Genomic DNA, 54,882 nt, shown 5'->3' on the forward strand with positions numbered 1-54,882 from the left:
TGCCGGCCGACTGGGAGGTCCAGTCGCCCGGCCTGAGCATCGGCTTCGAGGACGACAAGTCGGACGACGCCAAGCCGCTGATCATCATGTCGGCCCCGGCGTACTACAAGTCCAAGTGGTGCACGACCGACTCCAACAAGGACGGCCGCACCGAGGACACCGCGCTGGCCGCCGTGGGCACCAAGGGCGCTGACGGCGCCAAGGACACCGACGAGGTCGCCGTGAACACGGTCCCGTGGTGGGTGTACGGCGGGTACACGCAGCCCGACAAGAAGAGCCTGACCTTCGACAAGGAGGCCAAGGAGTACACGACCGCCTCGGGCATCAAGGGCAGCATCGCCTGGGCCCAGTCGGAGAACACTCCGCAGAAGGGCAAGTGCGCGAGCGACGGCAAGGCCCTGACGTTCGGCTTCAAGAACTCCAAGGGCGACTTCGTGTCGTGGAACTTCTACGGCGCCAAGGGCGTGACCGGCGAGGTGCCCAAGGAGACCGTCATGAAGATCCTCAGCACCGTCCGGCTGCACGGCGAACCCACCGAGTGACGGGAACAAACGGTTTGGCAAGTCGGGGGTAGGGCGGGGATAGTCGGCCGGTGAACACCGCCGACCGCCCCCGACGCCTTCCGCACCGCCCCGGCTGGGCGGGCCGCAACTACAGCCTGCTGACCGCCGCCGCCGTGGTCACCCACCTCGGGAGCCACGGCGCGCTCATCGCCGCCGCGTTCGCGGTGCTGGAGGCCGGCGGCGACGGCGGCGACGTGGGCCTGGTGGCCGCCGCGCGGACGGTGCCGCTGGTGCTGTTCCTGCTGATCGGCGGGGCGGTCGCGGACCGGCTGCCGCGGCACCGGGTGATGGTCGCGGCCAACGCCCTCAACTGCGTCTCCCAGGGCCTGTTCGCGCTGCTCGTGCTGACCGGCGAACCCCTGCTGTGGCAGATGATGCTGCTGTCCGCGCTGGGCGGCACCGGGCAGGCGTTCTTCAGCCCGGCCGCCGAGGGCATGCTGATGTCCTCCGTGCAGGGCGAGCAGGCGAGCCGGGCGTTCGCCGTGTTCCGGATGGCGATGCAGGGGGCGGGCCTGGGCGGTGCGGCCCTCGGCGGCGTCATGGTCGCGGCGATCGGGCCGGGCTGGGTGCTCGCCGCGGACGCCGCCGCCTTCGCCGTCGCCGGGGCGATGCGCGCCTTCCTCGACGTGAGCCACATCCCGCCGCGCGAACCGGGCGGAGGGCTGCTCGCGGATCTGCGGGAGGGCTGGCGGGAGTTCGCGGGCCGGCCCTGGCTGTGGGGCATCGTCGTGCAGTTCTCCCTCGCCAACGCGGTCGTCGCCGCGGCCGACGCGGTCTACGGCCCCCTGGTCGCCCGGGACCATCTGGGCGGGGCGGCGCCCTGGGGGCTGGCGCTGGGCTTCTTCGGGGCGGGCACCGTCGTGGGGGCGCTGCTGATGACGCGCTGGAAGCCGCGCCGGCTGCTGCTGGCGGGCACCCTGTGCGTCTTCCCCCTGGCCCTCCCCTCCGCCGCGCTCGCCGTGCCGACGTCGGCCGGAGTCCTGTGCGCGGCGATGTTCCTGACCGGCGTCACGCTGGAGATCTTCGGCGTCTCCTGGATGACCGCCCTGCACCAGGAGATACCCGAGGACAAGCTCTCCCGGGTCTCGGCCTACGACTGGTTCGGCTCGGTCGCCCTCGTCCCGCTGGCGACGGCGCTGGCCGGCCCCGCGGAGACGGCGGTCGGCCGCTCGACGGCGCTGTGGGGCTGCGCGGCGCTGGTCGTCGTGGTGACGGCGGCGGTCCTGTGCGTCCCCGACGTGCGCAACCTTCGCCGCCGCACCAAGGAGGTGACGGGCGGTGCGGGCCCGGACCGGCACGCCGGATCACCCGATGCCGAACGCCCCGTCGGGGGGCTCGGGTGAGGGCACCGCGTCCGCGTCCCGCACCGGACGCGCGTCGCCGATGAACCGGCGCAGCCCCTCGCCGTGCTCCACCCGTGCCGGGAAGGCGTCGGCGGCGGTGCGGCGGGCCAGGGCGGGCGTGTCGACCGGCCGCTGGGCGGCGACCAGCACGGCGTTGCCGAACCGCCGCCCGCGCAGCACGGCCGGCTCGGCGATCAGCACCAGCTCGCGGAACACCTCTGCGTGGGTGGCCAGTTGGGAGCGGAGGAAGCCGAAGGGCGCGGCGTCGGCCAGGTTGGCCAGATAGACGCCGCCGGGCCGCAGCACGCGCGCGGCCTCACGGGCGTAGTCGAGGGACGTCAGATGGGCCGGCACCCGGGAGCCGCCGAACACGTCGGCGACCAGCACGTCGGCGCAGCCGTCCGGCGCCTTCGCCAGCCAGTCGCGGGCGTCCGCCGCGTGCAGCACGATGCCGGAGTCCTCGGGCAAAGGCAGCTGTTCCACCACCAGTTCGAGCAGCGCCCGGTCCGCGTCGACCACGTCCTGCCGGGAGCCGGGCCGGGTCGCCGCCACGTACCGGGGCAGGGTGAGCGCCCCGCCGCCGAGGTGGAGCACGTCCAGCGGACGCCCCTCCTCGGCGACGGAGTCCAGGACGTGCCCCAGCCGCCGCGCGTACTCGAACTCCAGGTGCGCGGGGTCGTCCAGGTCGACGTACGACTGCGGAGCGCCGTCCACCGTCAGCAGCCAGGCCCGCTCCCGGTCGACGTCGGGCATGAGCTTGGCGAACCCGTGGTCGACGGGCCTGCTGACGGGGACGGATTCGGTCACCGCTCCATTGTGCCCGGCGCTCGGGCCCCGTCGACGGCCGTCACCGTCCCGGCGCCGACGGTCCGCCCGCCCTCGCGGATCGCGAAGCCGAGCCCCGGCTCCAGGGGCACCTCGCGACCCAGCTCCACGGTCATGTCGACCGTCTGCCCGGGCCGCGCGACCGCCGCCTCCCCGAGGTCCACGGCCCCGACCACGTCCGCGGTGCGGATGTAGAACTGCGGCCGGTACCCGCTCGTCACGGGTGTCGTACGGCCGCCCTCGCGCGCCGACAGCACGTACACCCGTGCCGTGAACCGCCGCCGGGGCGTCACGCTGCCCGGCGCCGCGACGACATGGCCGCGCCGCACCGCGCCGCGGGACACGCCCCGCAGGAGCAGCGCCACGCTGTCCCCGGCCTGCGCCTCCTGCATCGGCTTGCCGAAGGTCTCCACCCCGGTGACGACGCTCTCCAGGCCCGCGCCCGGCACCTCGACCCGGTCGCCGACCCGGACGGCGCCCCGCTCGACGGCGCCGGTGACGACGGTGCCCCGGCCGGTGATGGTCAGCACGTTCTCCACCGGCAGCAGGAACGGCGCGTCCAGATACCGCTCCGGAACCGGCACATAGGTGTCCACCGCGTCCAACAACGCCTCCACGGACGCCGTCCAACGCGGGTCCCCCGCCAGCGCCCGCAGGCCGGAGACCCGTACGACGGGCGCCGCGTCGCCGCCGTAGCCGTGCCGGGTGAGCAGGTCGCGCACCTCCAGCTCGACCAGGTCGGTCAGCATCGCGTCCTCGCCGTCACCGACGGCGTCGGCCTTGTTGAGGGCGACGACGATGTGGTCGACGCCCACCTGGCGGGCGAGCAGGACGTGCTCGGCGGTCTGCGGCATGATCCCGTCGAGCGCGGAGACGACGAGGATCGCCCCGTCGAGCTGCGCGGCGCCGGTGACCATGTTCTTGACGTAGTCGGCATGGCCGGGCATGTCGACGTGGGCGTAGTGCCGGGTGTCGGTCTCGTACTCGACGTGCGCGATGTTGATGGTGATGCCGCGCGCGGCCTCCTCGGGGGCGCGGTCGATGCGGTCGAACGGCACGAAGGCGCCGGCGCCGCGGTCGGCGAGGACCTTGGTGATGGCGGCGGTCAGGGTGGTCTTGCCGTGGTCGACGTGGCCCATGGTGCCGATGTTGAGGTGCGGTTTCGTGCGGACGTATGCCGTCTTGGGCATGGCGGTACCTCGAAGTCCGTTGTGCTGCCCGGGTGATGGCCCCGGCGCGCTCGGCCGGGACGGGGACCCCGTGGATCCGGCCGACCCTCCCCCTGCGGGGTCCGCCGGTCGATCCGGGGAGGGTCAGCTTCGGGCGCCGTCGACAGCGGCCACGAGGAGCGGGACGGCAGCCTTCGGGGCATCCGCTGCGGCGGATGCGGCGAGGACGAAGGCGTACCGGAACATGACGCCGATCATTCCCGAGGGCCGGTCGCGCGTCGAATGGTTTTCGCGCGGGCGCAGCGACGCCACAGGCCGTTCGTTTCCCCGCCCGTGACCGTCGTGAGACGGACCATACGGCGATCACACATGTTCGTCGGTTAGTGTCACCGGATGCTCGATGCCACCACCCGCTCTGGGGGCACCGCCGCGGTCTCTCCCCGGACCGCCGCCGCACTGGACCCGCCCGTCACCGCGGGCCGGCTCGCGCGCTGCGTGGGCGTGCTGCTGTCGCCCTGGTCCCGTTTCTCCCTGCTCGTCGCGCTGCTCGCCGGCGCCGCGACGACGGTCCTGCTGGTCGAGCCGCAGCGGCTGCTGTCGGAAGGGCTGCCGCCGCACCTGAGCGGGGCCGCCGCCGCGCTGGTCTTCGCGGTGGCCTACGGCGTGTGCACGGTGGCGTTCGTGCCGAGACCGCTGCTGAACGTCGGGGCGGGGGCGCTGTTCGGCTCGCAGCTGGGCATCGGCGCCGCGGTCGCCGGGACGGTGCTGGGCGCGGCGCTCGCCTTCGGTCTGGGCCGGGTGCTGGGGCAGGACGCGCTGCGCCCGCTGCTGCGGGGGCGGGTACTGACGGCCGTCGACGGGCAGCTCAGCCGGCACGGCTTCCGCTCGATGCTGGCGGTGCGGCTGTTCCCGGGGGTGCCGTTCTCCGCGGCGAACTACTGCGCCGCCGTCTCCCGGATGGGGTGGCTGCCGTTCCTGCTCGCGACCGCGCTCGGGGCGGTCCCGAACACGGCGGCGTATGTGGTGGCCGGGGCACGCGCCTCGACGCCGACGTCCCCGGCCTTCCTGATCGCGATGGCGTGCATCGCCGTGCCGGGCGCGGCGGCCGCGGTGGTGGCCTGGCGCAAGCGCCACCACCTGCGGGGCCGCCGAGGGCCGTCACCGGCGCAAGCGCCACCACCTGCGGGGGACTGACGGGCGGTCACGCGGCTGCGGAGGGTCAGAAGTCCGCGCGGTACACGTCCAGCCGCCCGCACATGCCGAACCTGCCTTCTTCGACCGGCTGTTCGGCCCGTACGACGGCCTCGGCGAGGTGGGACACGTCGCCGCGCTCCAGCCGGTCGAGCTGCTCCCGGGTGGCCTCGGCGGCGGCCTGCGCGCCCCTGCGCAGCCGTTCCCGCCACTCGGCGAGCCGGGGCCGCACCAGGGCGCCCGCGGCCCGGTGGAAGGCGGCCAGGGCCTGCGGACCGCCCTCGCGCAGCGCGCGGTAGCCCTCCATCGCCAGGTCCCGCCGGGCCCGGGCGGCGCGTTCGCGCTCCGCCCGCGGCGCCCCGGCCGGGATCCCGGTCGCGGCGGCGTACGTCTCCGGGTCGGCGAGGTACTCCGGCGGCAGCGTCAGCACCGCGTCCCCCGCCTCCGGCAGGCCGCTGTTCTGCATCAGGACGGTGATCCGCAACTCGTCCTCGTTCACCAGCCGGTGGATCGTGCCCGGCGTGAACCAGGCGACCGTGCCGGGCGTGAGCGGCGTGACGCGGAACCCGGAGGCCGTCAGCGTCTGCACCGCTCCCCGCCCGCCGGTGACGACGTACGCCTCCGAACAGGTCAGGTGCAGGTGCGGAGTGCCGCCGCGCACGCCGTCGGCGGCCGGCCAGTCGTAGACGCACAGCCGGGAGACGGCGACGCCGCCCGGCAGCCCGTCGAACCGGCCGGCCGGCGCCCCGTCCGTCACCACGGGAGCGCCTCCAGGCGGCCGGTGATCCGCTCCCGCTCCCAGGCGCCGTCGGCGACCACGATGCGGTAGCGGCGGCGCAGGGTGTCGCCGGGAGCGAGTTCCAGCTCGTCGAAGAACGCCCAGGAGGGGGCGACGGCGGCGAACGGCTCGTTGCGCACGAACCAGTGGGCCGGGTGCTCGCCCCGCTCGCCGAGGTGGTCGTTCTCCGGGGCGTGCGCGAAGACGAGGGTGGCGTGCCCGTCGACGCCGTCGTGCTCGGCGCAGTACGCGAGCCACGGCGACTGCGTCGCCATCAGGTGCGGCCCCTCGCCGTCCGGGCCGATGATCCGTCCCTCCCGCCAGCCGCGCGGGCCGCGCCAGAACAGGCCGGTGTAGCCCGCCATCGCGCGCCCCGCGGTGGTGGGGCTGCCGAACAGCAGCGGCTCGTCGCGGCGGTTGGTGACGGCGGTGGTCCACGTCAGCGCCCAGGAACCGGAGCCGGCGTCGATGCCGTGCACCTCGATGCGGCGCTCCTCCTCGGCCCACAGCTCGCCGGAGTGCGGGTGCCAGGTCAGCCGCTCGGCGATGACGGCCCGGTCGCCGTCCGCCGTGACCTCGTCGAAGCCGGCGTGCGCCATGGAGCCGACCCGGTCGGGCAGGGGAAGGTAACCCTCGCCGTGCACATAGCTGTTGCCGCCCCACAGGTTCTGCCCGGACAGGTGCGAGGCGGTCAGCTGGAGGCCCTTGTGCCAGCGGTGGTCGTTCGGGCGGTAGTCGGTGACGACCGCGCCCGAGAGGGTCCGCAGGGGGTGCACGTACGGCTTGGGCGCCTCCCACGCAGCCTCCGGGCGGTAGACGTACGTCAGCAGTTCGACGCCGCTGTCCGGGGCGGTGACGGTGACGCGGTCGCCGTGGACGTGGACGATGCCGGGGCCGCTCACGCCGGCGCCTCCGCGCTCGCGCCCGCCGCGGAGGGGGCGGGGGCCCAGCCGGCGGCGCCGCCGTGCAGGTGCGTGTAGTACGGGTCGCCGGGGCCGATGTCACCGCGCCGCACCGTGGTGTCCGTGAACGCCGACTTGTAGAGCGCGGTGACCAGCTCCAGGCTCTTGCGGCCGTCCTCCCCGCTGCTGCGGGGCCGCTCGCCGGCGCGCATGCTCGCCACCAGCTCGCGCAGCTGGGCGATGTGGGAGCTGGGCACGTCCGTCCCGAACTCGCGCCAGGCGGCGGCCTCTTCCACCGGTACGTCCGGCGCGGGGGTGATGCGCCAGTCGGTGTTGGCGTAACCGTACAGGTGGCTCAGCTCGATCGTGGCGCGCTCGCAGTCCAGCCGGATGCGGCTCGCCTCGTCGGGGCTGAGCACGCTGTTCACGACGGTCGCCATGGCGCCGCTCTCGAAGCGGAGCAGCGCCGTGGAGACGTCCTCGGTCTCCACGTCGTGGACCAGCCGGCCGGCCATCGCCCGGACCTCGCTCCACGGCCCGAGCAGATCGAGCAGCAGGTCCATCTGGTGGATGCCGTGGCCCATCGCCGGGCCGCCGCCCTCCGTCTGCCAGCGGCCACGCCACGGCACGGCGTAGTAGGCGGCGTCGCGGTACCAGGTGGTCTGGCAGTGCGCGACCAGGGGCCGCCCCAGGGCGCCCGCGTCCAGCAGCCGGCGCACATGGGCGGCGCCGGAGCCGAAGCGGTGCTGGAAGACGATCGCGGCGTACGGCCCGCCGTCCGCGCCCTCCGCCGCCTCCACGGCGTCGAAGTCGGCGAGCGAGGGCACCGGCGGCTTCTCGCACCACACCCATGCGCCGGCGTTCAGCGCGGCGATGGTCTGCTCCCGGTGCAGCGTGGGCGGGGTGCAGATGGTGACCAGGTCGGGGCGCTGCTCCTCCAGCATCCGCGCCAGATCGGTGTAGGCGTGCGGGACGCCGCCCGTCGCGCAGAACTCCCGGACCGCGGCGGCGTCGATGTCGACGGCCGCGACGACCTCCGTCTCGCCCTCCTCGGCGAGCTGGTGCAGGGCGGGCAGATGACAGCCTCGGGCGATGGCCCCCGTACCGATCACGGCGGCGCGGAGCGGGCGGCCGGCGAACGGCGCGGAAGGCGGGGTCGGGGGCATCGGCATGGACCTGATCAGCACTCCTCCGAAGACGGATACAAAGCTCAGAGGGCCAGCAAGCGCTTTCCCTCCAGGCAACGTAGGCCCGGCCCGCCGACGGGGTCAACACCTCGCACCGATCACCGGCGGCCCTCCGGGCGACCGATCACTTCGCACGACCGAGCGAGCCCCGGGGTCGGGCGCCCTGTCAGGGGGCGCTACGCTGCCCCACAACACACCAGATCACCGCGCGCGGGGGCTCGGTGTGTCCGTCGTCCGTTCCTCGATCGGCACTTGGACTCCGTAACTTCATGTCTTGGTTCGAATCACTCATCCTCGGACTCGTCCAGGGGCTGACCGAGTTCCTCCCCGTGTCCTCCAGTGCGCACCTGCGTCTGACCGCCGCGTTCTCCGGCTGGGAAGACCCGGGCGCCGCGTTCACGGCGATCACCCAGATCGGCACGGAGGCCGCCGTGCTGATCTACTTCCGCGAGGACATCGGGCGGATCCTCGCGGCCTGGTTCCGCTCGCTCCACGACAAGAAGTGGCGCAAGGACCAGGACGCCCGGATGGGCTGGCTGGTGATCGTCGGCTCGATCCCGATCGGCGTGCTGGGCGTGACGTTCAAGGACCAGATCGTCGGCCCGTTCCGTGATCTGCGGATCACCGCGACCATGCTGATCGTCATCGGCATCGTCATCGGCGTCGCCGACCGGCTGGCGGCCCGCGACGAGTCGGGCGGCCGGCACCGGGCGGCCAAGCAGCGCAAGACGCTTCAGGAGCTGGGCGTCAAGGACGGCCTGATCTTCGGCCTCTGCCAGGCCGCGGCCCTGGTCCCGGGCGTGTCCCGCTCCGGCGCGACCATCAGCGGCGGTCTCTTCATGGGCTACACCCGCGAGGCCGCGGCCCGCTACTCCTTCCTGCTCGCGATCCCGGCGGTGCTCGCCTCGGGCCTGTTCGAGCTGAAGGACGCGATGGAGAACGACCATGTGACGTGGGGTCCCACGATCTTCGCGACGGTGATCGCCTTCGTGTCGGGCTACGCGGTGATCGCCTGGTTCATGAAGTTCATCTCGACCAAGAGCTTCATGCCGTTCGTGTGGTACCGCATCGCCCTGGGGATCGTCATCATCGCCCTGGTCAGCGTGGGTGCACTGAGTCCGGACGCGGGCGAGCCGGCGCACTGAGCGGGGGTGGCGGTCGCAGGCTGCCCGCCAACGGCGACCCTGCGACCGCTCCGGGAAGGTGCAGTCATTCCGGACCCGGAACTTCCGGCCGTCTCCCACTCGTCTCCCACTCCCGCCGGGGGCGACGACCCCTGTAGGCGTCCGCCCACCAGTGAGGGCAGGGACGGCATCCCCGGCCGGTCGTCCGGACCGGGCCGGCCGGCATGGATCACCGCCCTCGCGACGACGGGCGCACCGAGCCCGGACGCGGGGCGAGCCGGCGTGCCGAGCCTCGCCGGGCGCCGTCAGGCCGCCTCGATGACGTCACCGCGCACGGCGGCGGCCCACTCGACGACCAGCAGCTCGTACTCCGCCCGCTCCTGCGGCGACAACGACCCGCCCGCACGCAGCCACAGCGCGCGGATCAGTTCATTCACCTCGGCAGCAGACCGCACGGAACCACGGACCAAGGAATCAGGGAACATGCGGGCAAGCCTAGGGGCAAGCACTGACACTGCGCTACCGAGTGGCTACAAAATGCAGCATCTGTTCGCTCCCCCGCCGGACTCACCCCCACGGCGTTCCGACGCCTGTGCGCCCCGCCCGCACGCCCCCTTGGCGCAGCCCTCTCCATGGTCAAGACTGTGGCGATGACGCAGCGTGTGGAGCTCGCGACCGTGATGGACCGGCTGGCCGTGGACGCACTGATCACCGAGTACGCGGTGACGGTCGACGACGGCGACTGGGCGGCGTACCGGCGGCTGTTCACGCCGGAGGGGCGGGCGGACCACCGTTCGGCCGGGGGGATCGAGGGGGACGCCGGGGACGTGGCCGAGTGGCTGGCCGGGGCCCTGGGGCCGTACGGCGCGCGGCAGCATCTGGTCGTGAACCGGCGGGTGGTGTTCGACACCCTGGACGGGGACGCCGGGAACACCGCGCGGGCGCAGGCCGACTACGTCAGTGTCCTGCGGGCTGCGGGCGGCGAGGAGGGGCCGGGGGCGCCCGATCTGGTGTGCGGCGGGCGGATCGCGTTCGGGCTGCTGCGGACGGACGACGGCTGGCGGCTGCGCGAGGTGAGCGTGCGGGAGAAGTGGCGGCGTGCGGGCGGGGCTCCCGGGGTACCTGTGAACGGCTGAGCCGACGCCCTCTGTACCGGGACCTCGGCGGCGCGCACACTGGGGGCAACGGTACGGAGGCGCCGTATGAAGACGTCGGGCGAGTGGCTCGTCTCCCCGTGGCGGCGGTCCGCGGTGGCCGTCACGGCGGGCGCGCTGCCGATGCTCGCCTTCCCGGCGCCGGCCCTGTGGTGGTTCGGCTGGGTCGCGCTGGTCCCGTGGATCCTCCTGACGCGCTCCGCGCCGACGGGCCGGCGGGCGGCCTACGACGGCTGGTGCGGAGGGCTCGGGTTCATGCTCGCCGTGCACCACTGGCTGCTGCCGAACCTGCACGTCTTCACGTTCGTGCTGGCCGCGCTGCTGGGCGCGTTGTGGGCGCCGTGGGGCTGGCTGGTGCGCCGTTTCCTGGGCGGTGCTCCCCCGGTCCGCCGGATCGCGGCCGGCCTGCTGGTGCTGCCGTCGGGCTGGCTGGCGGTGGAGCTGGTCCGCTCCTGGCAGGGGCTGGGCGGCCCTTGGGGGATGCTGGGCGCCACTCAGTGGCAGGTGGAGCCGGCGCTGCGGCTGGCGTCGCTGGGCGGCGTCTGGCTGATCGGCTTCCTGCTGGTGGCCGTCAACGTCGCCGTCGTCGTGCTGGTCGCGGTACCGGCCTCGCGCACTCCGGCGCTGGCCGGGCTGCTCGCCGCGGCGGCGGCGGGTTCGGCGGCGTGGGCCTGGGCGCCGCGACCCGCGGTCGACGGCGAAGCCCGGGTGGCCGTCGTGCAGCCCGGCGTCGTGGACGGCCCCGACCGCCGCTTCGCCGTCGGGGAACGGCTGACCCGCGAGCTGGCCGGGCAGGACGTCGACCTGGTCGTCTGGGGCGAGAGCAGCGTCGGCTTCGACCTCGCCGACCGCCCCGATCTGGCCCGCCGTATCGCCGCGCTGGCCCGCACCCTGGAGGCCCCGGTCCTGGTCAACGTCGACGCGCGCCGCTCGGACCGGCCCGGCATCTACAAGAGCTCGATCCTCGTCGGCCCCGACGGCCCGACCGGCGCGCGGTACGACAAGATGCGGCTGGTGCCCTTCGGCGAGTACGTCCCCGCCCGCTCCCTGCTCGGCTGGGCCACCTCGGTCGGCGAGGCGGCGGCCGAGGACCGCCGGCAGGGCACGGGCCAGGTCGTGATGGACACCGGCGGCACACTGCGCGTCGGCCCGATGGTCTGCTTCGAGTCGGCGTTTCCCGACATGAGCCGCAATCTCGCCGGGCGGGGCGCCGACCTGCTCGTCGCCCAGTCGTCGACCTCCACCTTCCAGCGCAGCTGGGCGCCCGCGCAGCACGCCTCGCTGGCCGCGCTGCGCGCCGCGGAGACCGGTCGCACGATGGTGCACGCCACCCTGACCGGCGTCTCCGCGGTGCACGACCCGCAGGGCCGGCGCGTCGGGGCGTGGCTCGGCACCGACACGAGCGCCGCCGAGGTGTACGAGGTCCCGGTGGCAAGCGGCGCCACCCCGTACGCGCGGTACGGCGACTGGCCGGTGTACGCGGCGCTGCTGACGCTGGCGGCGTTCGGCGCGGCGCAGGGCGCGCGGGCGGTCAGTCGCTCGCGCGGGAGCGCTCCTGGACCGCGAGTACCACCTGCTCGCACAGGGCGTGCGTCGCCAGCGCGTCCCGGGCGCTGACCACCCGGCCCGCGCGGACGGCGTCGAGGAAGGACAGCACCGCCTGCTCGATGCCGCGCTGCCGCGCCACCGGCACCCAGTCGCCGCGCCGCCGCACGGTCGGCTGGCCCTTGTGGTCGATCACCTCGGCGAGGTTGAGCACCTGCCGCTTGGTGTCCTGCCCGGAGACCTCCAGGATCTCCTCGGCCGATCCGCTGAGCCGGTTCATCACGCCGAGCGCGGTGAACCCGTCCCCGGACAGCTGCAGCACGACATGGTGCAGCAGCCCCGCCTCCGCCCGCGCCCGCACGGTCACGTCGTCGATCTCGCCGGGCACCAGGAAGCGCAGGGTGTCGACGACGTGGATGAAGTCGTCGAGGATCATCGTGCGCGGCTCTTCGGGCAGACCGACGCGGTTCTTCTGCATGACGATCAGCTCGCGCGGATGCTCCGCGCACTGCGCGTAGCCCGGCGCGTGCCGCCGGTTGAAGCCGACGGCGAGGCCGACGCCCTGGCGCTCGGCGAGTTCCACCAGCCGCTCGGAGTCGGCGAGTTCGTACGCGAGCGGCTTGTCGACGTACGTGGGCACACCGGCCCGCAGCAGCCGCTCGACGATCTCCGGGTGCGCCTCGGTCGGCGCGTGCACGAAGGCCGCGTCGAGGTCCTGGGCGAGCAGGGAGTCCAGGGTCCGGTGGCGCCGCTCCGACGGCAGGTGGAGGCTGTCGGCGACGCGGTCGAGCGTGGCGGGCGTGCGGGTCTGCAGATGCAGCTCGACGCCGGGCTGCGTCCCGAGGACCGGCAGATAGGCCTTCTGCGCGATGTCGCCGAGTCCGATGCAGCCGATCTTCACGGGGGCTCCTCTACCGCTGGTCCGCGCCTGCCTGGAGCGAAGCATACGGCGGCGGCGGAGGCCGCCAGTCGGCGATCCCGTCGAAGCCCCGCAGGAACAGCGCGGGCCCGGCCTGGGACAGCACGGTGAGCAGGGTGTCGCGTGCGGCGACGGCTGCGCGGCTGCCGGCCATGTTCACGCGGGCGATCCGCACGGCCTTGCGGGCGATGCCCGTCGTGCGGGGCAGCCTAGCGGCGGTGTAGCCGGCGAGGTCGTCGGCCACGCTCGCCCCGCCGGTGCGCAGGGCCAGCACGACGGCGTCCTCGACGGCCTGGTTGCCGCCCTGCCCGAGGGTCGGCGGCATGGCGTGCGCGGCGTCGCCGAGCAGGGCGACCCGGCCGCGGTGGAAGGCGGGCAGCGGAGTGGCGATGTGATGCACGTCGTGGCGGAGCACGTCCCCGGGCCGGGCGGCGGCGAGCACGGCCGGGACGGGCTCGTGCCAGTCGCCGAAGCGGCGCAGCAGTTCGGCCCTCTCGTCGTCGGGGGCGCGCTGTCCGGCCGGTGTCATGGCGGCGGCGTAGGCGTAGACGCGGCCGTCCTTGAGCGGGTGGGTGCCCCAGATGCGGCCCCTGCCCCAGGTCTCGTGCGAGGAGAACCGCAGGCCGGGCAGCGGCAGCAGCAGACGCCAGGTGGTGAAGCCGGCGTACACGGGGCCGGGGTGGTCGGGGAAGAGGCGTCCTCGCACGGCGGAGCGGATGCCGTCGGCGCCGACCACCAGGTCGGCCTCCAGTTCGCCGTCGGGCGTGCTCACGCGCGCCGGCCGGCGCGCGTCCCCGGGGTCGGCGAGGCGGGCCTCGACGGCCGTGCGGACGGCGTCGGCGGGGAGGCGGGCGGCGAGCAGATCGACGAGCGTGGCGCGGTGCAGCAGCACCAGGGGGCCGCCGAACCGCTCGGCGGCGGCCCGGGTGTCGGCGCGGGAGAGCCAGCGGCCGTCGGGGGCGCGCAGTCCGCCGTCGCCCTGCGCCGCGGCGAGGTCGCGGATCTCGTCGCCGGCGCCGATGACGTCCAGGGCGCGAAGGGAGTTCGGGGCGAGGGAGATGGCGGAGCCGACGGGTTCGAGGGACGGGGCCCGTTCGAGGACGGTGACCCGCCAGCCGCGCCGGTGCAGGGCCGCCGCCGCGGTCAGGCCGCCGATTCCGGCGCCGATCACTACGGCTCTCGGCGTGTGTGCCATGACTCCTCCTCGGGGTGCACGGGGTGTCCCCATCGGCGCTCACTACAGATGTAGTGCGACCCTCGCCGCCGACTGTACTACAGGCGTAGTCGGGCGGGGTAGGTTGGACGCCATGCCCGAGCCCGCGCACGACGCCTCCCGCCCCGCGGGACCCCTTGGCACGCCGAGCACCACCGCCGTCCCAGCCGCCTCCCGCGCCGACCTGGTCGCCGACGCCGCCCTCGCCCTGCTCGCCGAGCGCGGGATGCGCGGGCTGACCCACCGGGCGGTCGACGAGGCGGCCGGGCTGCCCCAGGGATCCACTTCGAACGTGGCCCGCACCCGCCGGGCGCTGCTGGAACTGGCGGTGCGCCGGCACGCCGACCGGGAGGCGCGGGTGCTCGGCATGGACGAGCTGCCGGACCCGGGAGACGGCCTGGACGCCCTGCTCGACGCCGTGGCACTGGCGCTGCACCGGACCCTGACCGACCACCGCGACCTGCTGGTCGCCCGCTACGAGCTCGCCCTGGAGGCGACCCGCCGCCCCGAGCTGCGCGCCGCCTACGACGCGGCGGGCGCCCGCTTCCGCGACCGGCTGCACGCCCTGGTCACCGCCCTCGGCTCGACCGCTGCAGACCGGCACGTCCTCTCGCTGGTCGCCTGGGCGGACGGGCTGATGTTCTCCTGCGCGGCCGGCTCCTTCAGCGCCGACGTGCCGAGCCGGGAGGAAGTGCGGGCGGGACTGAGGGAACTGCTGGACGGCATGCTGGGCAACTGATCTCCGGCCGCCCGCCCGGTGAACTCCTGGCCGCGCGGACCGGGTCCGGGAAGGATGGCCGCATGACGACCGAACGCCGTGAACCCGCCCGCAACGCCGACGAGCGCACGATGCTGGAGGGCTGGCTCGACTACCACCGACGGACCCTGGCGTGGAAGTGCGAGGGACTGACGGACGCTCAGCTCAGGACCGCGTCGGTGCCGCCGTCGGAACTGTCCCTGATGGGGCTGGTACGGCACATGGCCGAGGTGGAGCGGATCTGGTACCGCAAGGTGCTGGTGGGCGACGATCCCGGGCCGATCCACTTCTCCGAGCAGGACCCCGACGGCGAGTTCCACCTCACGGAGGCGGACACCTGGGCGGACGCACACGCCACCTGGCAGGCCGAGATCGAGGCCGCCCGGCTGAACGCCGCCGCCTTCGGCCTGGACGACCTCTCCCGGGGCCGCAGCCGCACCGGGGAGCCGTACAGCCTGCGCTGGATCCACACCCACATGATCGAGGAGTACGCGCGGCACAACGGTCACGCCGACCTCATCCGCGAGCGCCTCGACGGCGTCACCGGCGACTGACGTCATCCCCGGCACGCGGATCACCCGTACGAGGCAACCTGGGCCGGTGCTCCGTGCCCGGCGCGGGCCGAGGCAGCAGAGTTACGCGGGTGCACCGTACGACGACCACCGCAGCGCTTCTGGTCACCGTCGCCGCGTCCGCCCTCTCCGGCTGTGTGACGGTCCAACGCCCGCCCACGCCCGCCCGCACCCTGGCGCCGGGGCCGGACGAGCGGGTGAAGCCGCAGATCGTGCAGGCCCCGGCCCGGGAGGCCCTGGAACTGATCGGCCCCTCCGGGCCGCCCGGCCGGGCCGCGCCAGGGGCGGACCGGCCGGCCCCGGCGGCGCGGCCCTCGGCGGACGGAAAACCGCCCGCCGACCGGGAGCCGTCTCCGGCCCGGTCGCCGCGCACCGAATCGCGCCCGGACGACCGGCCGGCCCACCCGGAGCCGCAGCGCCCGCGGCGGCCGTCCGGCACCCGGGCCCCGGCCGCCTCCCAGCAGCCCCGCGAGGGCTCCGGCATCTGCGGTCTCGGCCGTACCTACGGCGGCTGGCACCCGGACAGCCCCCAGTCGACCATCTGCGACGGCGCCTACGGCCGTTGAGCCGGACGCCGGACCGCGCCCCGTCCGCCTCCGCCTGTTAGCGTCGTCGTCGGGACGTGCGGCAGCGGGCGGAGGCGGAGGACGCGGTGGCGGAGCAACAGGAGCAGGCGTCCGCGGACGCCGTGATGAGCCGGATCGGGCAGGTCGTCATGTTGCAGCACGCGGGCGACCGCGAGGAGGCCCGGCACCGCTACCTGCGACTGTGGGCGGAGATCGGCGAGGACGGCGACCCGCTGCACCGGTGCACCCTCGCGCACTACATGGCCGACGCCCAGGACGACCCGGCCGACGAACTGGCCTGGGACCTGCGGGCGCTGGCCGCGGCCGAGGAACTCACCGACGAACGCCTCGCCGAGCACGAGGGCGCGCTCGCGGTGCGCGCCCTGTACCCCTCCCTGCATCTCAACCTCGCCGCCGACTACGTCAAGCTGGGGCGCCGGGAGGCCGGCCGCGCCCATCTGCGCCGCGCCCGGGGCGCCGCCGACGCGCTCGGCGACGACGGCTACGGCAACGGCGTGCGGGCCGCCATCGAGCGGCTGGAGCTGCGGCTGGCGGACGGGGAGCCGGGGGAGGTCGGCCCCTGGGGCCCGCCGCGGCAGCGCCCCTGAGCCGGCCCGGGGGGCGCCTCAGCCCAGGTTGGGGATGCGCCAGTCCACCGGCTCGTGGCCCTGCCGCGCGATGGCCTCGTTCATCTGCGTGAACGGGCGGGAGCCGAAGAACTTCTTCGCGGACAGCGGCGAGGGGTGCGCACCCTTGACCACCGCGTGCCGGCTCTCGTCGATCAGCGGGAGCTTCTTCTGCGCGTAGTTGCCCCACAGCACGAACACCGCCGGGTCGGGCCGCTCGGCGACCGCGCGGATCACCGCGTCGGTGAACTTCTCCCAGCCCTTGCCCTTGTGCGAGTTGGCCTCGCCGGCCCGGACCGTCAGCACCGCGTTGAGCAGCAGCACGCCCTGCCGGGCCCACGGCATCAGATAGCCGTTGTCCGGGATCGGCAGCCCCAGCTCCTCCTGCATCTCCTTGTAGATGTTGCGCAGCGAGGGCGGCGTCCTCACGCCGGGCCGCACCGAGAAGCACAGCCCGTGCCCCTGGCCCTCGCCGTGGTACGGGTCCTGGCCGAGGACGAGCACCTTCACCCGGTCGTACGGCGTGGCCTCCAGCGCGGCGAAGACCTCCTCGCGCGGCGGGTAGACGGGACCTCGCGCCCGCTCCTCCTCGACGAACTCCATCAGCTCCTTGAAGTAGGGCTTGTGCAGTTCGTCGCCCAGGACCCCGCGCCAGGACTCGGGCAGCACGGCGATGTCGGTCACGTCAACTTCCTTACGGTGTGCGGTCGCTTCCAGTCCCAGAACCTACCGGCGACCACTGACAATCACCGCCGCGCGCCCCTACCAGCTGGTCTTGCGGGACAGTTCCCACACCATCATGATCGTCGACGGGTCGAGCGAGCGTTCGCCGCCGGCGATGTCCACGTTGGCGGCGATGTACTGCTTGCCCTGCCACAGCGGCAGCAGCCGGGCGTCGTCGACGAGGATCTGCTGGGCCTCCTCGAAGTCCTCCTCCACCTGGCCGCGGTCGCTCTCCCGGCGGGACCGGGGCAGCAGCACGTCGGTGATCTGCTCGGCGGGGTACGGCGTGCCGAGCGCGTTCTTCTCGCCGACGAACGGCGCGATGTAGTTGTCGGCGTCCGGGAAGTCGGGGAACCAGCCGCGCCCGAACACCGGGTACTCGCCCTTCTGGTAGCCCTCGACGTACGTCTTCCAGGGGCGGCTCTTGAGCGTGATCTCGAACAGGCCGGAGGCCTCGAGCTGGCGCTTGAGCTCCTTGAACAGGACGGCCGTCTCGGAGCCGTAGCGGTCCGTGGTGTACCAGAGGGTGAGCGGGACGGGCTCGGTGATGCCGGCGTCGGTGAGGATCTCGCGGGCCTTGTCGGCGTTCGGGTCGCCGTAGGTGTCGAAGAAGCCCGTGGTGTGGCCGGTGAGGCCCTTGGGGACCATGGAGTACAGCGGGTCGACGGTGTTCTTGTAGATGTTGTGGGCGATCGTCGGGCGGTCGACGATCTGGGCGACGGCCTTGCGCACCGCCTCCTTGCCGGCCCACTCGTCCTTCGGGTTGAACACCAGGTAGCTGATGTCGGCGCCGGAGCCCTCGACCAGCTGCAGCGTGTCGTCGTCCTTGCGCTGCAGGGCGACGATGTCGTCGGCCGCGAGGCCTCGGTAGGTGACGTCGATCTCCTTGGCCCGCAGCGCCTTGACCATGGCGGCGGAGTCCTGGAAGTAGCGGATCGTCACCGCGTCGTTCTGGCGCTCGGCAGCGCCCTTGTAGTTGTCGTTGCGGGTGAGTTCGGCTTCCTTGCCCTCGTCGTACCCGGCGAGCGAGTAAGGGCCGGAGCCGGTCACCCCGCCGTCCTCGCGCAGCTTGTCGGCGGGGTAGTCGTCCGGGTCGACGATGGACATCGCCGGCGTGGCGAGCACGAGCGGGAAGGTCGCGTCGGGGTTCTTGAGGTGGAAGACCACCTCGCGGTCGCCGAGCGCCTGCACCCGGTCCAGGCTGCCCAGCAGGGCCGCGGGGCCGCTGTCGGCGTTGATGGCGAGGATCCGGTCGATCGAGTGCTTGACGGCCTTCGCGTCGAGCGTGCCGCCGTCGGAGAACTTCAGACCCTCGCGCAGCTCGCAGCGGTACGCGGTGTTGGCGCTGTTGGTGAACTCGCAGGTCTCCGCGGCGTCCGGCTGGGGCGTCGTCGAGCCCGTCGGGTAGCTCAGCAGCGTCTGGTAGATGTTGCGGAACAGCTCCCAGGAGCCGTCCCAGGAAGCCGCCGGATCCAGCGTGCTCGGGGCGCTCGTCGTCCCCACGACGATCGGGCCCCCCTCGGCCGAGTCACCGTCCGAAAACAGGCTGCAACCGGCCAGCAAGGATATGGAAGCGATCGCGGCCACTTGCCGCAGGCCTCGATTCCGGTTGAACACGCGCACGCTCCTCGATCTGCCATACCAAGGGTCGGCAGACACTATCGCAGCGCTCAGGCGGCGTGGACCGCCCGTGCACGACGTTCTTGATCACTTCGGCGATGACTACGTTGTCAGACCCCACTGAGCGGCACTTTTCCGGACAGGGGCGCCTGTTCCGTCAACAAAATCGCGTCACGACTTGTCGACATCGAGCCAGGCGCCCCCCTTGTCCGTGCCCGGGCATGCGCCCGTGCGTGCGGCCGTACCCGTGGTCCGTCAGGCGACGCCGGCGTTCAGGAAGATGCCGCCGTCCACGACGAGGGTCTGGCCGGTGATCCAGTCGGCCTGCTCCGAGGTGAGGAACGCGGCGGCGCCGCCGATGTCGGAGGGCACTCCCAGCCGGGCCAGCGGGTAGGCCGCGGCGGCCTCCGCCTCGCGGCCCTCGTACAGGGCCTCGGCGAACCTGGTCTTGACCACGGCCGGTGCGATCGCGTTGACCCGCACCCGCGGCGCGAACTCGTGCGCCAGCTGGACGGTCAGGTTGATCATCGCGGCCTTGCTGACGCCGTACGCGCCGATGAAGGGCGAGGGCGCGAGGCCCGCGACGGAGGCGATGTTGACGATCGCGCCGCCGTTGTCCTTCTGCCAGGCGTGCCAGGTCTTCTGGGCGAAGCCCAGCGCCGAGATCACGTTGGTCTCGAACACCTTGCGCGCGACGTCGAGGTCGAGGTCGGCGATGGGCCCGAACACCGGGTTGGTGCCGGCGTTGTTGACCAGGTAGTCGACCCGGCCGAAGGCCTCCATGGTGCGCTCGACGGCGACGGCCTGGTGGTCCAGGTCGTGCGCCTTGCCGGCCACGCCGATGGCCCGGTCGGCGCCGAGCCGCTCGACGGCCTCCTTGAGGGCGTCCTCGTTGCGGCCGGTGATGCAGACGCGGTCACCGCGCGCGATCAGCGCTTCGGCGACGCCGTAACCGATGCCGCGGCTGCCGCCGGTGACGAGCGCGGCCTTGCCGGAAAGTTCAGTCATGTCCCTGTTCCTCGGGGTTGCCTGGCTCGAACTAGTCGAGCGGTCCGCCGGCCACGTACAGCACCTGGCCGGAGACGAAGCCGGCCGCCTCGCCGGTGAAGAAGGCGATGGCGTTGGCGATGTCCTCGGGCTCGCCGACGCGCTGGACCGGAATCTGGGTGGCCGCGGCGGCCTTGAACTCCTCGAAGCCCATGCCGACCCGCTGGGCGGTCGCCGCCGTCATGTCGGTGGCGATGAAGCCCGGGGCGACGGCGTTGGCGGTGATGCCGAACTTGCCGAGCTCCTTGGCGAGGGTCTTGGTGAAGCCCTGCAGACCGGCCTTGGCGGCGGAGTAGTTGGCCTGGCCGCGGTTGCCGAGGGCGGAGGACGAGGAGAGGTTGACGATGCGACCGAAGCCGGCGTCCACCATGTGCTTCTGACAGGCCTTCGACATCAGGAAGCTGCCGCGCAGGTGCACGTTCATGACGGTGTCCCAGTCGGAGACGCTCATCTTGAACAGCAGGTTGTCGCGGAGGACGCCCGCGTTGTTGACGAGGATCGTCGGCGCGCCGAGTTCCTCCACGACACGGGCGACGGCCGCCTCGACCTGCGCCTCGTCGGAGACGTCGCAGCCGACGGCGACGGCCCTGCCGCCGGCCGCGGTGATCTTCTCGACGGTGTCCTTGCAGGCGGCCTCGTCGAGGTCGATCACGGCGACCGCGCGGCCCTCGGCCGCCAGGCGTACGGCCGTGGCGGCGCCGATGCCCCGCGCGGCGCCCGTCACGACTGCGACCCGCTGCTCAGTGGTGGACATTGCTGCTTCTCCTCGCCCTTGGGATGCGGCTTCAAAACGGCCGCCCATCGGTGAGCGACCGCTTAGTACCTTCAGCAGACGTGACGCTAGAAGCACTGGCACCCGGTGTCAACGGCACGCCCGGAGCGTGTGATCCATCACCCGTCCGGCGCATCGCGCGAGGACCCGTCCCGGGCACCCGATCGGCCTACGGCGGCGCGCGGCGTACGCCGGTCGGCCCATAGCGTCGAGGCGCGAGCCATCCGTGGCCGGAAAGGAGGCGCCCCATGCGCCGTCATACCGGTGCCCTCGGCACGCTGATCGCGATCGCCGCGATGCTGCCGTCGGCCGCCACAGCTCACGCCCAGGATCTGGACTGCGCCGACTTCACCTACCGGGAGGAGGCGCAGGCCGTGCTCGACAGCGACCCGTCCGATCCCAACCGCCTGGACGAGGACGACGGCCCGGACGACGGCGTCGCCTGCGAACTCCTGCCCCGCCGCGGCGGCCCGGTCATCTCGTCGACCATGCGCCCGGCTCCCGCGGCCCCGACGCCGGCCGTCCCCAGCCCGCCCGCCACCGTGTCCCCGAGCCTCGGCGTGGAAGGCGGCCTCGGTACGACGTCGTCCTCCGGCCCGACGGCCTGGGAAACGGCGATGGGCGTCACCTTCGCCACCACCGCCGCGCTGACGGCCGGCTACCTCATCAGGCGACGGCGCACCTGACGCGGCGCGCCGCGCCTCCCGGTGTCCCGCCGGAGGAACGCGGCCCGGACCGGCCGCCCCGGGCGCGGGGGAACTGCGCCACCGGTCCGCCTCCCGGCACCCGCACGACGATCAGCCTCTGCCGACACCCGGCCTCACCGCACCAGCAGCCCCAGCAGCCGTTCCACTTCACCCTCCGGATCGGCGGTGAGCCCCGTGTGCACCGGCCCCGGCTGGACCACCGTCGAGCGGGGCGCGATCAGCCAGCGGAAGCGGCGGCCCGCGTCGTCGCCCGCCGCCTGGCCCGCGCCGGCGCCCCCGCCGCACACGCCCTCGACGGCGCGCAGCGCGGCGCGCACGCCGGCCACGTCGGCGGCGGGGTCGAGGGCGAGCAGCCGCGCCTCGTCGAGGTGCGTGCGGGCGCCGACGTACGCCTTGGCACGGCAGTACACGAGCACCCCCGCGTTGATGCACTCGCCGCGCTCGACGCGGGGCACGACCCGCAGCAGCGCGTACTCGAAGACGTGCCGGTCGGTCACTTGTCCCCCCGGATGCGCTCGTGGACGACGGCCGCCCGGGCCAGCAGGGGCCGGGCGTAGGCCCGCCGCAGTTCGTCGGGCGTGCCGAACCCCGGCTCGTCGGTGAGCCAGACGTCGGGGATCTCGGCGGTGACCTCGGCGAGCAGGTCCTCGGTGACGAGCGGGGCGAGGTCGGCGGCTGCCGTGGCGACGTCCGGCGAGAACGGTCGCAGCGCGTGGTCGGAGGCGTCGTAGGGCCGGGCGGCCGAGGTCTCGGCGGAGGGCCAGTTGTGGTGCCAGATCATGGTGGCGCCGTGGTCGATCAGCCAGAGTTCGCCGTGCCACATCAGCAGGTTGGGGTTGCGCCAGGACCGGTCGACGTTGTTCACCAGCGCGTCGAACCAGACGATCCGCCCGGCCTCCTCGGGGCTCACCTCGAAGGCGAGCGGGTCGAAGCCGAGCGCGCCGGACAGGAAGTCCATGCCGAGGTTGGCGCCGCCGCTGGACTTCAGCAGTTCCTGCACCTCCGGGTCGGGTTCGCCGAGGCCCAGCACGGGGTCCAGCCGGACGGCCGCGAGCCCGGGGGCCCTGAAGCCCAGCCTCCGGGCGAGTTCGCCGCAGACGACTTCGGCGACGAGGGTCTTGCGGCCCTGGCCCGCTCCGGTGAACTTGGTGACGTACGTCCCGAAGTCGTCGGCCTCGACGAGTCCCGGCAGCGAGCCTCCCTCACGCAGGGGCGTGATGTAGCGGGTCGCGATGACTTCCTTGAGCATCGCCCCAGGTTACTGGGGCGCGAACGGGTGAAGTTCCGCGCGGGCCCTGAACCGGTTCCGCGTCCGGGACGTACTGCTGAACGGATAGGACCGCCTCTCGAAGGGTAGGACCCCGCATGTCCAGCGAAATGTCCGGCGACGTGTCCGCCGAGAAGTCCGGTGAGATGTCCGGTGGCCGGTCCGGTGCGTCCGGCACGCACCCCGGTTCGGGCCCGGCCCGCCGCACCGTCCTCGCGGCGGCCGGCGCCGCGGGGCTGGCCGCCGCGCTCACCGCCTGCGGGTCGGACGGCGACTCGTCCGCCCCGGGCGGCGACTCGTCCGCCCCGGGCGGCGACTCGTCCGGCCCGGGCGGCGCCGTGCTCGGTTCGACGTCGGAGGTGCCCGAGGGCGGCGGCAAGGTGTTCGGGGACGTGGTGGTCACCCAGCCGACGGCCGGGGAGTTCAAGGCGTTCTCCTCGAAGTGCACCCATCAGGGCTGCGCGGTGCGGGACGTCAAGGACGGGGTGATCATCTGCCCGTGCCACGACAGCCGGTTCTCCGCGACGGACGGCAGCGTCCAGAAGGGCCCGGCGACCGAGCCGCTGGCCGCCGCCGGGATCACCGTGGACGGGGACCGGATCAAGCGGGCGTGAACCGGCTCCGGGGGGAAGGGCTTGCCGTGGCGGCCCGGGCGGGCGAGATTGGCCACCGTCGCGCGCCCGGGGAGGCGACCGCCTCCAAGGTGCGGACGCCGGGGGACGACACCGCCGTCGCGCGCCCGGGCGCACGCCCGCGACCTGCACTGCCGACACTCCCGAGAGGAATCGCATGACCGTCACTCAGCGCCGGGGCCGCAAGATCATGATGACGCCCGGTGAGCTGGACGAGTTCCTCACGACCCAGCGCACCTGCCGGGTCGCCACGGTGTCGGCCGACGGCTACCCGCACGTCAGCACGCTCTGGTTCGCCTGGGACGGCACGTCCCTGTGGCTGTACTCGGTCGTGCGCAGCAGGCGCTGGGCCGATCTGCGCCGCGATCCGCGGGTGGCCGTCGTGGTGGACACGGGCGAGGAGTACGGCGAGCTGCGCGGCGCGGAGCTGTCCGGGACCGTCGAGTTCGTGGGCGAGATTCCCCGCACCGGGGAGCCGTACGCCGAACTCGACGCGCCGGAGACGCTGTTCGCCCGCAAGAACTTCGGCCTGGAGGAGATGCCCCACGACGGGCGGCACGCCTGGCTGCGGCTGACGCCCACGAAGACGGTCTCCTGGGACTTCCGCAAGCTGGCGTCCCTGTAGCGCCGGTCCCTCGCCACAGCAGACCTAGGCTAGGCCGCGGCAGCCGCCCCCGCCCGCTCCCCCGCGACCCGCTCCCCCGCCGCCCGCAGGGCCCGCACCGCGGCCCGGATCGACGGACGGCGGTCCGCGTCGGCGCGCCAGACGACGTAGACGTGGCGGCGCACCCGCTGCCTGAGCGGCGCGGTGACGACCCCGGCGGGCACCGGCAGCCGGCCCAGCAGCGGGGCGATGCACACGCCGAGTCCGGCGGCGACCAGGCCGAGCTGGGTGTGGGTCTCGGCGGCGCGGTGGCCGACGATCGGCTCGATGCCCCGCGAGCGCAGCGTGAACATCAGCCACTCGTGGCAGAACTCGCCCTCGCCCCAAGTGATCCACTCGTCCTGCGCGAACTCCCCGAGGTCGACCTCCTCGCGCCCGGCGAGCCGGTGCCCGGCCGGCATGGCGACGTCGGCGGGGTCGTCCAGGAGCGGCGCCTTGACCAGACCGTCGGGCAGCGGCATCGGCTTGTTGTACCAGTCGAGGACGACGGCGAGGTCGAGGTCGCCGCGCACGACGCCCCGGATGCCGTTCTCCGGCTCCAGTTCGCAGGAGCGCAGGCGCAGCGCGGGATGCTCGGCGCGCAGTGCGGCCAGCGCCGTCGGGAACAGGCCGCGCGCGGCGGTCGGGAACGCCGACAGGCGCAGCTCCCCGGCGACCTGCCCGCGCTGTGCCTCCAGGTCGACCTGGGCCAGCTCCACCTGCGACAGGATGCGCGCGGCGTGCTCGGCGAGCAGCCGGCCCGCGTCGGTGAGCCGCACGCCCCGCCCGTGCTTGGCGAGCAGCTGCTGGCCGACCTCCCGCTCCAGCTTGGCCAGTTGCTGCGAGACCGCCGAGGTCGTGACGTGCAGTCCCTCGGCCGCGCCGCTCACCGATCCGTGCCGGGCGAGGGCGTCCAGGGTGCGCAGCCGCTCCAGGTTCAACATGTAAGTGATGCTACGAGATATGCGGCGCGAATTCTCGATTGTGCTACGAGATGCGGGCGTCGCATGGTGGTGCCCATGACCACCGTCACCGCCTCCGGAACCCGCCCCGACCGGCACCCCGTCCGGCGTCCCGGACGCCGCCTCCGCCGGTCCGCCGCCCGGCCCCGCCGGACCGTCGACTGGCGTCTGCGCTTCGCCGCCCTGTCGTTGATCTGGGGCTTCAGCTTCCTGCTCATCAAGGTCGGCACGGAGGGGTACGCCCCCTTCCAGGTGACCCTCGGGCGGCTGGTGTTCGGTACGGCGGTGCTCGCGGCGGCGATGGCGGTCAAGCGCGAGCGTCTCCCGCGCGGGGCGCGGAACTGGGCGCACCTGACGGTCGCGGCGTTCCTCCTCAACGCCCTGCCGTTCTCGCTGTTCGCCTACGCCGAGCTGACGATCCCGTCGACGCTGGCCGGCATCTGCAACGCGACCTCGCCGCTGTGGGGCATGGCCCTGTCGCTGGTCGCCCTCTCCGAGGACCGTCCGACCCGGGTCCGGGTGGCCGGTCTGGGGCTGGGCTTCCTCGGGGTGCTGACGGTGCTCGGAGCCTGGCAGGGCTTCACCGGCGTCGACCCGACGGGCACCGGGCTCGCGCTGCTGGCCTCGCTGAGCTACCCGGTCGGCTGGATCTACGTCCGCCGCACGCTGGCGGGCACGGGCGCGTCGAACCTGTCCCTGACGGGGACGCAGCTGCTGCTCGCCACCGTCCAGCTCGCGGTCGTCACGCCGCTGTTCACCAGCGCGCCGGCCCGTCCGGCGGTCGTTCCGCTGCTGGCGATCGCCGCTCTGGGCGCCCTGGGCACGGGACTGGCGGTGCTGCTGCAGTACGGCCTGGTGGCCGAGGTCGGGCCGACGACGGCGCAGATGGTCACCTACTTCATCCCCGTGATCGCCACCGCGGCGGGCGTCGCGGTCCTCGGGGAGTCCCTGACGTGGTCGACGCCGGTGGGCGCGGCGATCGTCCTGGCGGGCGCGGCGCTGACGCAGGTGCGGCCGAGGAGGGCCGGGGCGAGCTGACGCGGGGGCTGTGGACGGCCTGGGTGAGCCGACGGGGCGGTGGGGGCGGCGGCCGGGGAGCAGGCGGGAGGGTTGGGCGGGGCGCTGCGGGCGGCCGGGGAGCCGGCGCGGGCGGTCGCCGGCGGCCGGAGTGAGCTGACGCCGGGTCCGCGGACGGCCGGGGAGCCGGCGCGGGGCGCCGCCCCCGGCCCAGGCACCGCCCGCAGCGCCGAGCGGCGCCTCGCCCGACCCCGCGTCGAAACGCCCCACCGCGCCGACGTGGGCCGCCTGCGGTCGGCCGGGCGCGGACGGTCGGCCCGCAGCGAACCCCCGGTCCACGGACGGCGGCGCCCGGCCGGCCCCGGTCCCGCCCGGGCGCCGGGGCGGCAGCGTGCGGCGACCCCGTCACCGCGCCGGATCGGCCCCTCCCGTCAGACCCACCTCCGCCCCGGCGCTGGCCCCACCGCCGCGGCGATCGCGTCCGCCAGCGCCGCCGCCTCCGACTCGGCCAGCGTCGAGACGGTGACCCGGATGCCCGGCGGGGCGCTCATCCGGAAGCGGGCGCCGGGGGCGACCGCCCAGCCCGCGTGCAGGAGGCGGGCGACGGCCCCGGTCTCGTCCGGGACCGGCATCCAGACGTTGAGGCCGCTGCGCCCGCGGGCGGCGATGCCGTGCCGGGCGAGCGCGCCGATCAGCGCGTCCCGTCGCCGCCCGTACGCCGCCGCCACCGCGGAGGGGTCCACCGCGCCGCCGGTCCACAGCCGCAGCACGGCCCGCTGGGTGAGGAGGCTGACCCAGCCGGGGCCCAGCCGCTGACGTCCGCGGACCCGGTCCAGGGTGACGTCGTCCCCGGTGAGCACCGCGAGCCGCAGGTCGGGGCCGTATGCCTTGGCCACCGAGCGGACGAAGGCCCAGTGGCGGGCGACACCGGCCAGCGGGTGCAGGGGCAGGTCGACGATCCCGTGCCCGTGGTCGTCCTCGATCACCAGGGTCGCCGGGTGCCGGCGCAGCACGGAGCGCAGGGCACGCGCGCGGGGGGCGCTGACGGCGGCGCCGGTGGGGTTCTGGGCCCGGTCGGTGACGATGAGGGCGCGCGCTCCCGCCGTGAGGGCGCGCTCGACGTCGGCCGGGAGCGGTCCCTCGTCGTCGACGGCGACCGGGACGGTCCGCAGCCCCAGCGCGGGCACCAGGTCGAGCAGGCTGCCCCACCCCGGGTCCTCGACGGCGACGGCGTCCCCCGGCTTGAGGTGCGCGGCGAGGACGCGCTCGACGGCGTCCAGCGAGCCCGAGGTGACGGCGACCGGCCCGGGCGGCACTCCCCCGGCGTCGAGGTCGTCCCGCGCGGCACGGACCAGGCCGGGTTCGAGGGGATCGTCGCCGTAGAGCACGGGCGTCCGGTCGCCCTGCTCGGCCGCCGCCGCGAACGCCTCCCTCAGCGACGGCAGCAGCGCCGGGTCGGGGTTGCCGGCGGCCAGGTCGCGCACGCCCTCCGGCACCTCCACCCGGATCTGCTCGCGCCCGGTCGTGGCCGGCTTGGGCCGCACCCTGCTGCCCCGTCGGCCGTCCGTCTCGATGACCCCGCGCTCGCGCAGGACTCGATAGGCGGCGGCGACGGTGTTGGGATTCACGCCCAGCTGCGCCGCCAACTCCCTCATGGGCGGCAGCAATTGGCCCGGTCGCAGCGCCCCGGACCCCACCCCGCGCTCCACGCTCGCGGAAATCTCCGCGGCGCCCCGGCCCTCGATCCGATAATCTCCTAGCACAAACACAAGTATGCACTAGTGCAATGGAGAGTGCCATGCAGGGGTCCGAGCAGACGCCGTCGCAGTCCACCGCCTACACGCCGACCGAGCGCACGGTCCCCACCCGCTCCCCCGGCCGAGCCGCGTACGACAGGGAACTGGTGCACGCGATACTCGACGAGGGCTGCGTCTGCCACCTCGGCTTCGTCCGGGACGGCGCCCCCGTCGTCCTGCCGACGCTGTACGGCCGGATCGGCGAGCGGCTCTATGTGCACGGATCGACGGGCTCGCGCCCGCTGCGCATGGCGGGGCAGGCCGCCGGTCCGGGGCTGCCGGTGTGCCTGACGGTCACCCATGTCGACGCGCTGATCCTGGCCCGCTCGGCGTTCCACCACTCCATGAACTACCGCTCGGTGGTGGTGCACGGCGTCGCCCACGACGTCACGGACCCCGAGGAGAAGCGCGAGGCCCTGGACGCGCTGGTCGAGCAGGTGGTCCCGGGCCGGTCGAAGGACTCCCGGCCCGGGAACAGGAAGGAACTGGCCGCCACGGCGGTGATCCGGCTGGACCTCGACCAGGTCTCCGCGAAGCTCCGCACCGGCGGCGTCAACGACGAGCCCGAGGACCTGGCCCTGCCCCACTGGGCCGGCGTGGTCCCCCTCCGCAAGGGCTACGGAACCCCGCTCCCGGACCCGGAGCTGGCCGCCGGGACCGGGCTCCCCGGCTACCTCGCGGACCTCACCTCGGCGTGACCCGCCGGCCCGGTCACCTCGCGGACCTCACCTCCGTGCGACCCGCTCACGCAGCCGGCTCACGGCCCGCGTGCGTCCCCTCCGCCCGGAGGACGATCCCCTCGCCTCGGCCGTCGCCGGCCCGGTGACCGAGGCGAGCAGGAGCAGCGTGCCGGCCAGCGTGGCCGCGTCGAGCCGTTCACCGAGCAGGGCGACGGCGAGGACGGCCGCGCTGACCGGTTCCAACAGCATGATCAGCGACACGGTGGCGGACCGTACGACGGCCGCGCCCGCGAAGTAGAGGGCGTACGCGAGCGCCGTCGGCACGGCCGCGATGTACGCCAGGAGCCACAGCAGCCGCAGCGGCTCGGCGGTGTGCGGGACCAGGCCCTCGGCCAGCGCGAACGGCAGCAGGCACAGGCTCGTCACCGCGAACGCCCACACGGTCGTCGCGGAGGCGTCCGCACCGCCGTCGCGGCCCCAGTAGCGGGTCAGCAGGGTCATCGCCGAGTATCCGCCCGCCGACAGCAGCGCGAGCACCACGCCCGAGGGCCGTACGGCCGTCTCTCCGCCGCCGAGGACGAGCAGCGCGAGCCCGGCGAGCGCCCCGGCGACGGCCGTGAGCCCGGCGCGGCCGAGCCGCTCGCCCATGGTGAGCCGGGCGCCGAGCGCGATGAGCACCGGACCGGCGCCGAGGGTGACGACGGTCGCGACGGCCAGGCCGGTGGCCGAGACCGCGGCGAAGTAGGCCGTCTGGAACACGGCGAGCCCGAGCCCGGTGGCGCCGACGCGCAGCGCCCTGCGGGCGAACGGCTCGGGGCGGGCGACGGCCCGGGGGCGGGAGCGCGGTCGCAGCAGGCGTGCGGCGGCCAGCAGCGCGAGGCCCGCGGCACAGCGCCAGAAGGACAGGGCGACGGCGCCCATGTCGCTGGTCCGGTAGACCAGGGAGGCGGCGGCGCCCGCGGTGCCCCAGGCGGCGCCGGCGACGATCAGATACAGCAGGCCTCGCCCGACGGGCAGGCCGGAGACAGCGTGGGACGGTGTGGACACGGTGTTCTCTCCGCAGACGCGCAACGGGGTGCGCGGAAGTTCGGTGGTGGACCGCCGTCGGCGCGGGGTCCTCGGACTTCGTCCGCGGGCAGCACGGTCACGCCCCGGCGCGGTGCGCGGGGCGCTGATTTCCCGGGGCCCGCCTTCAGGCGGCCGGGGGCGGGAGAACGCGTGCGTCCGAATGCATGATCGTCACCCTAGGCCGAGGTTCCCCGCGCGGACAACTCCGTTTCGGCCCCGCCTCCGGCGACCGGGTCCGCTGCGGGCTTGGCCGGCGTGGACGACTGGGCGATGAAGGCGCCCGCCAGCACCACCGCGCCTCCGACGAGCTGCGGCGCGGACAGGCGCTCGCCGAGCAGCACCCACGCCAGCACGGTCGCCACGACCGCCTCCAGGCACGCCACCACGCCCGCGACCTGCGGGGAGAGCCGGCGTACGGCCAGCACGCCGGTGACGTAGGCGACGACGGTCGCCACCAGCACGATCCAGCCCAGCAGCACAGCGGCCGGGACCGTGGCCCCGTCCATGTCCGCTCCGCCCGCGAGCACCGACCAGTCCATGCCCCAGGGACGGGCGACCAGGGTGAGCACGGCCGCGCCGACGAGGAGTCCGTAGGCGATGACGCCGAGCGGGTCGGGGGCGTCGTCGCCCGAGTCGCCGCCCTGGTCGGCCAGGACGAAGTAGCCGACCTGGCAGCAGGCGGCCCCGAGCGCCAGCAGCAGCCCGAGGGCGTCGAAGCCGAGTCCGGCCCACACCTCGACGACGCAGGCGAGTCCCCCGACCGCGAGGACGACGCCGAGCGCGGCGGCACGGGTGACGGGCCGCCGCTGCACGAACCGCACCCAGCCCAGCACCAGGGCGGGCGCGAGGTACTCGACGAGCAGCGCGACGCCGACCGGGATGCGGGAGATCGCGGCGAAGTAGCAGGCCTGCACGCCGGCGACGGCGAGCAGGCCGAAACCGGCGAGCAGCGCGGGGCGGCTGCGCACCAGGGCGCGGTGGCGCACGGCGAGCGGCAGCATCACCAGGGCCGCCCCGGCCACCCTCAGCCACACGACGTGCAGCGGGTCGAGGCCCGCTTCGATCAGCGGCTTGGCCGCGACTCCGGATCCGCCGAAGGCGACCGCCGACCCGACGGCGAGCCCGAGCCCGACGCCCCTGCCGCGGCTGCCCCGGCTGCTGACTGACGTATGCACCGGCACATGATGACAGGCGACGACATGACCGTCACCCCATATGGCACCTGTCTCACGCGCCGGACCGCCGTGCACGCTCAGTGCTCCGGCAACCCCGCTCAGCACTCCGGCGGACGCGCTCAGTACTCCGGCAGGTCGTCGAGCCGCCCGGACCGGCCCTCTCCCGCGGCCGGCAGGCTCTCGATCAGCGTCAGCAGCTCGGCCGCGTCCCATCCGGCCCGGGCGAGCACCTCGACGGCCCGCGCCCGCGGCTCGGCGACGATCACGGCGAGCAGGTCCACTCCGCCGGCCCGCTCCTCCCCACGTCGCGCCGCCCGCTCCCAGGCGCGGCCGAGCGCCGCGGCGGCCAGGGGCGAGTACCCCTCGCCCTCCTGCCCGCCGCCCAGGGCCGGTGCCGCGCCGGAGTCCTCGACGCTGCTCTGCCAGCGCAGCCCGTAGCCGATGCTGCGCTGCACGAGATAGCCGAGGAGCCGGGCGAGCCGGGGCCCGGCGTCGAAGAGGGCGCGCACATCGGCGTCGTACTCGAGGAGGGAGTGCAGCAGATGCGCGGTGTCGATCTGCCGGTCCCCGTCGCGCAGGGCCCGTCTGCGGGCACCGGCGACCACCGCCGCCAGCTCGGCGCTGAGCCAGGCGTCCGTGACCGGTCCGGGGAGCCCCGGGTCACGGGGCGACTGCCGGGGAATTCGGGATTGCACACCTTCACCCCATCAGTCTCTTCGGCGCCGGTCATCCCCGGCCAGAAGCATCTTCGGGTCCCGCAGAAAGCGGACATCCCCGCCCGCATCTCCTCCTTGGGGATGAGATCAGGCCACAGTGGCGCGCACAGCGCGCGCCGCCTTGCCATGCGCCCCCGAAGCGCAACTTTCGCGCGCGTCCAGTCGTCCCACACCGACATGGAGTGCAAGTGCTGGCTGGTGGCGCTGCCGGCCGTGGACGGCATGCAGTACGTCTACCGCGTCCACGCCCCGGAGGACGCCCTGCCCGCCGACCTGTTCTGGGACGCATGGCACTGCCACGACGAGGGTCCGTTCCCGCGCGCGTGGGACGTGTTCGACGCGGCGGTGATCCGCCGGGTGGGCTGAACCGCCCGGCGGATCACACCGTCACCCGACCCCGGACCCCCCGCCGCCTGGCCGCGGACCACCCGGACGCGCGTGGGGCCGATGCCCGTCAGTCCTCGTCGGCGAGGATGAGGTACAGCTTCTTGCGGGCGTCGTTGATGACGCCGAGCGCCTTCTCGCGCTGTTCCTTGCTGCCGGTCTTCCAGACCTGCCCGAAGGCCTCCATCAGCCCGAAGCCGGCCTGCCGGATCTCGCCGAGCGCCTCCCAGTCGACGCCGCGGGACGCCTCCTCCCAGGGCGCGTCGGGGCCTTCCTCGGCCGCCGCGCGGCCCGCCTCGGTGAGGGAGAAGAGCTTCTTGCCGCCTTCGCTCTCACTGACGATCAGGCCTTCGTCCTCCAGCAACTGGAGGGTGGGGTAGACCGAGCCGGGGCTGGGCTTCCATGCGCCGCCGCTGCGCTCGGCGATCTCCTGGATCATCTCGTAGCCGTGCATCGGCCGGTCCGTCAGCAGGGCGAGGATCGACGCCCGCACGTCACCGCGCCGCGCCCGCCCCCGTGGCCCGCCGCGCCCTCGCCCGCCCCAGGGTCCGGGCCCGAAACCCGGACCGAAACCGGGCCCGAACCCGCGCTCGCCCGGCCCGAAGGGCCCGAAGGCGGCCCGCCGCCCGTCGAAGCCGCCCCGCCCCGTGCGACCGGCGCCACCGTGTCCATGGCCGCGCTCGTATCCGTGGGTACGCATCGCCATCACTCCATTCGTTCGCTGATCTAACGCGATGTCTCAACGATATATCGGAACCTGTCGTCCGGCAAGAGTGCCCGAACATCGCCGCCCCTCCGGATCCACGACCCGGGCCACGGCCGGGAAAGGGCCGGACGGGAAGAACGAGGGCAAAGCCGGGCGAGCCCGCCGGGTCGGCCCCGCCGGGCGTACGCCTCCGACGCGCCGGAAAACCGGTCCACCACTCCCCGATTGGCCTTGGCCCGCCCCTTCGCGCACCCTCTAGCGTCCTGGCATGCGGATTCGAATCGTCGACGCCTTCACCGACCGCCCCTTCGCCGGCAACCCGGCCGGGGTCCTGCTCCTCGACGCCTTCCCGGACGACGGCTGGCTCCAGCGCGTGGCCATGGAGGTCAACCACGCCGAGACGACCTTCGCCCACCCGCTCCCCGAGGGCGACGAGGCGGACTGGGCGCTGCGCTGGTTCACGCCCGCCACCGAGGTCGCGCTGTGCGGGCACGCCACGCTCGCCACGGCCCACGTCCTGCACACCACCGGCGCCCACACCGGTCCCGTCCGCTTCGCCACGCGCAGCGGCGTCCTGACCGCCACGCCCGACGCCGACGGCATGATCACCCTGGACTTCCCGACCGCCCCGCTCACTGCGGTCGACATCCCCGACGGCGTCGCCGAGGCCCTCGGCGCACAGCCGCTCGCCGCCCTCGACACCGGCCCGAACGTGGGCGACCTGCTGATCGAGCTGGCCGACGAGAAGACGGTCCACGCGCTGCGCCCCGACCACCGCGCCCTCGGCGCCCACTCGGCGCGCGGCGTCATCGCCACCGCCCGTGCCGAGGACCGGGCCCGGGGGTACGACTACGTCTCCCGCTGCTTCTTCCCGAACGTCGGCATCGACGAGGACCCCGTCACCGGCAGCGCCCACACCGCCCTGGCCCCGTACTGGTCCGAGCGCATCGGCACACCCGAGCTGACCGGTCTGCAGGCGTCCCCGCGCTCCGGCCTGGTCCGCACGCGACTGCGCGGCGCCCGCACCCTGCTGAGCGGCCGCGCGGTCACCGTCATCGAGGGCGAACTGCTCGCGCGGCCCTGACGCGGCGTCCGCGGACCCGCGTCACGCCGTGGGCAGCCAGGACACCTTCCCGGCCAGCAGCGCGTACCCGACGAACGCGCCGATGTCGAGCAGCGAGTGGGCGACCACCAGCGGCCCGACGCGCCCCCAGCGCCGGTAGAGGTGGACGAAGACCACCCCCATGACCATGTTGCCGATGAAGCCGCCGATGCCCTGGTACAGGTGGTACGAGCCGCGCAGCACCGAACTGGCGGCCATCGACCGGAGAGGGCTCCAGCCCAGCTGGTCGAGGCGGCGCAGCAGATAGCCGACGACGACGACCTCTTCGACGACCGAGTTCTGCAGGGCCGACAGGATCAGCACCGGGTACTTCCACCACACGTCGGGCAGGTCTTCGGGGACGACGGTGAGGTTGAAACCGAGGCCGCGGGCGGCCAGGTAGAAGGCGATGCCGGTGCTGCCGATCACCGCGGCGATCACGGCTCCGCGGCCGAGGTCGGGCCAGGGGCGCGTGCGGTCGAAGCCGAGCGTGCGCAGGCTGCGCCCCTCGCGCAGCAGCAGGTGGGCGACGAGGACGACGGGCACCAGCGAACTGGCGATGCCGAAGAGCTGCCAGGCGAGGTCGAGCCAGGGTCTGCCGGGCGCGGCCGAGGAGTTGAGGGTGGCGGCCTGGTCCTTGAGGCCACCGGGCCTGGTGACCGACCCGACGAAGCTGATCAGCGCCGAGACGCCGCTGGCACCGAGTGACAGCGCGAGTACGACCAGCGTCTCGTCCCGCAGCATCCGCCGCGACGGCCGCTCCGGCGTCGTCCCGGTCCCGCCCTCCGCGCCCGCCTCTGCCCGCACCCCTGCCTCCCGTCGTGTGGCCCCGTACCGAAGAGAGTACGAAGATCGCACACGACAGCCTCGCAGACGACCGCCGATCCCCTGGGCCGCCCCCGGCCTGCCCGCACCGCCGACCGCGCGGAGACCCGCCCTCCGCGCGGCCGATCCGCCTCACGCCGCCCGCGCGGCCTCCGGCATGCCCACCGGCCAGGTGTGCACCGGGTCCCCGAGATGCATCAGCTCGGCATAGCGCCGGGTCGTCGCGGCCAGCGCGGCGTTCCGCGACAGACCGCCCTCCAACGCCTTGTGGAACGTCGCCGTCTGCCACGACGCCCCGTTCACCCGTCGCCGGCAGCGCTCCTCGATGATCCCCAGATACAGATCCCGGTCGGCCCGCTCGACTCCCCACGCGTCCAGCCCGGCCTCGGCGAGCGGCAGCAGTTCGTCGCGCACGAGGGTCACCGCGTCCACCTCGCCCGTGCCCCCGTACCGTCCGCGCCGGGGCCAGGTGAAGCGGGCGTCGATGCCGTGCCGGCACGCGGCGTCGAAGTTGGCGGCGGCCGCCTCGAACGGCAGCTTGGTCCACACCGGCCGCGATTCCTCGGCGAGCGCGCGGACGAGGCCGTAGTAGAAGGCCGCGTTGGCGAGCACGTCCACGACCGTGGGGCCGGCGGGCAGGACGCGGTTCTCCACGCGCAGGTGCGGAACCCCGTCCACCAGCCCGTAGACCGGCCGGTTCCAGCGGTAGACGGTGCCGTTGTGCAGGACCAGTTCGGCGAGTTTGGGCACGCCGCCGGCGTCGAGGACCGCCAGCGGGTCCTCGTCGTCGCAGATGGGCAGCAGGGCGGGGAAGTAGCGCAGGTTCTCCTCGAAGAGGTCGTACGCCGACGAGATCCAGCGCTCCCCGAACCAGGTGCGCGGGCGCACGCCCTGCGCCTGAAGCTCCGGCGGGCGGGTGTCCGTGGACTGCTGGAACAGCGGCGGCCGGGACTCGCGCCACAGCTCGCGGCCGAAGAGGAAGGGTGAGTTGGCGCCCACGGCTATTTGCGCGGCGCTGGCCGCCTCGGCCGCGTTCCACACGTCCGCGAAGCGCCCCGGTGTCACTTGCAGGTGCAATTGCACGGACGTACAGGCGGCTTCCGGCGCTATCGACCGCGACGTGCACCTGAGATGCTCGACACCGTCGATGTCGAGCGTGAAGTCCTCGCCGCGAGCGGCCACGATCTGGTCGTTGAGAAGCGTGTAACGGTCGACGTCGGAAAGGTTGGAGGAGACCAGGTCGTCGCGGTCGAGGGTCGGCAGAATGCCGATCATCACGATTCCCGCGTCGACCTCGCCCGCTTTCCGGTGGGCATATGCCAGTGACGTACGGAGTTCCTCGGCGAGCCGGTCGAATACCCGCCCGCCGAGCCGGTGCGGAGCGATGTTGACTTCCAGGTTGAACATGGCGAGTTCTGTTTGGAAATCGCGGCTTGCGATCTTTTCCAGCACCTGCGCATTGAGCATTCGCGGCGAGCCGTCCCGACCGGCGAGATTCAGTTCGATCTCCAGTCCCATGAGGTTCCTGGGGCGCTCGAACCGCTCCTCGTCCAGCAAGCGCCGCAGCCCCTCCAGGCACTGCTGGAGCTTGGCGCGGTAGCGCTGGCGATCGGACAGGTCGAACGCGCCTGCCACGACCTTCTCCCCCATCGAAGTTCCCTCCTCGGTGGGCGGGCCGAAGATCGGCCGCCGGTGTCCGGGTCAGGATGGATGATGCCCAGGCCAAGCGATCCATAACGTCCCCGGCGAAGGCCCGCAACCGCTAGTGTGGTCACTCGGAACGACCGTGACCGGAGGCACATTCCCCTGGCAAGGCGCAGTATGCGGTTCCGGTACCGGCGACCTCGTGAAAAACGCCGACGAGAATTGGCCGACCGCGGCCGGAGCGATGCCCGAGGTCAGCGCCGGGCCGAGCCTCCCGGAATCGGGAGGATTTCCCGCGTATCGCCTGCTTCCGGCAGGCCGAATGAACCCTTGCGCGAGTGCCCCGAAGCGACTAGCCGAAACACCGTCTGAACATTTGCCGTATAAACTCCGCTCAAGGCAGAAGGTTGGCGCCCGCCGTCGGGGGAAACCTGCCGTCGAGATGGCGTACGGCAGCCGGCACCCCATACCTCTCGTTCCACAGGCCCCGGCCCCCGCCTCACTGCCCCCGTGTGCTGACAGTGCTGTCCGCCCCGCCCCCCTCGCGCCGCCTTGCCTGTCGAATGAGAGGCGACCCACCATGCCGCTGCACGTTCCCCCGGCCCCCGCGCCCGCAGTCCGTTCCGTCCTCACGGCCCTCGGTTCCCCCACCGCGGTCCACGAGGCCCGAACGCCCGCCCTGCGCAGCGCCCAGGGGCCCACCACGCCCGAACTCCCGCTCCCGGTCCACGTACTCGAGCGGATCACCCCCCAAGGCGCCCCCGTCACCCGGCTCGCCGGCTGGCGCTTCCTCGTCCACTGCGACGGCCACGCGATCGCCGCCGCGGAGACCATGCTGACCCCGGACGGGTGGGCGTTCTCGCACTTCTTCGAGGGCCCCTACGTCACCTCCACCGAACGCGCCCTGCGCCAGGCGGAGACGCTCACGCAGCCGTACCAGCCGCGACTGCTGTCCGTGCCGGGCCTTTACATGCTCACCCTCTGGCTGCACGGCGACACCGACTCGGACGGAGCCGACGGCGACCCCGCGGCGACCGACCTGCTGGTGCCGCTGGCGCCCGCGCCGCCCGGCATCGCGGCCCACCGGCCGCACCGGGTCGCCGATCTGCTGCCGGTGCTCACCCATCGCGTGGCCCCGGCACCGCCCCTGCTCGGCTCCCCGGCCCCGGCCTGAGCCCTCCCGCACCCCGCGCCGGTCACCGGCGCCGCGCCCGCCCGTACCCCGTCACCGGAGCCGTCCGGAGGCGGGGTACGGCCCGTCCGGACCAGAGCCTGGTCCGGACGGGCCATCCGGAACCACCCGAAGTGACGGTGCCGTTGAGATGAACCGCCCGCGCGGGTGACGCGTCCTGAACCAGTGAAGAGCGGTGCAGCCAAATGCCTGCGGAACGACGCCCGTGGGGCAACACTGGGACCGACCGACTTATCACAACGGGGGGCGGCCATGAACGACGCTTCACGCCGCGAGACAGACAGGTCCGACTCGTCGGACACGCCGACGATCCCACACGACAGCACGACAGAGCGAAAGATCCCTTCCATGTGCCAGCACCAGCCGCCGTGCCCGACCGCAGACTCCGCCGACCGGGAATCCGCCCGCCTCGTGGCGCACCACCCGGAGCAGGGCTGGAGCCTGCTGTGCAACGGCGTCCTCCTCTTCGAGGACACCGGTGAGCTCCTGCCGGACGGCCGGGTCATCGCCCCGCACCGCACACTGGACGGCCGCCACATCGTGACCGCCGCCTGAGGAGCTCACGAACGACGCACCGGGGCCGGACCGCGGAGCAGCATCCGCGCACCGGCCCCTTCGCACGTCCGCGCCGCCTTTATCGTGACCCCCATGCACTCCTACACGATCGGCCGGGCCGCACGGCTGCTCGGCGTGAGCCCCGACACCGCGCGCCGCTGGGCGGACGCGGGCAGGATGGCGACCCACCGCGACGACACCGGACGCCGCCTCATCGACGGACGGGACCTCGCCGCGTTCTCCGTCGAACTCGCCAAGGCCGGCGGTGGCGACGAGGAGACGTCGTACACCTCCGCCCGCAACGCCTTCCCCGGCATCGTCACCGCCATCAAGCTCGGCGACGTCGCCGCCCAGGTGGAGATCCAGGCCGGCCCGCACCGTCTGGTGTCCCTGCTGACGCGCGAGGCCGTCGAGGAGCTGGGCCTGGAGGTGGGGATGGAGGCGACGGCCCGGGTGAAGTCGACAAACGTTCATATCGACCGCGCCTGACGCCTGAGATCGACACCCGCACCGGCACCGCTCCGGGCGCCTGCACCGGCGGTCACCCGGCCTTGCGATCGCACATGCGCTGCGACCGCACCGTCTCCCCCAGCGCGTGCCAACCAATATGCGCTTCAGCCTGGCATCTGCGTCTGTATGATCCCCGCATGAAGAGAGCGCGTGCCCTCTTCCCGCCCGGAGACCGAGGGAGTCACCCGTGATGATCCGCACCGCAGCCGCCGTGCTAGTGGCCGTCACCGCGCTCTCCGCCGTCACCGCCTGCTCCGACTCCTCCGACAGCGCGTCCGGCACCGGCTCCGACGGCGCCTCCGGGAAGGTCTCCGGCAGGGTCACCGTCTTCGCGGCCGCCTCCCTGGAGGAGAGCTTCGAGGCCCTCGGCGAGCGCTTCGAGAAGCGGTACCCCGGCACGGAGGTCGGCTTCAGCTTCGGCGGCAGCGACAGCCTCGCCGCGAGCATCACCGGCGGCGCCCCGGCCGACGTCTTCGCCTCCGCCAGCCCCAAGACCATGAAGATCGTCACGGACTCCGGCGGCGCATCGGGCGAACCGGTCACCTTCGTCCGCAACCGGCTGGAGATCGCCACCCTGCCGGGCAATCCGGACGGCATCGCCTCCCTCGACGACCTCGCCGAACCGGGCCTCAAGGTCGTCCTGTGCGATCGCAGCGTCCCCTGCGGCGCCGCCGCGCGGACCGCGCTGGACGCCGGCGGTGTGCGGCTGACGCCGGTGTCCTACGAGCAGGACGTCAAGAGCGCGCTGACCAAGGTCGAACTGAAGGAGGCCGACGCCGCGCTCGTGTACCGGACGGACGTGCGGGCCGCCGGTGACAAGGTGGAAGGCGTGGAGTTCCCCGAGTCGTCGAAGGCGGTCAACGACTATCCGATCGCCCTCCTCAAGGACGCCCCCAACGCCCGCGCCGCCGAGGCGTTCATCGACCTGGTCAGGTCCGAGGAAGGGCGTCAGGTGCTGACGCGGGCCGGATTCCTCGCCCCATGACGCGCCGAGTGCCGCTCGCCCTGCTCCTGCCGGCCCTGCTCGGCCTGGCCTTTCTGGTCCTGCCGCTGATCGCGCTGCTCGTGCGGACGCCCTGGTCCGGTCTGCCGCAGCAGCTCACCAGCCCCGGGGTGTGGGAGGCGCTGCGGCTGTCCCTGCTGTGCGCGACCGCGGCGACCGCCCTGAGCCTGGTCGTCGGGGTTCCGCTGGCGTGGCTGCTGGCCCGCACGGAGTTTCCCGGCCGCGGCTTCGTGCGGGCCCTGGTGACGCTGCCGCTGGTGCTGCCGCCGGTGGTGGGCGGTGTGGCCCTGCTGCTCGCCCTCGGCCGCAACGGCGTCGTCGGGCAGTGGCTGGACTCCTGGTTCGGGATCACCCTGCCGTTCACCACGGCGGGCGTGGTGCTGGCGGAGACGTTCGTGGCGATGCCGTTCCTCGTCATCAGCGTCGAGGGCACCCTGCGGGCCGCCGACCCGCGCTTCGAGGAGGCGGCCATGACTCTGGGCGCCTCCCGCTTCACCGCGTTCCGCCGGGTCACCCTGCCGCTGATCGCGCCGGGCGTCGCCGCGGGCGCCGTGCTGGCGTGGGCGCGTGCGCTGGGCGAGTTCGGGGCGACGATCACCTTCGCCGGCAACTTCCCGGGGCGCACCCAGACCATGCCGCTCGCCGTCTATCTGGCGCTGCAGAGCGACCCCGCCGCAGCGATCGCCCTCAGCCTGGTCCTGCTGGCCGTCTCGATCGCGGTCCTGGCTGGCCTGCGCGACCGCTGGATGACGACGCCATGACCGACGCAGGTACGACACCGCGGCACACCCGGGGCCTGGACGCCCGCCTGGTCGTCGACCGCGGCTCCTTCCGCCTGGACGTGGCCGTGACCGCGGCGCCCGGCGACGTCGTCGCCCTCCTCGGCCCCAACGGCGCCGGCAAGACCACCGCGCTGCGGGCGCTGGCCGGTCTCACCCCGCTCACCGGCGGTCACCTGCGGCTCGACGGCGCCGACCTGGACCGCGTACCGCCCGAGTCGCGGCCGGTGGGCGTCGTCTTCCAGGACTACCTGCTGTTCCCGCATCTGAGCGCCCTCGACAACGTGGCCTTCGGGCCGCGCTGCCACGGCGCGGGCAAGGCCGAGGCCCGCGCCCAGGCCGCCGCCTGGCTGGAGCGGATGGGCATCGCCGAGCACGCCGCCTCCAAGCCCCGCCGGCTGTCCGGGGGCCAGGCGCAGCGCGTCGCCCTCGCCCGCGCCCTCGCCACCGGCCCACGGCTACTGCTGCTGGACGAACCCCTGGCCGCCCTCGACGCCCGCACCCGCCTGGAGGTGCGCGCCCAGCTCCGCCGTCACCTGGTCGGCTTCGAGGCGGTCGCCGTGCTGGTCACCCATGATCCGCTGGACGCCATGGTGCTGGCCGACCGGCTGGTCGTGGTCGAGCACGGCCGCGTCGTCCAGGAGGGCACGCCCGCCGAGATCGCCCGCAGGCCGCGCACCGACTACGTGGCCCAGCTCGTCGGCCTGAACCTCTACCGGGGCACCGCCGACGGCCACACCGTCCGCCTCGACCCGGACGGCCCCGCCGTCACCACCACCGAGGACCTGCGCGGCCCCGCCTTCGTGGCCTTCCCGCCGGCCGCCGTCACCCTCCACCGCGACCGGCCCGCCGGCTCCAGCGCCCGCAACCTGTGGCGCTGCGAGGTCAGCGGCCTGGAAACCCACGGCGACCAGATCCGCGCGGCCCTGACCGGCGAGCTCACGCTCACCGCCGACCTCACCGCGGTCGCCGCGGCCGAGCTGGACCTGCATCCCGGCGCCATGGTCTGGGCGGCCGTCAAGGCCACCCAGACCCACGCCTACCCGGCCTGAACCACGGCCGCGGTCGACAGGCCTTCTCAGTCCTCGTAGGCGTCCAGCGGCGGGCAGGAGCAGACGAGGTTCCGGTCGCCGAAGGCCTGGTCGATCCGGCGCACCGGCGGCCAGTACTTGTCGGCGGCGACGACGCCGCCGGGGAAGACCGCCTCCTCGCGGCTGTAGGCGTGCTCCCACGCCCCGCCCAGCGCCGCCGCGGTGTGCGGGGCGTTGCGCAGCGGGTTGTCGTCGGCCGGCCACGCGCCCGAGCCGACCTTCTCGATCTCCGCGCGAATGGCGATCATCGCGTCGCAGAACCGGTCCAGCTCGGTGAGGTCCTCGGACTCGGTGGGCTCGATCATGAGCGTGCCGGCCACCGGGAACGACATCGTCGGCGCGTGGAAGCCGTAGTCGATCAGCCGCTTGGCGACGTCGTCGACGCTCACGCCGGTCGCCTTCGTCAGCGGGCGCAGGTCGATGATGCACTCGTGCGCGACCAGCCCGCCGGGGCCGGTGTAGAGCACGGGGTAGTGCGGCTCAAGACGCTTGGCGATGTAGTTGGCGCTGAGGACGGCCACCTGCGTGGCCCGCTTCAGGCCCTCGCCGCCCATCAGGCGGACGTACGCCCAGGAGATGGGCAGGATGCCCGCGGAACCCCACGGAGCGGCGGAGATCGGGCCGACGCCGGTCGCGGGGCCGGCCTCGGGCTGCAGCGGGTGGTTCGGCAGGTACGGCGCCAGGTGCTCGCGCACCGCTACCGGGCCGACGCCCGGACCGCCGCCGCCGTGCGGGATGCAGAACGTCTTGTGCAGGTTCAGGTGCGAGACGTCGCCGCCGAAGTGGCCGGGCTTGGCCAGGCCGACCAGGGCGTTGAGGTTGGCGCCGTCGACGTAGACCTGGCCGCCGGCTTCGTGCACCCGGGCGCAGATGTCGGCGACGTGCTCCTCGAACACGCCGTGCGTGGAGGGGTAGGTGATCATGAGCACCGCCAGCTGGTCGCGATGCTGCTCGATCTTGGCCCGCAGGTCCTCGACGTCGATCTCGCCGTCGTCGGCGGTCTTGACGACGACGACCTTCATCCCGGCCATGACGGCGCTGGCGGCGTTGGTGCCGTGCGCGGAGGACGGGATCAGGCAGACGGTGCGCTGCTCGTCGCCGTTGGCGCGGTGGTAGCCGCGCACGGCCAGCAGCCCGGCCAGCTCGCCCTGCGACCCGGCGTTGGGCTGCAGCGACACCTTGTCGTAGCCGGTGACCTCGGCGAGACGTTCCTCCAGCTCGCGGATGAGCGTGAGGTAGCCCTGCGCCTGCTCGGCCGGCGCGAACGGGTGCAACTGACCGAACTCGGGCCAGGTGACCGGCTCCATCTCGGTGGTGGCGTTGAGCTTCATGGTGCAGGAGCCCAGCGGGATCATGCCCCGGTCGAGCGCGTAGTCGCGGTCGGCGAGCCTGCGCAGGTAGCGCAGCATGGCGGTCTCGGAGCGGTGCTGCTGGAACACCGGGTGGGTCAGGTAGGCGTCGGTGCGCAGCAGCGCCTGCGGCAGCGCGTCCTCGGTGGCCGCGTCCAGCGCCTCGACGTCGCCCTCGACGCCGAAGGCGTTCCACACGGCGCTCAGGTGGGCCCGGGTGGTGGTCTCGTCGCAGGAGACGGAGACGTGGTCGGCGTCGGCGAGGTGAAGGTTGACGCCCTGCTCGCGCGCGGCGGCTACGACCTCGGCGGCACGGCCGGGGACGCGGGCGGTCAGGGTGTCGAAGTAGGCGCCGTGCACGACCTCGACGCCGCCGCCGTTGAGCCCGGCCGCCAAGACGGCGGCGTACCGGTGGGTGCGCCGGGCGATGCCCTTCAGACCCTCGGGGCCGTGGTAGACGGCGTACATGCCCGCCATCACGGCGAGCAGCACCTGGGCGGTGCAGATGTTGCTGGTGGCCTTCTCGCGGCGGATGTGCTGCTCACGCGTCTGCAGCGCGAGGCGGTAGGCGCGGTTGCCGTCGGCGTCGACGGACACGCCGACCAGACGGCCGGGCAGGCTGCGGGCGAACTGCTCGCGCACCGCCATGTAGCCGGCGTGCGGCCCGCCGAAGCCCATGGGCACGCCGAAGCGCTGCGTGGTGCCGACCGCGATGTCCGCGCCCAGTTCGCCCGGCGACTTCAGCAGCGTCAGCGCCAGCAGGTCGGCGGCGACGGTGACCAGCGCGCCCAGGTCGTGCGCCTGGTCGATGACGGGCTTGAGGTCGCGTACGGCCCCGGAGGCGCCCGGGTACTGGAGGAGGACGCCGTTGATCTCCCGCTCGGCGATCTCGGCGGGGATGCCCTGGCTCAGGTCGGCGACGACGACTTCGACGCCGACCGGCTCGCAGCGGGTCCGGATCACCGCGACGGTCTGCGGCAGCGCGTCCGCGTCGACGAGGTAGAGGCCCTTCTTGTTCCGCCCCATGCGCCGGGACAGCGCGACGGCCTCGGCAGCGGCCGTGCCCTCGTCGAGCAGCGAGGCGCCGGAGGTGGGCAGACCGGTGAGGTCGGCGACCATCGTCTGGAAGTTCAGCAGCGCCTCGAGCCGCCCCTGGGAGATCTCGGGCTGGTAGGGCGTGTACGCCGTGTACCAGGCGGGGTTCTCCATGACGTTGCGCAGGATCACCGGCGGGGTGAAGGTGCCGTAGTAGCCGAGGCCGATCATGGAGCCCAGGACCTGGTTGCGGTCGGCGAGCGCACGCAGCTCGGCGAGCACCTCGGCCTCGGTGCGGGCGTCCGGCAGTTCCAGCCGGTCGGCGTTCTTGATCACGTCCGGGACGGCGGCGGCGGTCAGTTCGTCCAGGGAGCCGTAGCCCACCTGGGCGAGCATCTTCGCCCTGGCCTCCTGGTCGGGCCCGATGTGGCGCTGTTCGAAGGGGATGCCCTGTTCGAGCTCGGCGAGCGGGATGCGGTGGGCGGTCATCTGCGGAGGCCTCCTGGTCTGACGCGACCTTCGGGGGGCACCCCGGCACGGGTACCCCGACGGCCTCCCCCTCTGTCATCTCGACCTGAGAGCTTCACCGGGCCGCCCGAGGACGTCCGGCTTTCACCGTCGGTGAGGACGGACGCCGGCGGCGCCTGTCCTGCTTTCCAGAGTGACCTCGTCCGTGCGGTACGGGGGCCTGAGAGATTCCGGGGAGGATTTGCTCCTTCGGCGCCTCCGACGGTGGTCGGAGGACTCTCCCGCACGGGGTCGCCAGCCACTTGCCAGACTACCAGCGAGCCCGGCGCGGGGTCCCTCGAGTGGCCGCCTTCCCCAATGTGCTCTTTCGTAGTGCTGACGAACGAGTTGCGACCATGAGGAGGGACCGTGCAGACCGACATCGATCCGCGCAACCTGATCGGCCGCAAGGCGTTCGACCGCACCGGCGCCAGGATCGGCACGATCGACGAGGTGTACCTCGACGACGCCACCGGCGAACCGGAGTGGGCGGCCATACGCACCGGCCTGTTCAGCCGCGACGCGTTCGTCCCGCTGGAGCCCAGCGAACTGATCGACGGCAGCCTGCACGTCCCCTACGACCGCGCCCTGATCAGGAGGGCTCCCGACCTCGGCGTCGGCCGACACCTGTCCCCGGAACAGGAGCTGCGGCTCTACCACCACTACGGACTCGACGTGGCCGCCCCTCCCCCGCTCCCGGACCACGACTTCGGCAGACTCGCCGGCTCCGACGACTCCTGACCTGCCTCGGGTCTTCGCGGCACGAGCGGCAGCGGATCCGCCGGCTCCAGCGCGGGGTCGTCGGTACGGAAGGTCCGCACCCGCCCCGGCTCCGAGCCGGGCGTCTCGAACCGCACGGTCACCCGGCCCAGTCCACTGCCCTGCACCCAGCCGTGCCCGTGCTCGGCGTGCCGCACGTCGTGCCCGGCGGGCCAGCGCCGCTCGGCCGGCTCGGCGACGCCCTGTTCCGGTTCCGGCACCGCGTCCTCGTCCGGCACGTCCGCCAGGGGCCCCGCGGCCTGCGCGAACAGGTCCTCCTGCGTGTAGTCGGCGAGGCCGCTGACCCCCACGCCCAGCAGCCGCACGCCGCCCGTCGTGTCCACCGAGTCCAGCAGCCGCGCCGCGGCCTCCCGCACCACCGCCGGATCGTCCGTGGGGCCACGCAGCGTCTCGGACCGGGTCAGCGTGGAGAAGTCGTACCGGCGCACCTTGAGCACGATCGTCCGCCCCGACAGCCCCGCGCCCCGCAGCCGCCGCACGCACCGGTCCGCCAGCCGCTGCACCTCCAGCCCCACCCGGAGCCGGTCGTGGATGTCCACGTCGTAGGTGTCCTCCACGGACACCGACTTCGTCTCCCGCTCGGCCACCACGGGCCGCTCGTCGCGCGCCAGCGCCATGGCGTACAGCGCGTGCCCGTGTGCCTTGCCGACCAGCCGGACGAGTTCGTCCTCGCCGGCCTCGGCCAGTTCCCCGACCGTGGTGATCCCGGCCCTCCGCAGATGGTCCCCCGTCGCGGGGCCCACTCCGGGGAGCGTCCGCACCGGCATCGGTCCGAGCAGCGCCCGCTCGGTGCCCGGCTCGATCAGCTCCAGCCCGTCGGGTTTGGCGCGCTCCGAGGCGATCTTCGCGAGCATCTTGGAGGCGGCGAGCCCGACCGAACCGGTCAGTCCGGTGACGGCGCGGATGTCCGCCCGCAGCTTCTCGCCCGCGACCCGCGCCGACCGCGCGTCCCGGGCGGCTCCCCCGGCCTCCAGGTCCACGAACGCCTCGTCCAGGCTGAGCGGCTCCACCAGCGGCGACAGCTCCCGCAACAGCGCCATCACCTGGTCGCTGATCGACCGGTACACCGCGAAGCGGGGCACCAGATAGGCGGCGTTGGGCGCCAGCCGGCGGGCCTGTGCCATCGGCATCGCCGAGTGCACCCCGAAGACCCGGGCCTCGTACGACGCCGTCGCCACCACACCGCGGGGACCGAGTCCGCCCACGATGACGGCCTTCCCGCGCAGGCTCGGCTTGGACGCCTGCTCCACCGAGGCGAAGAAGGCGTCCATGTCGAGGTGCAGGATCGTCGGCGCGGCTCTCACATCTTCGATGCTGCCCCACGCCACTGACAATCGGGGCCCTCAGACGGCGCGGTTGCTCCGCCGCCGCGCCAGCTCGTCGGCGGGGTTGGCGCCGACGAGGGTCTCGCCGGTGTCGACGCGCTCGCCGTGCAGCTGGGACAGTGCGTTCTCCACGTCCCGCCACACGACCCCGACCGCGATCCCGAAGATGCCCTGACCGCCCTGGAGCAGCGCGTGGACCTCGTCCGGGGAGGTGCACTCGTAGACGGTGGCGCCGTCGCTCATCAGCGTCATCCGCTCCAGGTCGCGGAAACCGCGTTCTCTGAGGTGCTGCACGGCCGTGCGGATGTTCTGCAGCGACACCCCGGTGTCCAGGAACCGCTTGACGATCTTCAGGACGACAACGTCCCGGAAGCTGTACAGACGCTGCGTGCCGGACCCGTGGGCGGGCCGCACACTCGGCTCGACCAGGCCGGTGCGGGCCCAGTAGTCGAGCTGCCGATAGGTGATGCCGGCGGCCGCGCAGGCCGTGGGCCCGCGGTAGCCGATCTGTTCGGACGCCATGGGCGCCGCCCCTCCGCCGCCGGGAACGGCCGTCGGTCGCTGCACAGCGTGATCGGCCGTCCTGCCGTGAAGCGGGTACGGTCCGCTCTCCCCCAGACCGCGTCCGGGGGCACCCCCAGCCGTACCGTCGCCGCTGCTTCTCACGCCGACCTCCGTCCTTGACCTGCCTTCTCGACGGTAGGCAGTCACCAAGGGTGCGTCAACGATCGCCACACTCGGCACGCCGAGTGATAATCACCCTAGGAGTGGTTTCCCGCACCCCACCGCGGGGAAAGGCTAGCCGAATGCGCAGACGGGGGGCCGCAGGACGCTCTCACTCGCCCCCGGCAATTGCCGGGCGGAAGCCGCCCGGCGGACCGTCTCACTGGTTGCTGGTGCCGAAGTCCTCGGGCGAGATCTGGTCGAGGAACTCGCGGAACTTCTCCACCTCGTCCTCCTGCTCGTCCGGAATCGCGATCCCCGCGTCGTCCAGCACCCCGTCACTGCCGTAGATCGGCGTGCCGGTGCGCAGGGCGAGCGCTATGGCATCGGAGGGGCGGGCGCTCACCTCCACGCCGCTGGCGAAGACCAGCTCCGCGTAGAAGACGCCTTCACGCAGGTCCGTGATGCGCACTTCGGTGAGCTCCTGGCCGACGGCCTCCAGCACGTCCTTGAACAGGTCGTGGGTCAGCGGTCGTGCGGGGGCCATGCCCTGCTGGGCGAAGGCGATCGCCGTCGCCTCCCCCGGACCGATCCAGATGGGGAGGTAACGGTCACCTGCCACTTCGCGCAGGAGCACGATCGGTTGGTTGGAGGGCATTTCCACCCGGACACCTACGACATCGAGCTCGTTCACACAGCAACCCTAGGCCGTGCCCGGGACGTTTGGGTAGTCGGGCCGGGTCAAGAGCCCCTCGCGACCGGTGGCGCCCGCGCCCCGTCCGGCGCCCCCGGAATCCGGCTCCGGTCAGGGCAGCCGTACGCCCAGTGCCGTCTGCACCAGCGCCGCGTGCAGCTTCACCGTCAGGCCCGCCAGCTCCTTGGCCCGCGCTTCCGCGTGCGCCCTCGTCTGCGGGTTGCGGTGCCGCCGGAGCGGGGCCACGACCTGGTCCACCAGCCCCGCCTCGCGGTCGGCGGCGGCCTTCATCACCCGCAGGTGCCGCGGCTCGATCCCGAACCGGCCCAGCTCGGCGACGAGCGCCGCCACGGTCGCCGCCTCCGCGTCGTACACGCCCTCGGCCAGCGGGGCGATCAGCCCGTACGACTCCCACTCGGCCAGTTCCCGCTCGTCGATCCCGGCGGCGGCCAGCAGCTCGGCCCGCCCGATGCGCGCCGCCGTCGGCCCGTCGAAAGCCTCCGGCGCACCGTCGGCGTCCCGCTGCCGCCCCACCACGGGCAGCCGTACGTCCTCACCGCGCTCCAGCGCCTCGAGCTGCTCGCGGATCACCTTGAGCGGCAGATAGTGGTCCCGCTGCATCCTCAGCACATGCCCGAGCCGCTCGACGTCGCCGGCGCTGAACTTGCGATACCCGGACGGGGTCCGCTGCGGCTCGATCAGCCCCTCCGATTCAAGGAAGCGGATCTTCGAGATGGTGACTTCCGGGAACTCCTCGCGCAGCACGTTCAACACCGTGCCGATACTCATCAGCCCGCTGTCCGCGGCGGCGGCGCCGTGCCCGGCGCCGCCGCTCGGTGAGTGACGCATGGACCTTCCCTGTTCCCCCCGGACAAGCGTCCGGGGAGGGTCAGATGCCCTGCCGGCTCGCGTAGAACACCAGCCGGTACTTGCCGATCTGCACCTCGTCACCGTTCGACAGGGCGACCTGGTCGATCCGCTCGCGGTTGACGTAGGTACCGTTCAGACTGCCCACGTCGGCCACCGTGAACGAACCGTCCGGACCGCGCCGGAACTCCACGTGCCGCCGCGAGACCGTGACGTCGTCCAGGAAGATGTCGCTCTGCGGGTGACGGCCCGCCGTGGTCAGGTCGCTGTCCAGCAGGAAACGACTGCCCGAGTTCGGGCCGCGGCGCACCACCAGCAGCGCGGAGCCCAGCGGCAGCGCGTCCACCGCGGCCTGCGCCTCGGCGGAGAGCGTCGGCATCGGCGTCTGGCCGGTGGCCTCGGCGTCGTAGGCCTCGAGACCGCTGATGGAGATCGTGGAAGTCGTCTCGGAAGGGCGCTCGGCGGCAGCTCCGGCACGCAGCGGCGCACCGCAGTTGGAGCAGAAGCGGCTCGTCTCCGGGTTCCGGTTACCGCACCTCGTACACACCAGCGCCGGCATGGAAAACCCTCCACCCGTACTCGACGGTTGGCCGAAACCTATGCCGCCGGCCTGGGCAGGGTCAACGGACGACGCGCCGGGGCCGTCACCGCCCGGACCGGCCACCTGGTCCCGGAACAGCGGGCGCTGGCCTTCCGCGTCGGGCTGCGCACGATGACGGGCGGTGGCGTTGCCGCTGCCCTCTCGCGTGCTCTTGCCGAACAACTTCGCAAACAACTTCACGGGCGATTCCCCTTGACCGAAACAGACCCGCCCGTGGGGCAGGACGAACCCTGATTGCACACACTGGCCGACCCGGACATCCTCACAACGTCCGTATCCACCAGACAGTTTCCACCACGCACCACCCGATCGGTGCGTCGACCCCCCGCAACCTCATGCCCTCGCCGGACGTCCGCCATGCACCCCCGGTTCACTGGGAGGACGACCGAGCGTAGTCAGGTCGCTTCACCGCTCGCAAGGCGTCCACGACGATCTTGTCCGACCGCTCCACACTAACGGTGGCCTGCTCCTTCTCGAGCGTCTGCACCACGCCTCCCGGGATGTTGAGCGCCGGTTCCAGATCCTGCGGCTTGCCGATGACCTTGAAACGATACGGGGTGTTGATCTTGTTCCCGTCGACGGTCACGCTCCCGCGCGCGTCCGCGAGGTAGGTGCCGGCGACCACGCGCACGCCGTTCACCTGGATCGCCTCCGCGCCGGCGGCGCGCAGCTCCTGGATCGCGTCGAGCAGCATGTCCGCCTCGACCGTCCCCTTCGTGTCGGTGATCGTCATCGTGATGCCCGGCCCCTGGGCCGCCACCGTGCCCGCGAGGATGCCCAGCTGCCGTTCCTTCTCCTGCGTCTGCCTCCGGGCCTCCTCCGCCTGGTTGGAGCTGTTCTCCAGCTCCTCCCGCTGCTGTTCGAGACCCTGCTTCTCGTCCTCAAGACGCTGTGTGCGGTCGTCGAGTTCATCGAGGATGCGAACGAGATCCTCCTGCCGCGCCCCGCTGAGGACGCTGTCGCCCTCGCTGTTCGAGGCCACCTGCACGGCCAGGCCGAAGCCGAGGCCGAACAGGAGCAGGGCGACGATCAGCTGGGCGCGTGTCACCCGCGGCGGCCACAACCCGTCGATCAGCCGCTGCCGTCCCGTCGGCGCCGGTCCGGGGGTCGGCCCGGTGCCGTCCTCGGCCGGGGCCGCGGCGGGCACCTCGGGAGGCAGTTCCTCGCGCAGCGGCGGACGCTTGCCGTTGGTCTCTTCCTGGTTGCTCATCGGCCTCACGCCCGGAAGACGTGGCGCCGGATGGCCGCGGCGTTGGAGAAGATGCGGATGCCGAGGACCACCACGACGCCGGTGGACAGCTGCGCGCCGACGCCCAGCTTGTCGCCGAGGAACACGATCAGCGCGGCGACGACCACGTTCGACAGGAACGACACCACGAACACCTTGTCGTCGAAGATCCCGTCGAGCATCGCCCGCAGCCCGCCGAAGACCGCGTCCAGCGCCGCGACGACGGCGATCGGCAGATAAGGCTCTACGGCCGCCGGCACCTCGGGCCGGACCAGCAGGCCGGCCACGACACCCACGACGAGGCCCAGTACGGCGATCACGATGTGCCCTTCTCACTTCTCTGCTGTGCTGTTTCCGATATCGGCTGTGCTGTGCGGACGATCATCCTGGGCGCGGCGGGCAGCCGGAGGTCGTCCTCCGCGGAGATGCCGGTCCTGATCCCGAAGTTCTCCTGCAGCGCATGCAGGTACAGCCCGTCCGCACTGTTCTGGAACGCGGCGCTCAGCCGCTCGCCGTCCCCCACCGCGAGAACCGTGTACGGCGGCACCAGCGGCCTGTTGTCGACCAGTATGGCGTCGCCGGCGGCCCTGATCGCCGACAGCGCCGTAAGCCGCTGCCCGTTGATCGCGACGGCCTCGGCGCCGGACTCCCACAGCCCGTTGACCACCCGCTGCAGATCCCGGTCGCGCACTCGCCCCGTGTCGGAGAAACCGGTGGTCCCGCGCGGGTCGTCGTCTCCGCCGCCGGTGGCCTCCTTGGCGTCGTTCACCACCAGCCGCACCCCGGGGCCGTGCACCTCGGTCGCCCCGGCCAGCAGGCCGACCAGGTCCGCCTGGGCGCCGCCGCCGCTGTCCCGCAGGGCCTCACGCTGGCGGGCGTTCACATCGGCGCGCAGCGCGTCGACGTCCTGCTCCAGCTCGTCCGCGGCGTCGGTCTCCCGTCCGATGCGGTCGATGAGCTCCTCCCGCTCCTTGGCCACGACCGGCGCGTCCACGCGGGCCTGCGCCGCGCCCAGGGTCACCACGAGAGCCGCGAGGACCAGGCCGGCGGCCAGCCCGAGCCGGGCCCTCAGCGTCTTCGGCACGCCGCCGGCGCCGGCGGCCTGCTTCCGGGCCGCGGCCTGCGCGTACCCGTCGTCGAGGCTGTGGTCCATGACGTTGGTGAGCAGTGACATGGACGCGTCCGGACGCGCGGCAGACCTGGGAGTGCTCCGAACGGGGGGCTGCTGCGGCATGCCGCACATCGTCGCACGAGGCGACCGCTACCTCCGAATGGCCCCACCGGCGTGCCGGACAGGCCCCCCTTGGGGACACTTGTCCGGCACGCGCGCGTGGGGCGCCTTGTCTCCTACCGGGGCCTACCGCCCCGCGCTGTCCACGACCGCCGCCCACTCGTCGAGCAGCGCCTGTGCGGAGGCGTCGTCCGGGCCCTCGGCCCACAGATGGGTGACGGCTTCGGCAGGGTCGGGCAGCACCATCACCCAGCGCCCGTCGGCCTCCACCACGCGCACCCCGTCCGTGGTGTCCACCTGTCGGTCTCCGGCCGCCTCGACCACCCGGCGCATGACGAGTCCCTTGACGGCCCAGGGGGTCGCCAGATCCCGCTTGAGCACGTGCGCCCGCGGGATCCGCGCGTCGATCTGGCTGAGGGTGAGCTGCGTCCGCGCCACCAGCCCGATCAGCCGTACGAAGGCCGCCGTGCCGTCGAAGACGCTGCTGAACTCGGGGACGATGAATCCGCCCTTGCCGTCGCCGCCGAAGATGGTCGTCTCGTCCCGGCCGACCCGGGTCAGGTCGTCCGGCGAGGTGGTGGTCCACTCGACCTGCGTTCCGTGGTACGCGGCGACCTGCTCGGCGATGCGGGTCGTCGTCACCGGCAGCGCCACCCGTCCGCTGCGCCGCTCGGCGGCGACCAGGTCGAGCATGACGAGCAGTGCCCGGTCGTCCTCGACGATCCGGCCCTTCTCGTCCACCAGCGACAGCCGCTCGCCGACGGGGTCGAACCGCACCCCGAACGCCGCCCGCGCGGACGCCACGATCTCTCCCAGCCGCACCAACCCCGACCGCCGGGCGTCCGCCGTCTCCGTCGGTCTCGACTCGTCCAGCCCGGGGTTGATCGTCAGCGAGTCGACGCCCAGCTTCCCGAGCAGGCTGGGCAGCACCAGACCCGCGCTGCCGTTGGACGCGTCCACGACGACCTTCAGCCCGGACTCGGCGATCCCGGTAGTGTCGACGTTGCGCAGCAACGACCCGGTGTAGGAGTCGAAGACGCTCGCCGGGAAGTGCAGGTCCCCGATCTCGCCCGGGAAGGCACGCCGGTACTCCTGCCGCGCGAAGACCCGGTCCAGCTTCCGCTGGCTGGCCTGCGACAGATCGGCGCCCTGGGAGTCGAAGAACATGATGTCCACGGAGTCCGGCACTCCGGGCGAGGTGCGGATCATGATGCCGCCGGCGCTGCCCCGAGCCGTCTGCTGCCGCGCCACCGGCAGCGGTACGTTCTCCAGGTCCCGCACTTCGATGGCGCTGGCCTGAAGGGCGGAGATCACGGCCCGCTTGAGCGCACGCGCACCACGGGAGTGGTCGCGGGCTGTGGTGACGGTGGACCCCTTCTTCAGGGTCGTCGCGTAGGCGCCGGCGAGCCGCACCGCGAGCTCGGGCGTGATCTCGACGTTCAGGATGCCGGAGACGCCACGGGCTCCGAACAGATGCGCCTGGCCACGCGACTCCCAGATCACCGAGGTGTTGACGAACGCGCCGGCCTCGATGGTCTTGAACGGGTAGACGCGCACATTGCCCTGCACGATCGATTCTTCACCGATCAGGCACTCGTCGCCGATGACCGCGCCGTCCTCGATGCGGGCCGCGCGCATGATGTCGGTGTTCTTGCCGACGACGCAGCCTCGCAGGTTGCTGTGCTGCCCGACGTAGACGTTGTCGTGCACCACGGCCTTGTGCAGGAAGGCGCCGGTCTTGACGACGACGTTGGAGCCTACGACGGTGTGCTCGCGGATCTCCGCGCCGGCCTCGACCTTGGCGTAGTCGCCGATGTACAGCGGCCCGCGCAGTACGGCATCGGGGTGCACCTCGGCCCCCTCGGCCACCCAGACTCCCGGGGAGATCTCGAATCCGTCGATCTCCACGTCGACCTTGCCCTCGAGAACGTCGGCCTGCGCCTTGACGTAGCTCTCGTGCGTGCCGACGTCCTCCCAGTAGCCCTCGGCGACATAGCCGTAGACCGGCTTGCCCTCCTTCATGAGCTGGGGGAAGACATCACCGGACCAGTCGACGGGCACGTCGGCCTCGACGTAGTTGAAGACCTCGGGCTCCATCACGTAGATGCCGGTGTTCACGGTGTCCGAGAACACCTGCCCCCAGGTGGGCTTCTCCAGGAACCGCTCGACCTTGCCCTCTTCGTCGACGATGGTGATGCCGAACTCCAGAGGGTTGGGCACGCGCGTCAGGCAGACGGTGACCAGCGCGCCCTTTTCCTTGTGGAAGTTGATCAGCTCGGTGAGGTCGAAGTCGGTCAGGGCATCGCCGGAGATGACAAGGAAAGTGTCGTCCTTCAACGCCTCTTCGGCGTTCTTGACGCTTCCGGCGGTACCGAGTGGCTTCTCCTCGTTGGCATAGGTGAGCTCCATTCCGAGCTCTTCCCCGTCACCGAAGTAGTTCTTGACCAGTGAGGCAAGGAACTGCACAGTCACGACGGTTTCGTTGAGCCCATGCCTTTTGAGCAGCCGCAGAACGTGCTCCATGATCGGCCGGTTGGCGACCGGCAGGAGCGGCTTGGGCATGCTTGAGGTCATGGGGCGAAGGCGTGTGCCTTCGCCGCCGGCCATCACGACGGCCTTCATGTCGGAAGCGTCCTCCTCTAACAGACGACGGTCTAGCCGACTTCACCCGTCCGAATTGTCCCGCACTTTTCGCCGGCGGGCCATCGCAGGCTCAGGCGCTGCGTCTCTGCGGCGAGTTCAGTCGGCCGTGGCGCCCGCACGAACGATACGGCGGACCTGCACCACGTAGAGGACTCCTGCCCACCAATACAGGGTTGTACCCCATCCGGCGAACGCCCATCCGAAAATAGCAGCGAGTGACGCGATCCATCCTGTTCCGTCACTGAGCAGGAGCAACGGGAAGGCATACATCAGGTTGAAGGTGGCCGCCTTCCCCAGGAAGTTCACCTGCGGCGGGGGATAGCCATGGCGTCTGAGGATGCCCACCATCACCAGCAGGACCAGCTCGCGCGCCAGCAGGACGGCGGTGAGCCAGAGCGGGAGAATCTCCCGCCAGGTGAGTCCGACCAGCGTCGAGAGAATGTAGAGCCGGTCCGCGGCCGGGTCCAGCAGCCGGCCGAGGCTGCTGATCTGGTTCCAGCGCCGCGCGAGTTTTCCGTCCAGGTAGTCGCTGATCCCGCTGAAGGCCAGCACCAACAGCGCCCAGCCGTCGCTCTTCGGGCCTCCGAACTCGGGCCGCAGGATCAGCCACAGGAAGAGGGGCACGCCGACGAGTCGAGCCATGCTGAGGATGTTCGGGATGGTGAGCACCCGGTCCGTCTGGACGCGGGTCTCCTGGACCTCCAACCGGGGGCCTCCTGTCGGAAACGAGCCAACGATGCCCCCTGACCTTACCTCAACGCAAAAAAGCTCCGGCTCTTGGGCTGTCTGCCCAAGAGCCGGAGCTCCAAAAGGAGTTCGGCGGCGTCCTACTCTCCCACAGGGTCCCCCCTGCAGTACCATCGGCGCTGTAAGGCTTAGCTTCCGGGTTCGGAATGTAACCGGGCGTTT

The 54,882-nt window shown here is 73.0% G+C and carries 57 protein-coding genes, 1 rRNA gene and 2 riboswitches (1 of these 60 cut by a window edge); of the genes, 24 read left to right on the forward strand and 34 right to left on the reverse strand.

The annotated features are described in order from the left end of the window. Together ACZ6KF_RS26250 and ACZ6KF_RS26255 are read left to right on the forward strand one after the other, a co-directional pair. Positions 1-542, forward strand: partial view of a DUF8017 domain-containing protein gene (locus tag ACZ6KF_RS26250; RefSeq protein ID WP_469240597.1) — the 3' portion only. The gene continues 505 nt to the left of window position 1, outside the view; only the last 542 of its 1,047 coding nucleotides appear in the window; its start codon lies beyond the left edge, outside the window; its stop codon occupies positions 540-542. A 50-nt stretch (positions 543-592) separates the two neighbouring features. Beyond that, entirely contained in the window at positions 593-1,906 is a 1,314-nt protein-coding gene (locus ACZ6KF_RS26255; RefSeq protein ID WP_356630922.1) for an MFS transporter, read from the forward strand. On the opposite strand, the gene ACZ6KF_RS26260 is transcribed toward ACZ6KF_RS26255, so the two are convergent. Next, positions 1,868-2,713 (reverse strand): spermidine synthase, encoded by an 846-nt coding sequence (locus ACZ6KF_RS26260; RefSeq protein ID WP_469240598.1) that lies wholly within the window; start codon positions 2,711-2,713, stop codon positions 1,868-1,870. The two genes, ACZ6KF_RS26255 and ACZ6KF_RS26260, sit on opposite strands and share 39 nt — an antisense overlap. Then, on the reverse strand, positions 2,710-3,921 hold the full coding sequence (gene tuf / locus ACZ6KF_RS26265) for an elongation factor Tu (RefSeq protein ID WP_469240600.1): 1,212 nt from the start codon (positions 3,919-3,921) through the stop codon (positions 2,710-2,712). Before tuf ends, ACZ6KF_RS26260 begins: the two co-directional genes overlap by 4 nt. Positions 3,922-4,293: 372 nt before the next feature. Between tuf and ACZ6KF_RS26270 the strand changes: the two genes are divergently transcribed. Beyond that, positions 4,294-5,094 (forward strand): TVP38/TMEM64 family protein, encoded by an 801-nt coding sequence (locus tag ACZ6KF_RS26270; protein ID WP_356630928.1) that lies wholly within the window; start codon positions 4,294-4,296, stop codon positions 5,092-5,094. Positions 5,095-5,119: 25 nt separating this feature from the next. On the opposite strand, the gene ACZ6KF_RS26275 is transcribed toward ACZ6KF_RS26270, so the two are convergent. The 3 genes from ACZ6KF_RS26275 to ACZ6KF_RS26285 are packed head-to-tail and all read right to left on the reverse strand — an operon-like array spanning position 5,120 to position 7,937. Further along, positions 5,120-5,851 (reverse strand): cupin domain-containing protein, encoded by a 732-nt coding sequence (locus ACZ6KF_RS26275; protein ID WP_469240602.1) that lies wholly within the window; start codon positions 5,849-5,851, stop codon positions 5,120-5,122. Continuing rightward, complete coding sequence (locus tag ACZ6KF_RS26280; protein WP_469178062.1) at positions 5,845-6,771, reverse strand: DUF6807 domain-containing protein; 927 nt, start codon at positions 6,769-6,771, stop codon at positions 5,845-5,847. Before ACZ6KF_RS26280 ends, ACZ6KF_RS26275 begins: the two co-directional genes overlap by 7 nt. After that, complete coding sequence (locus tag ACZ6KF_RS26285) at positions 6,768-7,937, reverse strand: Gfo/Idh/MocA family protein (protein ID WP_469240629.1); 1,170 nt, start codon at positions 7,935-7,937, stop codon at positions 6,768-6,770. Before ACZ6KF_RS26285 ends, ACZ6KF_RS26280 begins: the two co-directional genes overlap by 4 nt. Before the next feature lie 290 nt (positions 7,938-8,227). Between ACZ6KF_RS26285 and ACZ6KF_RS26290 the strand changes: the two genes are divergently transcribed. Further along, the gene (locus ACZ6KF_RS26290; protein ID WP_356630936.1) at positions 8,228-9,103 is read left to right on the forward strand and encodes an undecaprenyl-diphosphate phosphatase; all 876 of its coding nucleotides are present in this window, start codon (positions 8,228-8,230) and stop codon (positions 9,101-9,103) included. 284 nt (positions 9,104-9,387) lie between these two features. On the opposite strand, the gene ACZ6KF_RS26295 is transcribed toward ACZ6KF_RS26290, so the two are convergent. Next, on the reverse strand, positions 9,388-9,567 hold the full coding sequence (locus tag ACZ6KF_RS26295; protein WP_356630938.1) for a hypothetical protein: 180 nt from the start codon (positions 9,565-9,567) through the stop codon (positions 9,388-9,390). A gap of 165 nt (positions 9,568-9,732) precedes the next feature. Here ACZ6KF_RS26295 and ACZ6KF_RS26300 point away from each other — a divergent pair, with 165 nt between their 5' ends. Next, positions 9,733-10,218 carry a nuclear transport factor 2 family protein gene (locus ACZ6KF_RS26300; protein ID WP_356630940.1) on the forward strand — a complete coding sequence of 162 codons (486 nt, stop codon included), beginning with the start codon at positions 9,733-9,735 and terminating at the stop codon, positions 10,216-10,218. A gap of 66 nt (positions 10,219-10,284) precedes the next feature. Further along, entirely contained in the window at positions 10,285-11,853 is a 1,569-nt protein-coding gene (gene lnt / locus ACZ6KF_RS26305) for an apolipoprotein N-acyltransferase (protein WP_469178060.1), read from the forward strand. On the opposite strand, the gene ACZ6KF_RS26310 is transcribed toward lnt, so the two are convergent. Continuing rightward, positions 11,768-12,682: a Gfo/Idh/MocA family protein gene (locus tag ACZ6KF_RS26310; protein WP_469159935.1), complete on the reverse strand. Its 915-nt coding sequence runs from the start codon at positions 12,680-12,682 to the stop codon at positions 11,768-11,770. The genes lnt and ACZ6KF_RS26310 overlap by 86 nt on opposite strands. Before the next feature lie 10 nt (positions 12,683-12,692). After that, positions 12,693-13,895, reverse strand: a complete 1,203-nt coding sequence (locus tag ACZ6KF_RS26315; RefSeq protein ID WP_469240604.1) for an FAD-dependent oxidoreductase — start codon at positions 13,893-13,895, stop codon at positions 12,693-12,695. Between the two features lie 112 nt (positions 13,896-14,007). Here ACZ6KF_RS26315 and ACZ6KF_RS26320 point away from each other — a divergent pair, with 112 nt between their 5' ends. The 4 genes from ACZ6KF_RS26320 (at position 14,008) to ACZ6KF_RS26335 (ending at position 16,416) form a co-directional block, all read left to right on the forward strand. Continuing rightward, the gene (locus tag ACZ6KF_RS26320) at positions 14,008-14,652 is read left to right on the forward strand and encodes a TetR/AcrR family transcriptional regulator (protein WP_356630948.1); all 645 of its coding nucleotides are present in this window, start codon (positions 14,008-14,010) and stop codon (positions 14,650-14,652) included. A gap of 62 nt (positions 14,653-14,714) precedes the next feature. Beyond that, entirely contained in the window at positions 14,715-15,224 is a 510-nt protein-coding gene (locus tag ACZ6KF_RS26325; protein WP_356630950.1) for a DinB family protein, read from the forward strand. Between the two features lie 89 nt (positions 15,225-15,313). Next, positions 15,314-15,808, forward strand: a complete 495-nt coding sequence (locus ACZ6KF_RS26330; RefSeq protein WP_469159932.1) for a hypothetical protein — start codon at positions 15,314-15,316, stop codon at positions 15,806-15,808. A gap of 86 nt (positions 15,809-15,894) precedes the next feature. Beyond that, a complete protein-coding gene (locus ACZ6KF_RS26335; RefSeq protein ID WP_469240607.1) occupies positions 15,895-16,416 on the forward strand; it encodes a hypothetical protein in 522 nt (173 codons plus the stop codon). 18 nt (positions 16,417-16,434) lie between these two features. On the opposite strand, the gene ACZ6KF_RS26340 is transcribed toward ACZ6KF_RS26335, so the two are convergent. The 4 genes from ACZ6KF_RS26340 to fabG form a co-directional block, all read right to left on the reverse strand. Next, entirely contained in the window at positions 16,435-17,118 is a 684-nt protein-coding gene (locus ACZ6KF_RS26340) for a uracil-DNA glycosylase (protein WP_356630956.1), read from the reverse strand. Positions 17,119-17,196: 78 nt separating this feature from the next. Further along, complete coding sequence (locus tag ACZ6KF_RS26345) at positions 17,197-18,774, reverse strand: ABC transporter substrate-binding protein (RefSeq protein ID WP_356630958.1); 1,578 nt, start codon at positions 18,772-18,774, stop codon at positions 17,197-17,199. Positions 18,775-19,032: 258 nt separating this feature from the next. Further along, positions 19,033-19,785, reverse strand: coding sequence for an SDR family oxidoreductase (locus ACZ6KF_RS26350; RefSeq protein ID WP_356630960.1), 753 nt, complete (start codon positions 19,783-19,785; stop codon positions 19,033-19,035). A 31-nt stretch (positions 19,786-19,816) separates the two neighbouring features. Continuing rightward, a complete protein-coding gene (gene fabG, locus ACZ6KF_RS26355) occupies positions 19,817-20,578 on the reverse strand; it encodes a 3-oxoacyl-ACP reductase FabG (protein WP_356630962.1) in 762 nt (253 codons plus the stop codon). Positions 20,579-20,844: 266 nt separating this feature from the next. Here fabG and ACZ6KF_RS26360 point away from each other — a divergent pair, with 266 nt between their 5' ends. Further along, the gene (locus ACZ6KF_RS26360) at positions 20,845-21,282 is read left to right on the forward strand and encodes an excalibur calcium-binding protein (RefSeq protein WP_469240609.1); all 438 of its coding nucleotides are present in this window, start codon (positions 20,845-20,847) and stop codon (positions 21,280-21,282) included. A gap of 134 nt (positions 21,283-21,416) precedes the next feature. Here ACZ6KF_RS26360 and ACZ6KF_RS26365 read toward each other — a convergent pair whose 3' ends face one another. Continuing rightward, on the reverse strand, positions 21,417-21,800 hold the full coding sequence (locus ACZ6KF_RS26365; protein ID WP_356630966.1) for a DUF3037 domain-containing protein: 384 nt from the start codon (positions 21,798-21,800) through the stop codon (positions 21,417-21,419). After that, complete coding sequence (locus tag ACZ6KF_RS26370; RefSeq protein ID WP_469159928.1) at positions 21,797-22,552, reverse strand: HipA family kinase; 756 nt, start codon at positions 22,550-22,552, stop codon at positions 21,797-21,799. The genes ACZ6KF_RS26365 and ACZ6KF_RS26370 overlap by 4 nt, the downstream gene beginning before the upstream one ends. A gap of 164 nt (positions 22,553-22,716) precedes the next feature. On the opposite strand from ACZ6KF_RS26370, the gene ACZ6KF_RS26375 reads away from it, so the two are divergent. Then, entirely contained in the window at positions 22,717-23,184 is a 468-nt protein-coding gene (locus ACZ6KF_RS26375) for a Rieske (2Fe-2S) protein (RefSeq protein ID WP_469240632.1), read from the forward strand. Between the two features lie 175 nt (positions 23,185-23,359). Then, positions 23,360-23,827 (forward strand): pyridoxamine 5'-phosphate oxidase family protein, encoded by a 468-nt coding sequence (locus ACZ6KF_RS26380; protein ID WP_469240611.1) that lies wholly within the window; start codon positions 23,360-23,362, stop codon positions 23,825-23,827. A 29-nt stretch (positions 23,828-23,856) separates the two neighbouring features. Here ACZ6KF_RS26380 and ACZ6KF_RS26385 read toward each other — a convergent pair whose 3' ends face one another. After that, complete coding sequence (locus ACZ6KF_RS26385; protein WP_469159926.1) at positions 23,857-24,789, reverse strand: LysR family transcriptional regulator; 933 nt, start codon at positions 24,787-24,789, stop codon at positions 23,857-23,859. Between the two features lie 75 nt (positions 24,790-24,864). Here ACZ6KF_RS26385 and ACZ6KF_RS26390 point away from each other — a divergent pair, with 75 nt between their 5' ends. Further along, a complete protein-coding gene (locus ACZ6KF_RS26390) occupies positions 24,865-25,845 on the forward strand; it encodes a DMT family transporter (protein WP_356630974.1) in 981 nt (326 codons plus the stop codon). A gap of 410 nt (positions 25,846-26,255) precedes the next feature. Here the strand turns inward: ACZ6KF_RS26390 and ACZ6KF_RS26395 are convergent, their stop codons facing one another. Next, positions 26,256-27,587 (reverse strand): aminotransferase class I/II-fold pyridoxal phosphate-dependent enzyme, encoded by a 1,332-nt coding sequence (locus ACZ6KF_RS26395; protein WP_469240613.1) that lies wholly within the window; start codon positions 27,585-27,587, stop codon positions 26,256-26,258. Between the two features lie 35 nt (positions 27,588-27,622). On the opposite strand from ACZ6KF_RS26395, the gene ACZ6KF_RS26400 reads away from it, so the two are divergent. Beyond that, the gene (locus tag ACZ6KF_RS26400; protein ID WP_356630978.1) at positions 27,623-28,318 is read left to right on the forward strand and encodes a pyridoxamine 5'-phosphate oxidase family protein; all 696 of its coding nucleotides are present in this window, start codon (positions 27,623-27,625) and stop codon (positions 28,316-28,318) included. A gap of 27 nt (positions 28,319-28,345) precedes the next feature. On the opposite strand, the gene ACZ6KF_RS26405 is transcribed toward ACZ6KF_RS26400, so the two are convergent. From ACZ6KF_RS26405 to ACZ6KF_RS26415, 3 genes are all read right to left on the reverse strand, one after another. Beyond that, a complete protein-coding gene (locus ACZ6KF_RS26405) occupies positions 28,346-29,347 on the reverse strand; it encodes a DMT family transporter (protein WP_356630980.1) in 1,002 nt (333 codons plus the stop codon). Positions 29,348-29,544: 197 nt separating this feature from the next. Continuing rightward, a complete protein-coding gene (locus ACZ6KF_RS26410; RefSeq protein ID WP_469240615.1) occupies positions 29,545-30,549 on the reverse strand; it encodes an EamA family transporter in 1,005 nt (334 codons plus the stop codon). 113 nt (positions 30,550-30,662) lie between these two features. Then, complete coding sequence (locus tag ACZ6KF_RS26415) at positions 30,663-31,238, reverse strand: Clp protease N-terminal domain-containing protein (RefSeq protein ID WP_356630984.1); 576 nt, start codon at positions 31,236-31,238, stop codon at positions 30,663-30,665. Between the two features lie 198 nt (positions 31,239-31,436). Between ACZ6KF_RS26415 and ACZ6KF_RS26420 the strand changes: the two genes are divergently transcribed. Then, positions 31,437-31,625 (forward strand): hypothetical protein, encoded by a 189-nt coding sequence (locus ACZ6KF_RS26420; RefSeq protein WP_356630986.1) that lies wholly within the window; start codon positions 31,437-31,439, stop codon positions 31,623-31,625. Between the two features lie 88 nt (positions 31,626-31,713). Here the strand turns inward: ACZ6KF_RS26420 and ACZ6KF_RS26425 are convergent, their stop codons facing one another. Next, entirely contained in the window at positions 31,714-32,343 is a 630-nt protein-coding gene (locus ACZ6KF_RS26425; RefSeq protein ID WP_356630988.1) for a PadR family transcriptional regulator, read from the reverse strand. Positions 32,344-32,617: 274 nt separating this feature from the next. On the opposite strand from ACZ6KF_RS26425, the gene ACZ6KF_RS26430 reads away from it, so the two are divergent. Further along, the gene (locus ACZ6KF_RS26430; protein ID WP_469240618.1) at positions 32,618-33,433 is read left to right on the forward strand and encodes a PhzF family phenazine biosynthesis protein; all 816 of its coding nucleotides are present in this window, start codon (positions 32,618-32,620) and stop codon (positions 33,431-33,433) included. A gap of 21 nt (positions 33,434-33,454) precedes the next feature. Here ACZ6KF_RS26430 and ACZ6KF_RS26435 read toward each other — a convergent pair whose 3' ends face one another. Both ACZ6KF_RS26435 and ACZ6KF_RS26440 read right to left on the reverse strand, forming a co-directional pair. Next, positions 33,455-34,258 carry a CPBP family intramembrane glutamic endopeptidase gene (locus ACZ6KF_RS26435; protein ID WP_469159920.1) on the reverse strand — a complete coding sequence of 268 codons (804 nt, stop codon included), beginning with the start codon at positions 34,256-34,258 and terminating at the stop codon, positions 33,455-33,457. Between the two features lie 150 nt (positions 34,259-34,408). After that, a complete protein-coding gene (locus ACZ6KF_RS26440; protein ID WP_469178036.1) occupies positions 34,409-35,926 on the reverse strand; it encodes a glutamate-cysteine ligase family protein in 1,518 nt (505 codons plus the stop codon). Between the two features lie 574 nt (positions 35,927-36,500). Here ACZ6KF_RS26440 and ACZ6KF_RS26445 point away from each other — a divergent pair. From ACZ6KF_RS26445 to ACZ6KF_RS26470, 6 genes are all read left to right on the forward strand, one after another. After that, positions 36,501-37,094, forward strand: coding sequence for a hypothetical protein (locus tag ACZ6KF_RS26445; protein ID WP_356630994.1), 594 nt, complete (start codon positions 36,501-36,503; stop codon positions 37,092-37,094). 366 nt (positions 37,095-37,460) lie between these two features. Then, positions 37,461-37,667 (forward strand): DUF5999 family protein, encoded by a 207-nt coding sequence (locus ACZ6KF_RS26450; RefSeq protein WP_356630996.1) that lies wholly within the window; start codon positions 37,461-37,463, stop codon positions 37,665-37,667. A 93-nt stretch (positions 37,668-37,760) separates the two neighbouring features. Then, entirely contained in the window at positions 37,761-38,156 is a 396-nt protein-coding gene (locus tag ACZ6KF_RS26455; RefSeq protein ID WP_356630998.1) for a TOBE domain-containing protein, read from the forward strand. 211 nt (positions 38,157-38,367) lie between these two features. Further along, a complete protein-coding gene (modA, locus tag ACZ6KF_RS26460; RefSeq protein ID WP_469240620.1) occupies positions 38,368-39,162 on the forward strand; it encodes a molybdate ABC transporter substrate-binding protein in 795 nt (264 codons plus the stop codon). Continuing rightward, a complete protein-coding gene (modB, locus tag ACZ6KF_RS26465) occupies positions 39,159-39,941 on the forward strand; it encodes a molybdate ABC transporter permease subunit (RefSeq protein ID WP_356631002.1) in 783 nt (260 codons plus the stop codon). Before modA ends, modB begins: the two co-directional genes overlap by 4 nt. Then, a complete protein-coding gene (locus tag ACZ6KF_RS26470) occupies positions 39,938-41,011 on the forward strand; it encodes an ABC transporter ATP-binding protein (protein ID WP_469240622.1) in 1,074 nt (357 codons plus the stop codon). Before modB ends, ACZ6KF_RS26470 begins: the two co-directional genes overlap by 4 nt. A gap of 26 nt (positions 41,012-41,037) precedes the next feature. Here the strand turns inward: ACZ6KF_RS26470 and gcvP are convergent, their stop codons facing one another. Then, the gene (gcvP, locus tag ACZ6KF_RS26475; protein WP_469178030.1) at positions 41,038-43,923 is read right to left on the reverse strand and encodes an aminomethyl-transferring glycine dehydrogenase; all 2,886 of its coding nucleotides are present in this window, start codon (positions 43,921-43,923) and stop codon (positions 41,038-41,040) included. Positions 43,924-43,985: 62 nt separating this feature from the next. After that, positions 43,986-44,100: riboswitch (glycine riboswitch) on the reverse strand. After that, a riboswitch (glycine riboswitch) is annotated at positions 44,101-44,196 on the reverse strand. 114 nt (positions 44,197-44,310) lie between these two features. On the opposite strand from gcvP, the gene ACZ6KF_RS26480 reads away from it, so the two are divergent. After that, positions 44,311-44,682 carry a PRC-barrel domain-containing protein gene (locus tag ACZ6KF_RS26480; RefSeq protein ID WP_356631008.1) on the forward strand — a complete coding sequence of 124 codons (372 nt, stop codon included), beginning with the start codon at positions 44,311-44,313 and terminating at the stop codon, positions 44,680-44,682. Here ACZ6KF_RS26480 and ACZ6KF_RS26485 read toward each other — a convergent pair. The 11 genes from ACZ6KF_RS26485 to rrf form a co-directional block, all read right to left on the reverse strand. After that, positions 44,604-46,025 (reverse strand): DNA polymerase IV, encoded by a 1,422-nt coding sequence (locus ACZ6KF_RS26485; protein ID WP_469240623.1) that lies wholly within the window; start codon positions 46,023-46,025, stop codon positions 44,604-44,606. The two genes, ACZ6KF_RS26480 and ACZ6KF_RS26485, sit on opposite strands and share 79 nt — an antisense overlap. Positions 46,026-46,064: 39 nt before the next feature. Further along, complete coding sequence (locus tag ACZ6KF_RS26490) at positions 46,065-46,712, reverse strand: MerR family transcriptional regulator (protein WP_356631012.1); 648 nt, start codon at positions 46,710-46,712, stop codon at positions 46,065-46,067. 217 nt (positions 46,713-46,929) lie between these two features. Next, on the reverse strand, positions 46,930-47,403 hold the full coding sequence (locus ACZ6KF_RS26495) for a bifunctional nuclease family protein (protein WP_356631014.1): 474 nt from the start codon (positions 47,401-47,403) through the stop codon (positions 46,930-46,932). Between the two features lie 111 nt (positions 47,404-47,514). Next, on the reverse strand, positions 47,515-48,252 hold the full coding sequence (gene ftsR, locus ACZ6KF_RS26500; protein WP_356631016.1) for a transcriptional regulator FtsR: 738 nt from the start codon (positions 48,250-48,252) through the stop codon (positions 47,515-47,517). A gap of 40 nt (positions 48,253-48,292) precedes the next feature. Beyond that, positions 48,293-49,159, reverse strand: a complete 867-nt coding sequence (locus ACZ6KF_RS26505) for an FHA domain-containing protein (protein ID WP_356631042.1) — start codon at positions 49,157-49,159, stop codon at positions 48,293-48,295. Positions 49,160-49,241: 82 nt separating this feature from the next. After that, positions 49,242-50,081, reverse strand: a complete 840-nt coding sequence (locus ACZ6KF_RS26510; protein ID WP_356631018.1) for a DUF881 domain-containing protein — start codon at positions 50,079-50,081, stop codon at positions 49,242-49,244. A gap of 5 nt (positions 50,082-50,086) precedes the next feature. Further along, positions 50,087-50,419 carry a small basic family protein gene (locus ACZ6KF_RS26515; protein ID WP_003977440.1) on the reverse strand — a complete coding sequence of 111 codons (333 nt, stop codon included), beginning with the start codon at positions 50,417-50,419 and terminating at the stop codon, positions 50,087-50,089. Then, a complete protein-coding gene (locus tag ACZ6KF_RS26520) occupies positions 50,416-51,342 on the reverse strand; it encodes a DUF881 domain-containing protein (protein WP_469159912.1) in 927 nt (308 codons plus the stop codon). Before ACZ6KF_RS26520 ends, ACZ6KF_RS26515 begins: the two co-directional genes overlap by 4 nt. Before the next feature lie 114 nt (positions 51,343-51,456). Beyond that, a complete protein-coding gene (locus ACZ6KF_RS26525; protein ID WP_356631022.1) occupies positions 51,457-53,952 on the reverse strand; it encodes a mannose-1-phosphate guanyltransferase in 2,496 nt (831 codons plus the stop codon). 117 nt (positions 53,953-54,069) lie between these two features. After that, entirely contained in the window at positions 54,070-54,678 is a 609-nt protein-coding gene (locus ACZ6KF_RS26530; RefSeq protein WP_356631024.1) for a CDP-alcohol phosphatidyltransferase family protein, read from the reverse strand. A gap of 109 nt (positions 54,679-54,787) precedes the next feature. Continuing rightward, positions 54,788-54,882 (reverse strand): 5S ribosomal RNA (rrf, locus tag ACZ6KF_RS26535); the annotation flags it as partial.

This window comes from Streptomyces sp. NPDC046379 (assembly GCF_055587785.1).

Excerpts from the sequence above, each read along its gene's own strand:
- ACZ6KF_RS26385 (WP_469159926.1), bottom strand. The coding sequence starts at position 24,789 with ATGTTGAACCTGGAGCGGCTGCGCACCCTGGACGCCCTCGCCCGGCAC.
- ACZ6KF_RS26300 (WP_356630940.1), top strand. The coding sequence starts at position 9,733 with ATGACGCAGCGTGTGGAGCTCGCGACCGTGATGGACCGGCTGGCCGTG.
- lnt (WP_469178060.1), top strand. The coding sequence starts at position 10,285 with ATGAAGACGTCGGGCGAGTGGCTCGTCTCCCCGTGGCGGCGGTCCGCG.
- ACZ6KF_RS26375 (WP_469240632.1), top strand. The coding sequence starts at position 22,717 with ATGTCCGGTGGCCGGTCCGGTGCGTCCGGCACGCACCCCGGTTCGGGC.
- ACZ6KF_RS26430 (WP_469240618.1), top strand. The coding sequence starts at position 32,618 with ATGCGGATTCGAATCGTCGACGCCTTCACCGACCGCCCCTTCGCCGGC.
- ACZ6KF_RS26350 (WP_356630960.1), bottom strand. The coding sequence starts at position 19,785 with ATGACTGAACTTTCCGGCAAGGCCGCGCTCGTCACCGGCGGCAGCCGC.
- ACZ6KF_RS26390 (WP_356630974.1), top strand. The coding sequence starts at position 24,865 with ATGACCACCGTCACCGCCTCCGGAACCCGCCCCGACCGGCACCCCGTC.
- ACZ6KF_RS26525 (WP_356631022.1), bottom strand. The coding sequence starts at position 53,952 with ATGAAGGCCGTCGTGATGGCCGGCGGCGAAGGCACACGCCTTCGCCCC.
- ACZ6KF_RS26285 (WP_469240629.1), bottom strand. The coding sequence starts at position 7,937 with ATGCCCCCGACCCCGCCTTCCGCGCCGTTCGCCGGCCGCCCGCTCCGC.
- ACZ6KF_RS26315 (WP_469240604.1), bottom strand. The coding sequence starts at position 13,895 with ATGGCACACACGCCGAGAGCCGTAGTGATCGGCGCCGGAATCGGCGGC.
- ACZ6KF_RS26320 (WP_356630948.1), top strand. The coding sequence starts at position 14,008 with ATGCCCGAGCCCGCGCACGACGCCTCCCGCCCCGCGGGACCCCTTGGC.
- modB (WP_356631002.1), top strand. The coding sequence starts at position 39,159 with ATGACGCGCCGAGTGCCGCTCGCCCTGCTCCTGCCGGCCCTGCTCGGC.
- ACZ6KF_RS26425 (WP_356630988.1), bottom strand. The coding sequence starts at position 32,343 with ATGCGTACCCACGGATACGAGCGCGGCCATGGACACGGTGGCGCCGGT.
- ACZ6KF_RS26380 (WP_469240611.1), top strand. The coding sequence starts at position 23,360 with ATGACCGTCACTCAGCGCCGGGGCCGCAAGATCATGATGACGCCCGGT.
- ACZ6KF_RS26270 (WP_356630928.1), top strand. The coding sequence starts at position 4,294 with ATGCTCGATGCCACCACCCGCTCTGGGGGCACCGCCGCGGTCTCTCCC.
- ACZ6KF_RS26455 (WP_356630998.1), top strand. The coding sequence starts at position 37,761 with ATGCACTCCTACACGATCGGCCGGGCCGCACGGCTGCTCGGCGTGAGC.
- modA (WP_469240620.1), top strand. The coding sequence starts at position 38,368 with ATGATCCGCACCGCAGCCGCCGTGCTAGTGGCCGTCACCGCGCTCTCC.
- ACZ6KF_RS26450 (WP_356630996.1), top strand. The coding sequence starts at position 37,461 with ATGTGCCAGCACCAGCCGCCGTGCCCGACCGCAGACTCCGCCGACCGG.
- ACZ6KF_RS26325 (WP_356630950.1), top strand. The coding sequence starts at position 14,715 with ATGACGACCGAACGCCGTGAACCCGCCCGCAACGCCGACGAGCGCACG.
- tuf (WP_469240600.1), bottom strand. The coding sequence starts at position 3,921 with ATGCCCAAGACGGCATACGTCCGCACGAAACCGCACCTCAACATCGGC.
- fabG (WP_356630962.1), bottom strand. The coding sequence starts at position 20,578 with ATGTCCACCACTGAGCAGCGGGTCGCAGTCGTGACGGGCGCCGCGCGG.
- ACZ6KF_RS26445 (WP_356630994.1), top strand. The coding sequence starts at position 36,501 with ATGCCGCTGCACGTTCCCCCGGCCCCCGCGCCCGCAGTCCGTTCCGTC.
- ftsR (WP_356631016.1), bottom strand. The coding sequence starts at position 48,252 with ATGCGTCACTCACCGAGCGGCGGCGCCGGGCACGGCGCCGCCGCCGCG.
- ACZ6KF_RS26400 (WP_356630978.1), top strand. The coding sequence starts at position 27,623 with ATGCAGGGGTCCGAGCAGACGCCGTCGCAGTCCACCGCCTACACGCCG.
- ACZ6KF_RS26420 (WP_356630986.1), top strand. The coding sequence starts at position 31,437 with ATGGAGTGCAAGTGCTGGCTGGTGGCGCTGCCGGCCGTGGACGGCATG.
- ACZ6KF_RS26520 (WP_469159912.1), bottom strand. The coding sequence starts at position 51,342 with ATGTGCGGCATGCCGCAGCAGCCCCCCGTTCGGAGCACTCCCAGGTCT.
- ACZ6KF_RS26370 (WP_469159928.1), bottom strand. The coding sequence starts at position 22,552 with ATGCTCAAGGAAGTCATCGCGACCCGCTACATCACGCCCCTGCGTGAG.
- ACZ6KF_RS26290 (WP_356630936.1), top strand. The coding sequence starts at position 8,228 with ATGTCTTGGTTCGAATCACTCATCCTCGGACTCGTCCAGGGGCTGACC.
- gcvP (WP_469178030.1), bottom strand. The coding sequence starts at position 43,923 with ATGACCGCCCACCGCATCCCGCTCGCCGAGCTCGAACAGGGCATCCCC.
- ACZ6KF_RS26440 (WP_469178036.1), bottom strand. The coding sequence starts at position 35,926 with ATGGGGGAGAAGGTCGTGGCAGGCGCGTTCGACCTGTCCGATCGCCAG.
- ACZ6KF_RS26295 (WP_356630938.1), bottom strand. The coding sequence starts at position 9,567 with ATGTTCCCTGATTCCTTGGTCCGTGGTTCCGTGCGGTCTGCTGCCGAG.
- ACZ6KF_RS26360 (WP_469240609.1), top strand. The coding sequence starts at position 20,845 with ATGCGCCGTCATACCGGTGCCCTCGGCACGCTGATCGCGATCGCCGCG.
- ACZ6KF_RS26470 (WP_469240622.1), top strand. The coding sequence starts at position 39,938 with ATGACCGACGCAGGTACGACACCGCGGCACACCCGGGGCCTGGACGCC.
- ACZ6KF_RS26510 (WP_356631018.1), bottom strand. The coding sequence starts at position 50,081 with ATGAGCAACCAGGAAGAGACCAACGGCAAGCGTCCGCCGCTGCGCGAG.